We start from the raw sequence: 57,352 nt of genomic DNA, 5'->3' as shown, positions 1-57,352 counted from the left end.
CTCCAACTCGGCACCGACACCCCCGTCATCACCCTCGACGCCCGCCGCCGCGACAGCGCCAAGAGCGCCCTCATCACCCTCGTCGAACACGCCCTGCTGGCTCGACTGCGGTGATCGCGCGGGCCGCGCCGGGCGGCACCGGACGGGGAGCGTCCCGGAGCCGGGCGTGCGGGTAGCAGTGGCCCGCGGCACCTCACCCGAGGTCCCGCGGGCCACCGGCGCGTCGCGCGCCGGCTACTCGGTGGGCTCCAGGCCGGCCCGGGCCAGGCCGTAGGTGTACGCGTCCTCCAGCGCCAGCCAGGAGGCCGCGACCACGTTGTCCGCCACGCCCACCGTCGACCAGGTGGAGACGCCGTCGGTGGACTCGATCAGCACCCGGGTCTTGGAGCCGGTGCCGTGCTGGCCCTCCAGGATGCGGACCTTGTAGTCCACCAGCTCGAAGGTGGCCAGCGGCGGGTAGATGCCCTCCAGGGCCGTGCGCAGCGCCTGGTCCAGCGCGTTGACCGGGCCGTTGCCCTCGCCGGTGGCGATCCGGCGCTCGCCCTTGGCCCACAGCTTGACGGTGGCCTCGTTGCCCGTGAAGCCCTTCGGGCCCTGCTCGCTGATGGTCCGCCAGGACTCCAGGGTGTAGAAGCGGTCCCGGCGGCCGCGCACCTCGTCGCGCAGCAGCAGCTCGAAGGAGGCGTCGGCGGACTCGTAGGTGTAGCCGAGGTTCTCCTGCTCCTTCACCTTGGCCACCACCCGGCCGGCCAGGTCCCGGTCACTGGAGAGGTCGTAGCCGAGCTCCTTGCCCTTGAGCTCGACGGAGGCCCGGCCGGCCATGTCGGAGACCAGCATCCGCATGGTGTTGCCGACCCGCTCGGGGTCGATGTGCTGGTACAGGTCCGGGTCGACCTTGATCGCCGAGGCGTGCAGGCCCGCCTTGTGGGCGAAGGCCGAGAAGCCGACGTACGGCTGGTGGGTGGACGGGGCCAGGTTGACCAGCTCGGCGATCGCGTGCGAGATCCTGGTCATCTCGGCCAGCCGGCCCGCGGGCAGCACCCGGCGGTCGTACTTGATCTCCAGCGCGCCGACCACCGGGAACAGGTTGGCGTTGCCGACCCGCTCGCCGTAGCCGTTGGCGGTGCACTGCACGTGGGTCGCCCCGGCGTCCACCGCGGCCAGGGTGTTGGCCACCGCGCAGCCGGTGTCGTCCTGGGCGTGGATGCCCAGCCGGGCACCCGTCCGGGCGAGCACGTCGGCGACGGTCTCCCGGACGCCGGCCGGCAGCATCCCGCCGTTGGTGTCGCAGAGCACCACCACGTCCGCGCCGGCCTCGTGCGCGGTGCGGACCACCGACACGGCGTACTCGGGGTTCGCCCGGTAGCCGTCGAAGAAGTGCTCGCAGTCGATGAACACCCGCCGGCCCCGGGAGCGCAGGAACTCGACGCTGTCCCGGACCATCTCCAGGTTCTCGTCCAGGGTGGTGCGCAGCGCGAGCTCCACGTGCCGGTCGTGCGCCTTGGCCACCAGGGTGATCACCGGGGCGCCGGAGGCGACCAGCGCGGCCAGCTGCGGGTCCTCCGCCGCCTTGCCGCCGGCCCGGCGGGTGGCGCCGAAGGCGACCAGCTGGGCGTGCTCCAGCTCCAGCTCGGCGGCGGCGCGGGCGAAGAACTCGGTGTCCCGCGGGTTGGCTCCGGGCCAGCCGCCCTCGATGAAGCCGACCCCGAACTCGTCCAGGTGCCGGGCGATGGCCAGCTTGTCCGCCACCGTCAGGTTGATGCCCTCCCGCTGTGCTCCGTCGCGCAGCGTGGTGTCGAACACGTGGAAACTGTCGTCGGTACGGGTGACCTCGGTCATGACCCCTGGTTCTCCGTTTCGGGGAGGTAGGTACTGCTCTGCCGGACTTTCCGTCCCGGCTCCACTGTCCAGGATCCCGCGCGCGGTCCCGGTGTCCCCGGGCCCCTCGTGAGGGCCCTCGGCCGGTCCGGGAGAAACAAAAAGACCCCTCGCGGGTGCGAGAGGTCTGCGCGCGGGTCTGGACGCTCGTGGTCGCTCCGCATCGGGTCGTGCGGGAAGCGGTCACTGCGGACCGGCGCGCCTGCTGCTAATAATCAGCGAAAGCGAGGACACGCTCGCAGTCTGGCACAGCCGCCCGGGATCCGGCCCGCCCGTCTCGCGATGCGGAACGGGCGGGCCGGGTGCGGCCCGGGGCGCGGCGGGGGCCGGTGCGGCGATCAGACGATCTTGTGCAGCCAGTGGTGGGTGTCCGGGGTCCGGCCGCCCTGGATCGACAGCAGCGCCTTGCGCAGCTCCATGGTGACCGGGCCGGGCTCGCCGTCGCCGACGGTCCAGTCCGCGGCGGCGGACTTCACCGAGCCGACGGGGGTGATGACGGCGGCGGTGCCGCAGGCGAAGACCTCGGTGAGGGTGCCGTCGGCGTTGGCCTGCTGCCACTCGTCGGTGGAGATCCGGCGCTCCTCGACGGCGTAGCCGAGGTCGGCGGCCAGCTGGAGCAGCGAGTCGCGGGTGATGCCGGGCAGCAGGGCGCCGGACAGCTCCGGGGTGACGATCTTCGCGTCCGCGCCCTCGCCGAAGACGAAGTACAGGTTCATGCCGCCCATCTCCTCGACCCACCGGTGCTCGGCGGCGTCGAGCCAGACCACCTGGTCGCAGCCCTTCTCGGCGGCCTGGGCCTGGGCCACCAGCGAGGCGGCGTAGTTGCCGGCGCACTTGGCGGCGCCGGTGCCGCCGGGCGCGGCCCGGACGTACTCCTTGGACAGCCAGACCGAGACCGGCTTGATGCCGCCCTGGAAGTAGGCGCCGGCCGGGGAGGCGATGATCATGAAGAGGTAGGAGTTGGCCGGGCGGACGCCCAGGCCGACCTCGGTGGCGAACATGAACGGGCGCAGGTAGAGGCTCTGCTCCGGCTCGTTCGGCACCCAGTCCTGCTCCTGGCGGACCAGCAGCTCGACGGCCTCGACGAAGGCCTCCACCGGCAGCTCCGGCATCGCCAGGCGGCGGGCCGAGGCCTGGAAGCGGGCGGCGTTGGCCTCCGGGCGGAAGGTGGCGATGGAGCCGTCGGCCTGACGGTAGGCCTTCAGGCCCTCGAAGATCGCCTGGCCGTAGTGCAGGGTCATGTTCGCCGGGTCGATCTCCAGCGGCGCGTACGGCGCCAGCTGGGCGTCGTGCCAGCCCACGCCCTCGGTCCAGCGGATGGTGACCATGTGGTCGGTGAAGACCCGGCCGAAGCCCGGGTTGGCCAGCCGGGCCTCGCGCTCCGCTGCGGGCAGCGGGTGGGCGGAGGGCTTGAGGTCGAACGTGATGGGCGCCTGGGTGGCCGTGCTCATGGCTGTTTCCTTCACCGTGGGGTTGGTCCGGGCCGCCACCGCTGCGGAAACGTTTCGGCGAAAAAATCACCGGAATGAACGCACAACGGCACGGCCCACTGTCGATACTCGCATCCAGAGGGCCGTGCCGAACAGCTGTCCGCCCTCATCGAGGGCGGCAGACTGCGGTTGTGCGCGGTCCGGCCCGTCAGCCGGAAACCCGCTCTTGGATCCGGCCCGCTAGCCGGAACCCCGCTCTTGGATCCGGCCCGCTAGCCGGATACTCGGCCGGCGAGCGCGTCGCCGACCTGGGAGGTGCTGCGGGTGCCGGAGCGCTCGGCCAGGTCCGCCGCGACGGCGGCCTCGACCTCGGCGGCCTCGGCGGCGAAGCCGAGGTGCTCCAGCAGCATCGCGACCGACAGCACGGTGGCGGTCGGGTCGGCCTTGCCCTGGCCCGCGATGTCCGGCGCCGAGCCGTGCACCGGCTCGAACATGGAGGGGAACTCGCCGCTCGGGTTGATGTTGCCGCTCGCGGCCAGGCCGATCCCGCCGGTGACGGCGGCGGCCAGGTCGGTCAGGATGTCGCCGAACAGGTTGTCGGTGACGATGACGTCGAACCGCTCGGGCTGGGTGACGAAGAAGATGGTCGCCGCGTCGACGTGCAGGTAGTCGGTGGTGACCTCGGGGAACTCCCGGCCGACCTCGGCGAAGATCCGCGTCCACAGGTGCCCGGCGTGCACCAGCACGTTGTTCTTGTGCACCAGGGTGAGCTTCCTGCGCGGCCGCGCCTGCGCCCGGCGGTAGGCGTCGCGCACCACACGCTCGATGCCGTACGCCGTGTTCAGGCTGACCTCGGTGGCCACCTCCTGTGGCGTCCCGGTGCGCAGCGTGCCTCCGTTGCCGACGTACGGGCCCTCGGTGCCCTCGCGGACGACCACGAAGTCGATCTCCGGCTGGCCGGCCAGCGGGGACGCCACCCCGGGGAAGAGCCGGCCCGGGCGCAGGTTGATGTGGTGGTCGAAGGCGAACCGCAGCTTGAGCAGCAGCCCCCGCTCCAGCACGCCCGACGGCACGCTCGGGTCGCCGATGGCGCCCAGCAGGATCGCGTCGTGGGACTTCAGCTCCGCCAGGACGTCGTCCGGCAGCGTCTCCCCGGTCCGGTGGTAGCGCCGGGCCCCGAGGTCGTACTCGGTGGTCTCCAGCTTCACGTCGGCGGGGAGCACGGCACCCAGGACCTTGAGGCCTTCGGCCACCACTTCCTGGCCGATTCCGTCACCGGGGACAACTGCGAGACGAATGGTGCGAGACATGCTCGGACCCTACTCCGCCGTCCCAGGTGCTGACACCCGGCGTCCACCATGCGGACGGTCAGCTCAGGTCGATCTCGATGGGGAACGGCTGATCGACCTTCAGCTGCTTGTGGTAGATGCCGGTCGGGAAGTACCGCTTAGACGCCGGCTCCAGCTCGAACGTGTAAACCACGGGGCGTCCCTCGTCACACTCGACGCGCCAGAAATGACGGATTCCGGCAGCGGCGTACTTACCGGGCTTGATCTCCCGGTCGCGTTCGCGGGACTCCTCGGAAACTACCTCGACCGCCAGCAGAACGTGCTCGGCGGAGAATCCGGTCTGGCGGTAGCCGGTGTCCGAGTCCTCGTGGACCACGAGGAGATCGGGTTCCGGCCGGTTCCGGTGGTCGAGCGTGACCGTCATCTCCGGCCACACCTCCCAACCCTCCGGGACCGCCGCCTCCAGCCCCCGTTCCAACACGCGCTTCGCCCGGACGTGGAACTTTGTCTGCGGACTCACGAAGATCAGGCTCCCGTCGAGCAGTTCGGTGTGCGGCGGGAGATCAGGCAGCCGGTCAAGATCCTCTGCGGTGTAGCCACCAGCAGGAGGCCGAATCCAGTCGGGGTACGGCGCGATGCTCATGGTTCCTCCCATACGGGCATCCTGACGGCCCTCCCAGGCTACTCGGCAAAGCCTCCCAGGGCTTCACTCCTTCGAGGGGGCGCGTGTGGCGTGGGGGGCGCTGGGGGCGTGCTTAGGGTGGCGGGGTCGGGAGCGGGACGGTGCGGCGGGGGTGCGGATGGGCAGGCGGCGGGAGGTGCTGGTCTGCGGGGGTGCGGCGGGGCTGGCGGCGGGCGGGTACGGGCTGGCGGCGGCGGTGCGCGGGCAGTGGCCGGCCGGGGCGGAGGCGGTCGCCGTGCCGTACCACGCGCACCTGTGGGACCTGCTGCACGGACAGGCCGCCGGGGACCTGCTGTTCAACTGGAACAGCGGCTACGGCGCCCCGTTCCTGGCGGACTTCTTCGCCTACCTGATGAACCCCTTCTCCTGGCCCACCGCGCTCCTCCCCCGGGACCAGGGCCGGCTCGCCGTCCTGCTGGTCACCCTGGCGACCATCGGCCTCGGCACCGCCCTGATGACCCACCTGCTGGGCCGCCTCCACCCCGGCCCGCGCCCGCTGCGGGCGCTCGCCGCCGTCGGGTACGGGCTGTGCGCCTGGGTGCTGGACGTCGGCGGGGCCGCCCCGATGTGGCTCTGGGGCCTGGTCTCGCTGCCGCTGCTCGGCCTGGCCGCCGACTGGTGCCTGCGCGAGCGGCACTGGGTGGCCGGCGCGCTGTGCGTCGCGCTGGCCTGGGCGGGCAACCTGTACACCGCCGCGCTGGCCACCCTGGCCGCCGGGCTGCTGTTCGCCGTCCGGCTGTTCGCCGACCCGCGCCCGTTCCGGCGGCGGGTCCGGGCCACCGGCCGGGCCGTCACCATGGCCACCGCCGGGGTGCTGCTCGCCTCGCCGGTGCTGTTCGTCGCCGTCCTGGCCGCCCGCCGGGCCCAGCCGGAGTCCCCGGTGGATCCGCTCGGCCCGTCCGGCGTCGGCGCCCACCTCGCCCGGCTGCTGCCCGCCACCCACGGCGGGCCGCGGCTGCCGGACATGGCGATCGGCGTCTTCGGCCTGCTGGTGGTCTGCGGGCTGCCGTTCAACCGGCGGGTGCGGCCGCGGGAGCGCGCCCTGTGGTGCGCGGCGCTGGTGCTGGTGGCGGCCGGTTTCGTCTGGACCCCGACCCTGCTGGTCTGGCACGGCCCGGTGATCCCGGCCGGCGGACCGTACCGGGTGGCCTTCGTGCTCAGCGGGCTGCTGGTGCTGGCGGGCTGGGTGTCGCTGGCGCACCGCCCGGACCGGCTCACCGTGCTGGGCGGCGCCGCCGCGGTGGCGGTGCTCGCCGGCCTGGCGGCGGGCCGGCAACCGGTGCGCCCGGCCACCTGGGTGCTGCTGGCCGTCGGCGGCGCCGTGCTGTCGGCCGCGCTGTGGCTGCTGGACCGCCGGCCCGCGGACCGGCGGGCGCACGCGCTCGCCACCTGGGCGATCGGCGGCGCGGTGCTGGGCAACGCCGTCTGGTCCGGGTCCGCGGTGCTCGGCGCGGCCCCCGGGGACGGGGCCTCCCCGGCGGCCGTCCGGGCCGGGCACGCGGCGCTGCGCGCGGCCGCCGACTGGCCGCGCGGCCGCGACGACCCCGGGCCGCACGCCTTCACCCCCAACGACCCGCTGCTGCTGAACGGCCAGGGCGGCGGCTACTTCAGCGGCTACCTGCCGACCGCCACCGCCCTGCTGCTGCACGACCTCGGCGCGGGCTGGACGGCCGGCGGACGGCAGACCGCGAGCGTCACCGACCCGGTCGGGCAGGCGCTGTTCGGCGTCCGCACCCACCTCGACGGCGCCGGGCCGGACGCGTCGCCGCGCTCCTTCACCCCGGTCCGGGCGGCCGCCGCACCGCCACTGGTCACCGTGCTGCCCCCGGGTGCCCGGACGGAGACCTCCTCGGTCTGGGCCCGGCAGGAGTCACTGCTCGGCAGCCAGGTGTACGACGCTCCGCTGCCCGTCCCGGCGGGCGGGCCGGCGCCCCTGCTGCACGGCACCAGCGGCTGGTCGGTGCCGAGCGGCGAGGAGGGCACGGTGTTCACCGCCACCTGCACGCCGGGCGGGACGGCCTTCTTCCACGGGGTCTGGTACCGGGGCACGGTCAGCGCTCTCGGCACCGGCTTCCGCAGCGACGGCGAGCAGCCCACCACGGCCGTGCCGATCCACCGGCTGGGCACCGTCCCGGCGGACGGCGTCGTCCGGGTGACCCTGCGGTCGGACGTGGTGAGCCAGGTCCCGGCCCGCCCGATCGGCTGCCTGCGGGCCGGCGCGCTGGAGGCCGCCGTCGCCCGGCTCACCGCGACCGGCGCCACCCGGGTGGAGGCCGGCGGGCACACCGTCACCGCGGCCCTCCCGGCGGGGTCCACCGGCACCGCGCTGCTCTCCGTCCCGGCCACCGAGGGCTGGACCTGCGCGGTGGACGGCGGGCGCCGCGCCGCCCCCACCCCGGTGCTCGGCATGATCGGCGTCCCGCTGGGCGGCGGTGCCTCCCGGATCGACTGCGCCTTCCGCCCGCCCGGCCTCACCGAGGGCCTCACCGTCGCCTCGGCCACCGCGGCGGTGCTCGCCCTGGTGGCCGTCTTCGCCCGGCCCTCCCGCCGCCCGACCCGCCGCCCGCGCCGCGACCGCCGCCGGGCATCCGGAGACCGGCCCCTGACCGCCGGGACCTGACGCGGGGACGGGCCGCCGGAACGCGACAGGCGGCCCACCGGAGTCCCGGTGGGCCGCCCTCCCGAGGCCCGGCGGTCAGGGCAGGTCGAACACCTGGGCCCGCCGCTCGACCGGGTTGAGGTGGTACAGCAGCAGGAGCCGCGAGGTGTCGCCCGGCGCCCGGCGCACGGCGAGGACGCTGCCCGGGCCGGCCGGGACCACCACCGCCGCCGGGCCGTCGAGGCCGACGCTCGCGGTGAGCGCGGGGTGCAGCACGTCGAGCGGGACGGACGGGGTGGTGCCGTCCAGCCCGATGGCGGAGAGCGCCTCGGCCGCGTCCGGGGTGCCGCCCCCGGCGTAGCCGGTCCAGACGCCGTAGCGGACGGTGCTGTGCCCGGGCCCGACACCGGGCAGGGCGCTGAGCCGGACGGGCAGCACCAGGACGTCGCTGTCCAGCAGGGCGGTGTCGGTGTCGCCCCAGTGGGCGTTGAGCGGCTGGACGTCCAGTTCGGCGCCGGTGCGGGCATCCAGGGCGCGGGAGACCAGAACGTCGCTGCCGCGCTGCCGGTCAGCCTTGAGGACGACGTCGGTGCTGCCGTCCCCGTCGGTGTCCAGCGCCACCCGCACCCCGTACAGCCCCACCGGGGTGACCGCGGGAGCCCACAACTGGGCGCCCACGTACAGCAGTTCGGAGTCGACGGCGGCACCGGCCGCGCGCAGGTCGGCGGACCGCTCGCCGGGGTGCTCGACGCAGAGCCCGTCCGTCGGGTCCGCCTCCTGCGCCGCGGCCCCGGGCCGGACGCCCGCGCCCGGCGCGACCTCCGAGCCGCTGCCGCCGGGCGGGCAGTCGGGCCAGCGGACCCCTTCGCCGCCGAGGGCGAAGGCGCCGACCAGCCCGGGTCGATCGCCGGGCGCGGCCCTGCCGCCGAGGGCGACCAGGGTGCCGTCCCGGGCGGTGCGGACGGCGGCCGCCACCGCGAGCTCGCCGGTCGGGTGCGGGGCGGCCAGCACCGGGACCCGCAGCTGCGGCAGCCCGCCGTCGCCGACCGGGGTGAGCAGCACCCGGCCGGAGAGCTCGCCCCGGTAGGTGCGGGCCCGGCCGCCCTGCACGGTGTCGATGGTCGGGTCGGGCGCGCGCCCCGGCTCTCCCGGGACGGACAGCGTCACCAGCACCCGCGCGGTGCCGCCCGCCGGGACGTCGACCCGGGCCGGCGCCACCCGGTAGGAGGCGCCGGGCAGTTCGGTGGCCGCCGCGTACGAGGTGCGGTAGGCCAGCGGCGCGTCCGAGGTGTTGCGCACCTCGATCTCCCGGGTGGCCTCCGTCGGCCCGTCGACCTCGACCGGGCCGAAGGAGACCCCGACGCCGCCCTCCACCGCGCCCTCCCCCGCCGCGTAGGCGACGGCGGGCGTACGGACCGCCTGGTCGACGCGGACCCGCCCGGCGCCGGTGCGCTCGGGCCCGTAGACCGGCCCGCCGCGGTCGTCGCCGAGGAAGGTGTCCACGGTGGTGTTCATCAGCGCGGCCTTGACCTGCTCGACCGGCCAGTCCGGGTGCGCGGCGCGGACCAGCGCGGCGAGGCCGGCCACGTGCGGGGCGGCCATCGAGGTGCCGCTCTCGCGCTGGCCGCCGGCGCCGCTGCCGACCAGGGTGGACCAGATGCTCTCGCCGGGGGCGGCCAGGTCGGGCTTGACCACGCCCGGCACCCCGATGCCGCGCGAGGTGAAGTCGGTCAGGGTGTCGACCCGGGCCGGCTGGTCCTGGGCGACGGAGCCGTGCAGGGGGTTGCCGGGCGCGGCGAGCCGGACCACGACCGGCCCGGCGGCCGCGGCCCGCCGCAGCCGTTCGCCGTCGGCGTGCGCCAGCAGCGCGGCCGGGATCCGGTCGTCGCCGGAGATCTCGGCGAGGTGGTCGGAGTCGGCGGCGTACAGCGCGCCGATCGCGCCCGCGTCGGCGGCGTGGTCGGCGCGCGGGCCGGAGTTGCAGGCCCGGTCGGCCTCCCGGGTGCGCCAGGCGAGCAGCGCGATCCGCCCGGCCAGCCGCTGCCGGTCGGCCTCGCTGAACGCGGTGCAGCCGTCCGACTGGTCGGCGGGCAGGGCGAGTTCGCCGCTGACGTCGGCGGTGGACCAGCCCTGGTAGCGCTCGCTCCAGTGCGCCGGGACGACCCCGGCCTGGTCGGCGGGGGCGAGCACGGTGATGCCGTCCACGTCGGCGTGCCCGTGCACCGAGGCGGCGACGGTGATCGCCCGGGCGGCGGTGCCGGGGCTGCCGCCGATGCCGTACACGTCGCCGTCGTTGCCCGCCGCCGCGACCACGGCGGTGCCCAGCTCCACGAGCCGGTCGACGGCCAGGGCGTCGGTGTCGTCGGTGCTGCCGAAGTGGCTGCCGAGCGAGAGGTTGACGACGTCCAGCCGGTCGCTCAGGTCGCCGTCCCCGTTCGGGTCGGCGGCCAGGTCGAGCGCCTCGGTGACCCGGTCGGTGGAGCCGTCGCAGCCGAACACCCGGATCGCGTAGAGCTGCGCGCCCGGGGCGGTGCCGGGGCCGATCCGGAAGCCGGCCGGGTCCAGCCCGGGCCCGTACGGGCCGGTGTACGGGCGGCCGTCGGCGGTGACGCCGTACCCGGCCGCGGTGCCGGCCACGTGGGTGCCGTGCCCGTTGCGCACGCAGTCGATCGGGTTGTCGCTGGGGTGCGGCACCGGCTGGTGGTGCGGGGAGGCCGGGTCGGGGTCGTAGTCGTCGCCGACCAGGTCCCTGCCGCCGACCACCTTGGCGTTGGGGAACAGCGCGGGCGGCGCGGGCCGGCCGCGCTCGACCGAGCGGAAGGCCTCCTCGGTGCCGGGGCCGCCGAAGTCGGCGTGGGTGTAGTCGATGCCGCTGTCGATGATCCCGATCCGGGTGCCCCGGCCGGTGCCGGCCGCCTGGTCGCCGGCCCAGACCTGCGGGGCGCCGGTCAGCGGGACGGAGTGGGCGTTGGCGCGCCGCTTGGCGACGATCGGGTGGACGGCCCGGACGCCCGGCAGGGCCCGCAGCGCGGGAAGCCGGTCGGCGGGCGCGCTGACCGCGAGGCCGGCGAGCACGGTCCGGGTCCGGTAGAGCTCGCGGGCGGTGGGTGCGGCCCGGTGGACGGCGCCGGCGAGCCGGTCGAGCGCGTCCCCGGCCCGGGCCCGCTGGGCCGCCCCGGCCCGCGCGGCCTCCTGCCGGACGGCCTCCGGGGAGCGCCGGGCCCGCCGGGCCCCGTCGGCGGCGCGCTGCCAGGCGGAGCCGGCCGTCTCGGTGCCGAGTTCGAGCAGGACGGATGCCGTTCGGCCCGGCCCCGGCGGCCCGGCGGACGGTGGTCCCGCCGCCGGCGGCCCCGCGGTCGGTGGGCCGCCGGCCGCCGGGGTGGCGGCGAGGACGGCGCTTCCGGCCAGCAGGACCAGGGTGAGGCCGATCCGGGCGGCGGGTCGGCGGACGGATGGCAGACGCACTGGGCCCTCTCCCCCGGCAGGGGGACTGATCCGCACTCCGTGTCGCTGACGCTCGCCCACGCGAACGTCGATCACCCCTCCGAGGGCCCCGAATTTAGGATGATCGCGCCGACGGGGACGAGCAACTTCCCTCGGACGGAACGAGGTTGCACTCTACTGGGTGACACCCTGACGACCCGTACGGCCCATTCGGCGGATGAACGCCACCAGCCGGACGCACCGACCGGACGTCACCGACCGGACGTCACCGGCCGAGCGGACCACCGGCCGGACGCCACCATCGGCCCGTCCCGGCCCGACAGCGGAGCCGCTCAGTGGTGGCCGGTCATGCCGCCGTTGTCCCGGCGGTCCAGCGAGCGCTGCAGCGCGGCGGCCGCGAAGGGGTTCCGCTCGGCGGCCCGGCGGCGGCGCGGGGCGCGGACGGGGGTGGCGGCGGGGGTGGAAGTGGCGTGACGGTCGGCGGTCGGCGACATACCGGGCTCCTTGGGAACGGCGCCGCGACGGGCGGCGCGAAGAGGGGAAGGGAGCGCGGGAGCAGGGGTCACCCGCTCGTGAGGGCGCACGCGCACACGGGCCGCAGACCCTGGCTACAGGGGCGGCACACCGTATGGCCCTTCCACGGTACGGCCATGCCCGGGCCGTGTCTGCACGAATACTTGGATTTCCTAGTATCTGAGACGGGTGTCACCCGGGAGAACGCAGCAGGGCCCGGACCGCCATTCGAACGGCGGTCCGGGCCCCGGAGCCCTGTGCGAGCCGGGAGGATCAGCCCAGGTCGACCGAGCGCGCGAAGCGGGCGCCGATCTCGGCCGCGATGGCCGACAGCACCTCGTGCGGGATCTCGGTGTCCACGGTGATGGAGGCCAGCGCGCTGCCGCCGTCACGGGCGACCTGCATGCCGGCGATGTTGATGCCCGCGTCGCCGAGGTGGCGGCCGAGCACGCCGACCACGCCGGGGCGGTCCTCGTACTTGAAGAAGGCCATGTGGTCGGTGAGCGCCACGTCCACGTCGAAGGCGTCCACGCCGACGATCTTCTGGGTCTGCTTGGGGCCCGCCAGCGTGCCGGAGATGGCGATCTCCTCGCCGTTCCCGAGCGTGCCGCGCACGGTGATCACGTTGCGGTGCTCGGGGCTCTCGCTGGAGGTGGTCAGGCGGACCTCGACACCGCGCTCCTGGGCGAACAGCGGGGCGTTGACGTAGGACACCGTCTCCGCCACGACGTCCTCGAACACGCCCTTCAGCGCGGACAGTTCGAGCACCTTCACGTCGTGCTGGGTGATCTCGCCGCGGACCTCGACGTCGAGGCGGACGGCCACCTCGCCGGCCAGCGCGGTGAAGATCCGGCCGAGCTTCTCGGCCAGCGGCAGGCCCGGGCGGACGTCCTCGGCGATCACGCCGCCCTGGACGTTCACCGCGTCCGGCACCAGCTCGCCGGCCAGCGCGAGGCGCACCGACCGGGCGACCGCGATGCCGGCCTTCTCCTGCGCCTCGTCGGTGGAGGCGCCCAGGTGCGGGGTGGCGACCACGTTGTCGAAGGCGAACAGCGGGGAGTCGGTGCACGGCTCCTTGGCGTACACGTCCAGGCCCGCGCCGGCCACCCGGCCCTCGCGCAGCGCGGCGGCCAGCGCCTCCTCGTCCACGATGCCGCCGCGGGCGGCGTTCACGATGCGGACGGTCGGCTTGACCTTGTGCAGCGCCTCGTCGCCGATCAGGCCGATCGTCTCCGGGGTCTTGGGGAGGTGGACGGTGATGAAGTCCGAGACCTCCAGCAGCTCCTCCAGCGAGACCAGCTTGACGCCCATCTGCGCGGCGCGGGCGGCCTGGATGTAGGGGTCGTACGCGACGATCTTCATCCCGAACGCGGACATCCGCTGGGCGACCAGGACGCCGATCCGGCCGAGGCCGACGACGCCGAGGGTCTTCTCGCTCAGCTCGACGCCGGTGTACTTGTTGCGCTTCCACTCGCCCTGCTTGAGCGCGGCGTTGGCCGGCGCGATGTTGCGGGCGACGGAGATCAGCAGGCCGCAGGCGAGCTCGGCGGCGGTGACGATGTTGGAGGTCGGCGCGTTGACGACCATCACGCCGGCCTTGGTGGCGGCGGCGACGTCCACGTTGTCCAGGCCGACGCCGGCCCGGGCGACCACCTTGAGCCTGCGGGCGGCGGCCAGCGCCTCCGCGTCGACCTTGGTGGCGGAGCGGATCAGGATCGCGTCGACGTCGGCGATCGCGGTGAGCAGCTCGGTGCGGTCGGCGCCGTTGCAGTGCCGGATCTCGAAGTCGGGGCCGAGGGCGTCGACGGTGGCGGGCGAGAGCTCCTCGGCGATCAGAACTACGCCGGTCTTCACAGTGTTCACAGTGCTCACGACAGTGGATCCTTAACTGTCCGGTTCCCCCGGGCACGTAGGTGGCCGTGGAGGGCGGGGGAAGGTGGCATGCCGCGTGAGTAGACGCACGACGCTGTGGGCCTGACGCGCACTCGGAGTGTATCGACGGGCTGGACAGCGGGCTGCTCCCGTCCGGCGAAATCACTCGGACGAGAGCAGCCTACTTGTACAAGGAAGTTACAGAATCGGGGCCGGTACGGCCCTGACCGGGTCAGGCCTTCTCGTTGACCCAGCTCATCAGCGAGCGCAGCTTCTTCCCGGTGGTCTCCAGCAGGTGGTCCTCGTCGGCCTTCTTGTACTCGTTGTACTTGGGCAGACCGGCCTTGTACTCGGCGATCCAGGTGTTGGCGAAGGTGCCGTCCTGGATCTCGGCGAGGACCTTCTTCATCTCGGCCTTGGTGGCGTCGGTGATGATCCGCGGGCCGGTGACGTAGTCGCCCCACTCGGCGGTCTCGGAGACCGACCAGCGCATCTTCTCCAGGCCGCCCTCGTACATCAGGTCGACGATGAGCTTCAGCTCGTGCAGGCACTCGAAGTAGGCGATCTCCGGCTGGTAGCCGGCCTCGACCAGGGTCTCGAAACCGGCCTTCACCAGGGCGGCGGTGCCACCGCAGAGGACGGCCTGCTCACCGAACAGGTCGGTCTCGGTCTCCTCGGTGAAGGTGGTCTTGATGACGCCGGCCTTGGTGGCGCCCAGGCCCTTGGCGTACGACAGCGCCAGCGCGAAGGCCTGGCCCGAGGCGTCCTGCTCGACGGCGACGATCGCGGGGACGCCGCGGCCCTCCTCGTACTGGCGGCGGACCAGGTGGCCCGGGCCCTTCGGGGCGACCATGCAGACGTCGACGTCCGCCGGGGGCTTGATGAAGCCGAAGCGGATGTTCAGGCCGTGGCCGAAGAACAGGGCGTCGCCGGCCTTCAGGTGCGGGGCGATGTCGGCCTCGTAGACGTCGGCCTGGATCGGGTCCGGCACCAGGATCATGATGACGTCGGCCTCGGCCGCCGCCTCGGCCGGGGTGACGACGCGCAGGCCGGCCTCCTCCGCCTTGGCGCGGGACTTGGACTCCGGCTTCAGGCCGACCCGGACGTCGGCGCCGGAGTCGCGCAGCGACAGCGCGTGGGCGTGGCCCTGGCTGCCGTAGCCGATGACCGCGACCTTGCGGCCCTGGATGATGGACAGGTCGGCGTCGTCTTCGTAGAACAGCTCGGCCACGGGGGCACATCTCCTTGCGTGATGGTTGCCGGGTACGCGGTACTCACCGTATGCGCACCGGCGGGGGTTTGGGTCTTCGCTTCGGGACTTGAGACGGTCTCGCGCTGTTTACGCGCTGCGGTCCAGGGCGCGCAGCGAGCGGTCCGTGATGGAGCGCGCGCCGCGGCCGATGGCGACCAGGCCGGACTGGACCAACTCCTTGATGCCGTAAGGCTCCAGCATCCGGAGCATGGCCTCCAGCTTGTCCGAACTGCCGGTGGCCTCGATGGTCACCGCTTCCGGCGACACGTCGACGGTCTTGGCACGGAACAGCTGGACGATCTCGACGATCTGCGACCGGGTCTCGTTGTCGGCGCGGACCTTCACCAGGACCAGTTCCCGCTGGATCGCAGCGGACTGGTCGAGTTCGACGATCTTTATCACGTTCACGAGCTTGTTGAGCTGCTTGGTGACCTGTTCCAGCGGGAGGTCCTCGACGTTGACCACGATCGTCATCCGGGACACGTCCGGATGCTCGGTCGAGCCGACGGCGAGGGAGTCGATGTTGAAGCCCCGCCGGGAGAACAGCGCGGCGATGCGGGCGAGCACGCCGGGCTTGTTCTCGACCAGGACGGAGAGGGTGTGCTTGGACATGGGATTCCTCAGGCGTTCCGGGTGGGCTGGCAGGGACATCAGTCGAGGTCGTCGCCGAAGTCGGGGCGCACGCCCTTGGCGAACTGGATCTCGTCGTTGCTGGTGCCGGCCGCGACCATCGGCCAGACCATGGCGTCCTGGTGGACGATGAAGTCGATGACCACCGGGCGGTCGTTGATCTCCATCGCCTGCCTGATGACGGCGTCGAGGTCCTCGGGGCGCTCACAGCGCAGGCCCACGCAGCCCATCGCCTCGGACAGCAGGACGAAGTCGGGGATCCGGGTGCCCTGGGCCGGCGGCTCGATGCCGTCGTGGCCGGGGCCGGAGTGCAGCACGGTGTTGGAGTAGCGCTGGTTGTAGAACAGCGTCTGCCACTGCCGGACCATGCCCAGCGAGCCGTTGTTGATGACCGCGACCTTGATCGGGATGCCGTTCAGGGCGCAGGTGACCAGCTCCTGGTTGGTCATCTGGAAGCAGCCGTCGCCGTCGATGGCCCAGACCGCGCTCTCCGGGCGGCCGGCCTTGGCGCCCATCGCCGCGGGGACGGCGTAGCCCATCGTCCCGGCGCCGCCCGAGTTGAGCCAGGTGCCCGGCTTCTCGAACTGGATGAACTGCGAGCTCCACATCTGGTGCTGGCCCACGCCCGCGGCGTAGATCGCGTCGGGGCCGACCAGCCGGCCGATCCGCTCGATGACCTGCTGCGGCGAGAGCTGTCCGTTCGGGGCGGGCTCGTAGCCGAGCGGGTAGGTCCGCTTCCACTCGTCGAGCCGCTCCCACCACTCGGTGTAGTCGCCCTTGTGGCCGGCGTCGAACTCGGCCTGGACGGCGACGATCAGGTCGGCGAGCACCTCGCGGGCGTCGCCGACGATCGGCACGTCCGCCGGGCGGTTCTTGCCGATCTCGGCCGGGTCGATGTCGGCGTGGACGACCTTGGCGTTGGGGGCGAAGCCGTCCAGCTTGCCGGTGACGCGGTCGTCGAAGCGGGCACCGAGGGTGAACAGCAGGTCGGACTTCTGGAGCGCGGTGACGGCCGGGACGGAGCCGTGCATGCCGGGCATGCCCAGGTGCTGCGGGTGGCTGTCCGGGAAGGCGCCGAGCGCCATCAGGGTGGTGACCACCGGGGCGCCGGTCAGCTCGGCGAGGATCCGCAGCTCGGCGGTGGCCCGCGCCTTGAGCACGCCGCCGCCGACGTACAGCACCGGGCGCTTGGCGCCGACCAGCATCTTCGCGGCCTCGCGGATCTGCTTGGCGTGCGGCTTGGTCACCGGCCGGTAGCCGGGCAGCGCGGTCTCGACCGGCCAGCGGAAGGTGGTGGTCGCCTGGAGCGCGTCCTTGGCGATGTCGACCAGGACCGGGCCGGGGCGGCCGGTGGCGGCGATGTGGAAGGCCTCGGCGATCACCCGGGGGATCTCGGCCGGGTCGGTGACCAGGTAGTTGTGCTTGGTGATCGGCATCGTGATGCCGCAGATGTCCGCCTCCTGGAAGGCGTCGGTGCCGATCGCCTTGGAGGAGACCTGGCCGGTGATGGCGACGACCGGCACCGAGTCCATGTACGCGTCGGCGATCGGGGTGACCAGGTTGGTCGCACCCGGGCCGGAGGTCGCCATGCAGACCCCGACCCGGCCGGTGGCCTGGGCGTAGCCGGTGGCGGCGTGACCGGCGCCCTGCTCGTGCCGGACGAGGATGTGGCGCACCTTGACGGAGTCCATCAGGGGGTCGTACGCGGGAAGGATGGCCCCGCCCGGGATGCCGAAGACGGTGTCCGCGCCCACGGCCTCCAGGGAGCGGATGAGCGACTGGGCGCCGGTCATGGTCTCGACGACGTGCTGGGGAGCGGGAGCGTTGGCGGCCGGGTTGTCCCCGCGGCGGGGGGATGCGGCGTGCTCAGTCATCTGCCTGTCTCTTCTCGGATTTTGCCGGCCCGGTGCTGCGGGCCCCGGTGCTGCGAGGGTGGGGTCCCGGTCCGGGCCGATCGCCGGCTCTGCCTCAATCGTCCCGCTCGGTCCGACGGATCGGACGTGATCGGGCGGCCGAGGCCAGGGGTCTTGCGGAGGTGGAACAGCGTCAGTGCAACAAAAAACCCCTCGTGCCCAAGGGCATGCGAGGGGTGGCGCGTCGGTCTGTCACGAGCAGGGCGTACGAGCCCACTCAGCCGACGCGCCCGCCAAGTACGAGAATTCGGGTGCGCATGGCAACGACCTTCCTCCCGTGCGGGGCGGCGTGTCAAGCAGGTGGGACGACCGTCTCGCCATGCGGACCACCCGCCGGGCCTGCGACGGCACGGTGTCCGGGCAGGTCAGGGGCTCCGTGGTGATGTGCGCCACGTCCCGGCGCGGCGTCCGTCCGGCCACCCGTCCGGGTGTCGTCGGCGGCGGCGGGGTACGGCCGGCGGGCCGGCAGCGGGCCCGCCGGGGCGGGCAGCGGGTAGTCGCGGCGGGCCAGTGCCCGGCGCAGCCGGGGCTCGTCCAGCGGCGGGGCGAAGGCCGAGCCCTGGCCCTGCCCGCAGCCCAGCTCCCGCAGCACGGAGACCTGTCGGGGCAGGTCCACGCCCTCGGCGGCGGTGGCCATCCCGAGGTCGCGGCCCAGCCGCAGCGCGTGCCCGGCGAGGGTGCGGCTGAGCGGGGACTCGCCGAGGTCCTGGACGAGCGTGCGGTCCAGCTTGAGCCCGTCCAGCGGCAGCCGGGCGAGGGCGCCGAGCGAGCCGCCGCCGGCTCCGTACCCGGCCAGCCAGGTGGAGACGCCGAGGCCGCGCAGGGCGGAGAGCCGGCGGCCGAGTTCGTCGGCGAGCGAGTCCGGGCCCATCCGGGCCACCTCGATCACCAGCTCGTCGGCCGGCAGCCCGCTGTCGCGCAGCGCGGCGGCCACCGTCTCGTACAGGCCGGGCGAGCAGAGCCGCTCCACCGAGAGCCGGACGGCCACCGGGACGGGATCCGGCGCGCCGCGGCCCCGGCCGGGCAGGCCGCGCCGCTCGACGGCCGCGCTGACCGCCTCCAGGACCAGCCAGCGGGAGAACCGGGTGGCCGCGTCGCCGTGCTCGGTCGAGCGCAGGAACTCGGCCGGGGTGAGCAGCAGGCCGCCCACCGAGCGCCAGCGGGCCTGCGCCTCGACGCCGGTCACCGCGCCACTGCCGAGGTCCACCACGGGCTGGTGGAGCAGCGTGAAACCGCCCTCCCGGACGGCCAGCCGCAGCCGTTCCTCCAGCTCGGTGCGGCGCTCCAGGTCCGCCCGCATCGCCGGGGTGTAGAGCACCACCCGGCCCTTGCCCTCGGACTTGGCCCGGTACATCGCGAGGTCGGCGTTGCGCATCAGCTCGTCGGCGGCGGCCCTGGGGTCGGCCGCCGGGCCGCGTTCGGGGGTGCCGAAGGCGATGCCGATGCTGGCGGCGACGCTGAGCTCGGCGCCACCGATCCAGTACGACTCGGAGAGCGCGAGGCGCAGCCGCTCGGCCAGCTCCTGGACCTGGAGGCGGCCGAGCGGGCCGCAGACCAGCGCGGCGAACTCGTCGCCGCCGAACCGGGCGACGGTGTCCCCGCAGCGGACGGCGCTCTGGAGCCGGCGGGCGGCCTGCACCAGCAGTTCGTCGCCGACCTGGTGCCCGGCGGTGTCGTTGACCGCCTTGAAGCCGTCCAGGTCGAGGAAGAGCACCGCGATCCCGGAGCCCGTCCCGTCCTGCTGGCCGCGGGTGCCGAGGGCGGCCCGCAGCCGCTGGGTGAACAGCGCCCGGTTGGGCAGGTCGGTGAGCGGGTCGTGGAAGGCGTTGTGCTGCAACTGGGCCTGCAGCATGACGCGTTCGGTGACGTCCCGGCTGTTGAGCAGCAGGCCGTCACGATGTCTGCTGACGGTCGACTCGACGTGCAGCCACTCGCCGGCGCCGGAGCTGATCCGGCACTCGACCCGGGCGGAGGGCTCGGCGGCGCCGGGGCTGCGGTGGGCGGTGAGCCGGACCCTGGCGAGGTAGCGGCGGACCTCGGAGAGCACCCGGCCGACGTCCTCGGGGTGGACCAGGTCCAGCAGGTTGCCGCCGACCAGCTCCTCCGGGTCCCGCCCGTAGACGCCGAGCGCGGCCGGGGAGACGTAGGAGAGCACGCCGTTGGCGCCGGCGATCATGATGACGTCGCTGGAGCCCTGCACCAGGGAGCGGAAGTGCGCCTCCTTGTGGGCGAGTTCCTGGGCGAGCGAGAGGTTGTCGAGCAGCATCACGCCCTGCCTGAGGATCAGCGCCAGCCCGACGGTGCAGGCCGCCGCGGCCACCACCCGGTCCAACTCGCGTCCGCCGAGGGCGTTGTAGAGGATGCCGGCGGTACAGACCGCGGCGGCGGCGTACGGGGTCAGCGCGCTGAAGGTGGTGGCCACCCGGCGGTGCGGCAGGCCGCCGGCCGAGGGGTGCTCGCGCAGCGGACGGCGCCAGCGCGGCGACCACGGCGCCCAGCCCAGCAGCAGGCTGCCGGAGAACCAGCCGGCGTCCAGCAGTTCGCCCGAGTGGTAGTTGCTGCGCAGCTCCGGGGAGGTGAACAGGGCGTCGCAGGTGACGGTGACGGCGAGCGCCAGCATGGCGGTGTGCACCGCCGCCCGGTTGCCGTCGCGGCCGCCGAAGCGCAGCCCGACCACCAGGCTGACCAGCAGGATGTCCAGCACCGGGTAGGCCAGGTTGAGCGCCAGGCGCAGGGGCGAGCCGTCCTCGCCGTCCGCGATCCGGCCGAGCGCCAGGCTCCAGCTGAGGGTGAACAGCGAGCCGGCGATCAGCCAGCCGTCGAGCAGCAGGCAGAGCCAGCCGGCCGCGGTGCGCGGGTGCTGGGCGAGCACCAGGACGCCGGTGATGGCGAGCGGGGCGAACAGCAGGAAGGCGTACTCGGCGAGCGAGTCCTGGGGCAGCGGGGTGCGCACGACCAGCTCGTACCAGCCCCAGGTGCCGTTGCCGAAGGCCACCATGAGCGAGGAGAGGCCGAACAGCAGCCAGGCCGGACGGGCGTGCCCGCCGACCGTGCAGCCGTACACCAGGCAGGACAGCGCGGCCGCCAGCGCCGCCGCGGCCAGCCCGAAGTCGCCCATGAAGACGGACAGTTGGCGTGAACCCCAGCCGGCGGCGGCGCCCGTGGCGTAGGCCAGGCAGAGCCCGCCCAGGACGAACCCGGGCAGTGCGCGGCTCTCCCGGAGCCGGCGCAGCGGGCCGCGGCGGACGGGTGCGGGCACGTCGGCGGCGGACGTGTCGGTGTGCGGTGCTTCCGGGCGTCCGGTTCCGGGCAGCACCGTTTCGGTGGAGCTCACTCGGCCTCTCCCCCTCCGGCCCGGGGCCTCGCGCCCCGGCCACGGGCCACCGGCCGCGCACCTCTCGGACGTGCGCGGTGGACCGGCGCCCCGTCAGGGCGGCGGCCCAGGGGGTGGGCGGCCTGCCGGTCGCCGCACCGTACCGATGCTCCCAAAATGGACCCTACACCAATTCCGTCACTCAATGACACGCACACTCAACTTAGAGTAATGGCTAAAGGGTGGGGAAATGCCCCCGATTCCTACGGATCGGCCCGGTTGGCGGCGGCGCGCGGGCGGGGGCTCACGCGGCGCGCACGGGAGCACGCGGCGGCGCCCGAACACCGGTGCCAGGACGGACGAACGGCGTACGAACCGCGGACGAGCGGCCCACGAACCGCGGACGAACAGCGGCCCCGGACCGGCCGAAGCCGGTCCGGGGCCGCCGTGGAGCCCTGCTCAGCGCCCGGAGGCGGCCAGATCGTCCGGGAACAGCCGCAGCCGGTGCGCCAGCGCGGCCGCCTCACCGCGGCCGCCGACCGCGAGCTTCCCCAGGATGTTGGAGACGTGCACGCTGGCGGTCTTCGGAGAGATGTACAGCTCCTCGGCGATCTGCCGGTTGGTCCAGCCGCGGGCGAGCAGTCGGAGCACGTCCCGCTCCCGGGGGGTGAGGTTGAAGGAGTCCCCGGCGGCCGGGGCCGGCACGGTGGCCGTCCGCTCGGCAGGGGCGAGGCTCAGCCCGGCCCGTTCGGCCAGCGCGGCGATCTGCCCGCCGAGCAGCCGGTCGTCCCGGACGGCCGCCAGTTCGGCCGCCTCGCGCAGCAGTTCGGCACCGGCCTCGCGCCGGCCGGCCTGCACCTCGGCCTCACCGGCCCGCAGCAGGGCGAGCGCCAGCGGGTACGGCAGACCGGTCGGACGCAGCGCCTCGACGGCGGCGGCCCACCGCTGCGGGGTGTCCGCGCCCTCGGCGCGGGCCAGTTCGGCCTCCAGCAGCCGGGCCCAGCCGTGGTGCAGCGGCGCCCGGGGCCGCAGGCCGGCGGCGGCCGCGGAGATCGCTGCCAGCGCCTCGGCCCGGCCCGCCCCGGCCTGCGGCAGGCCCCGGCTGTCCGCCTCCACCGCGGCGGCCTCGGCCAGCAGCGGGTAGACGTCGGACTCGTGGCCGAGCCGGCCGCCGTCCTCCAGCGCGGCGAGCAGTTCGGCCCGGGCCTCCAGCGGCCGGCCGCCGAGTGCCGCGAGCCGCACCGCCAGCCGGCTGATCGGCACGCTGTGCTGCACCTGGCCGACCCGGTTGGCCGACCGGGCCTGCGCCAGCATGGTCGCCGCGGTGGCCAGGTCCCCCTTGAGCAGGGCGAGTTCGCCGCGCATCCGGTCCAGGAACTCGGCGTGGGTGCCGCTCAGGCTGGTCAGTTCGAAGCCGGCCAGCACCTCGGCCGCCTCCCGGACCCGCCCGAGGTCGGTCAGCGCCTCGACCAGGTTGCCGGTCAGGATGGTGCCGATGTTGCGCAGCAGGCCGTTGCCGTCCGCGAACTCCAGGCCCTCCCGGGCCAGTCGGACCGCCTCCTCGGGCCGCCCCAGCCCGCGCTGCATGCTGGCCAGGTTGTTGATGCCGCGCAGCAGCAGGTCGGGCACGCCCAGCCGGCGGGCCCGCTCGACCGCCCCGGCCAGCTCGGCCAGCCCGCCCTCGGCGTCGCCGTGCACGTCGTAGCGCAGCCCGCCGAGGGTCATCCGGGCGTGCACCTCGACCGAGTGGGCGCCCACCTCCTGGGCGATCCGGATCGCCCGCTCGGCCAGCTCGATCGCCTCGGGGCTGGGCCGCTTGAGCATCGCCGTCCCGGCGCCGAGCGCGAGCACCTCGGCCTGGACGGCGGTCGGCGGCAGGTGCTCCACCAGCCGCAGCGCGTTCGCGATCTCCTCCTCGTCGCCGGAGCGGCGCAGGCTGCCCAGCATCCGGGCCCGGTTGATCCGGAACCAGGCCGCGCGCACCGGGTGCTCCGCCTCGTCGACCAGCCGCAGCCCGCGCTTGGCCAGGCTCAGGCCGCGCTCGCGGTCGCCGCAGCGCCGGGCCGCGACCACCGCCTCGGCCAGCACGTCGACCAGCTGGATCCGGTCGCAGTCCTCGTCCGCGGCGTTGTGGTCGCAGGAGCCGGGCGGGTAGGTCTCGGCCCAGTCGTACGGGCGCAGGGTGTGCGCCAGCACCTCCTCGGAGACCAGGTCCCACAGCTCCAGGGCCCGTTCCAGCATGCCGAGCTGCTCGGCGAAGGCGTTGCGCCGGCGGGCCGCGCGGGCGGCGTCCAGGGCGGTCGGCAGGGCGCGCGCCGGATCGTGCGCGTGGTACCAGTAGTTGGCCAGCCGGGCGGGCAGCGCGTCGCCGGGGACCAGCTGCGGCTGGGCCTCCACGGCGAGCGCGAACCTGCGGTTGATCCGGTGCCGTTCGCCGGGCAGCAGGTCGTCCGAGACCGCCTCGCGGACCAGCGCGTGGCGGAACCGGTAGCCCTCGCCCTCGCTGTCCGGGCGCAGGATGTTGGCGCCGACGGCCGCCCGCAGCGCCTCGATCAGCGCCTCCTCGTCGTCGTCCAGGACGGCGGCCAGCAGGGCGTGTTCGACGTGCGAGCCGCCCTCGGCGGCGATCCGCACGACCCGCTGGGCCTCCTCGTCCAGGCCCTCGACCCGCACCAGCAGGATGTCCCGCAGCGAGTCGGTCAGCCCGGCGCCGCAGCCGTCCTCGAACGCGGTCGCCAGTTCCTCGACGAAGAACGGGTTGCCCTCCGAGCGCCGGTGGATGCGGTCCACCAGCTGGCGGTCGGGGGCGGTGGTGCCGAGGATGCCGGCCAGCTGGGCGGCCACCTCGCGGCGGTCGAACCGGGCCAGTTCCAGCCGCTGGACGGTGCGCAGCCGTTCGAGTTCGGCCAGGAAGGGGCGCAGCGGGTGCCGGCGGTGCAGGTCGTCGGTGCGGTAGGTGGCGACCAGCAGCACCCGGGACCGGTGCAGGGTGCGCACCAGGAAGGCGAGCAGCTCGCGGGTGGAGCGGTCGGACCAGTGCAGGTCCTCGACGGCGAGGACGAGGGTACGCTCCGCGCCGAGCCGCTCGAACAGCCTCGCGGTGTGCTCGAACAGCCGGGCCCGGCTGTACTCGTCGTTGGGTTCGCCGTCCACCTCGCCGAACTCGGAGAGCAGCAGGGCGAGATGGCCCTCGCTGCCGGCCGCGGCGGCCCCCAGTTCGGGGCCCAGCGAGCGGTGCAGCCGGCGCAGCGCGGCGGCCAGCGGAGCGTACGGCAGGCCCTCGGCGCCGACCTCCAGGCAGCTGCCGAGCGTGGTGACCGCCCCCTGGGCGGCGGCGCGCTCCAGGAACTCCTCCAGCAGCCGGGTCTTGCCGACCCCCGCCTCGCCGCCGATCAGGACGGCCTGGGGGCTGCCGGTGCCCGCGCGGCGCAGCGCGTCGGTCAGCTCGGTGATCTCGCTGCCGCGGCCGACGAAGACGGGGCTGACCGATGTCTGCTGCATGGATGCGAGCATGCCATAGCCGGTGGGGCCCGGCCGAGGGGTTATCTCCCCAGGCGAACGGGGTTCCGGCCGCGAACGCCCGGAGGGGGAGACGCTCACTCGCAGCGTCTCCCCCTCCGAAACCCCCTCGGCACCGTCGTGGTGCCGTGCCGTCAGCATTCGGGCCGACGCACGGGGCGCCGCTGGAAGCGGGCGGCCACCGGACGCCGGCGCAGTCGGCGGGCGTCCTTGGCCTCGCGCACCAGGCGCTCGTGCTCGGCGCGGGCCACGAGCTCGTGGGCCTGTTGCTGGAAGGTCTGGTACTCGATCATTTCCGGTTCCCCCTCGGGTCTTCCACTCCGTCTTGCTGACAGGTAAGAGCTTCCTCCCCCAGCGGGGGGTGCCGCATCGGGAGCGTGCCGCATCTTCCGGGGCGCGGATGCCTTAGATCGGGCTCCAGAAAAGGTTTAAGGCCCCATCCCTCCTAGATACATAGGAGAGATGGGGCCTTAGGCCTTACTTAGGGGCCCTTAGATGCCTTAGAAGCCTTAGGAAGCAAGCTTCTCCAGGATCAGGTCCTTCACCCGGGCCGCGTCGGCCTGGCCGCGGGTGGCCTTCATGACCGCGCCGACCAGCGCGCCCACGGCCTGGACCTTGCCGTCGCGGATCTTGGCGGCGATCCCCTCGTTCTCGGCGATGGCCTGGTCGACGGCGGAACCCAGCGCGGAGTCGTCCGAGACCACGGCCAGGCCGCGCTTCTCGACGATCGCGTCCGGCTCGCCCTCGCCCGCCAGCACGCCCTCGATGACCTGGCGGGCCAGCTTGTCGTTCAGCTTGCCCTCGGCGACCAGCGCGGCGACCCGGGCGACCTGCACCGGGGTGATCGGCTGCTCGCTCAGCTCGGTGCCGGTCTCGTTGGCCCGGCGGGCCAGCTCGCCCATCCACCACTTGCGGGCCTGGTCGGCCGGGGCACCGGCCGCGATGGTCTCCTGGATCGGCCCCACCGCACCGGCGTTGAGGACGGACTGCATGTCCTTGTCGGACAGGCCCCACTCGGCCTGCAGCCGGGCGCGGCGCACCCGCGGCAGCTCGGGCAGCGCGGCGCGCAGCTCCTCGACCCACTCGCGGGAGGGGGCCACCGGCACCAGGTCCGGCTCGGGGAAGTAGCGGTAGTCCTCGGCGTTGTCCTTGATCCGGCCCGAGGTGGTGGTGCCGTTGTCCTCGTGGAAGTGGCGGGTCTCCTGGACGATGGTGCCGCCGTCGGTCAGCACCGTGGCGTGCCGCTGGATCTCGAACCGGGCGGCCCGCTCCACGCTGCGCAGCGAGTTGACGTTCTTGGTCTCCGAGCGGGTGCCGAAGGTCTCGGTGCCGTTCGGACGCAGCGACAGGTTGACGTCGCAGCGCATCTGGCCCTTGTCCATCCGGGCCTCGGAGACGCCGAGCGAACGGATGAGCTCGCGCAGCTCGGCGACGTACGCCTTGGCGACCTCGGGGGCCCGCTCGCCGGCGCCCTCGATCGGCTTGGTGACGATCTCGATCAGCGGGATGCCGGCCCGGTTGTAGTCGAGCAGCGAGTGGGTGGCGCCGTGGATGCGGCCGGTCGCGCCACCGACGTGGCTGGACTTGCCGGTGTCCTCCTCCATGTGGGCGCGCTCGATCTCCACCCGGAAGGTCGAGCCGTCCTCCAGCTGCACGTCGAGGTAGCCGTTGAAGGCGATCGGCTCGTCGTACTGCGAGGTCTGGAAGTTCTTGGGCATGTCCGGGTAGAAGTAGTTCTTCCGCGCGAACCGGCACCACTCGGCGATCTCGCAGTTCAGCGCCAGGCCGATCTTGACCGCCGACTCCACGCCGACCGCGTTGACCACCGGCAGCGAACCCGGCAGGCCCAGGCAGGTCGGGCAGGTCTGGCTGTTCGGCTCGGCACCCAGCTCGGTCGAGCAACCGCAGAACATCTTGGTCTTGGTGCCCAGCTCGACGTGGACCTCAAGGCCCATCACCGGGTCGTACGACGCGAGAGCGTCCTCGTAGGAGACCAGGTTCATGACGCTCACAGCGTCCCTTCGTTCAAAAGACTTTGGGAGGTACGGGCCCGGCCGCCGCTCGTGCGCGGCCGGGCCGGGGCGCTCAGCCCAGCAGCACGTCGTCGGAGCCCAGCTGGCGCAGCTCGCGCACCAGCAGCGCGGTGCCGGTGATCAGCGCGGCCGCGCCGACCAGGGCGTTGACCAGCTTGAGGGTGTCGCTCTCCTCGCGGGCCTTGCGGACGTCCTTGGCGATGGAGATCGCGCCGAACGCGCTGGTGCCGATGGACAGCCACAGACCGGGCTTGCTGTGCTTGAAGCCCTTGAGCGAAGCGGACTGGGCCTTGGCCTTCTCGATCTTGCTCACAGTGCCGGTGCCTCCTCCAGCAGGGTGTGCCCCCACTTGTCGTTGAGTGCGGCCTCGACGGCGCCGCCCACGCGGTACAGGCGGTCGTCCGCCATCGCGGGTGCGATGATCTGCAGGCCGACCGGGAGATTGTCCTCCGGAGCCAGGCCGACCGGCAGCGACATGGCCGCGTTGCCCGCCAGGTTGGACGGGATCGTGCACAGGTCGGCCAGGTACATCGCCATCGGGTCGTCGGCGCGCTCGCCGATCGGGAAGGCGGTGGTCGGCGTGGTCGGCGAGACCAGCACGTCCACGCCCGCGAAGGCGGCGTCGAAGTCGCGCGAGATGAGCGTGCGGACCTTCTGGGCCGAGCCGTAGTAGGCGTCGTAGTAGCCCGAGGACAGCGCGTAGGTGCCCAGGATGATGCGGCGCTTGACCTCGGGGCCGAAGCCGGCCTCGCGGGTCAGGGCGGTGACCTCCTCGGCCGAGCGGCTGCCGTCGTCGCCGACCCGCAGGCCGTAGCGCATCGCGTCGAAGCGGGCCAGGTTGGAGGAGCACTCGCTGGGCGCGATCAGGTAGTACGCCGGCAGCGCCAGGGTGAAGGACGGGCAGGAGACCTCGACGACCTCGGCGCCCAGCTCGCGCAGCAGCTCCACCGACTCGTCGAAGCGCTGCATCACGCCGGCCTGGTAGCCCTCGCCGGCGAACTCCTTGACCACGCCGATCCGCATCCCGCGGACGTCGCGCATCTTCGCGGCCTCGACCACGGCCGGGACCGGCGCGTCGATCGAGGTGGAGTCCAGCGGGTCGTGCCCGGCGATGGCCTCGTGCAGCAGCGCCGCGTCCAGCACGGTGCGGGCGCACGGGCCGCCCTGGTCCAGGCTGCTGGAGAACGCCACCAGGCCGTAGCGGGACACCGAGCCGTAGGTCGGCTTGACGCCGACGGTGCCGGTGACGGCGCCGGGCTGGCGGATCGAGCCGCCGGTGTCGGTGCCGATCGCCAGCGGGGCCTCGAAGGCGGCCAGCGCGGCGGCCGAACCGCCGCCGGAGCCGCCGGGGATGCGGGAGAGGTCCCACGGGTTCCCGGTCACGCCGTACGCGGAGTTCTCGGTGGAGGAGCCCATCGCGAACTCGTCCATGTTGGTCTTGCCGAGGATGACGACGTCGGCGCTCTTGAGACGGCTGGTCAGCGTGGCGTCGTACGGCGGGATCCAGCCCTCGAGCATCTTCGAGCCGCAGGTGGTCGGGATGCCCTTGGTGGTGAAGACGTCCTTGAGCGCGAGCGGGACGCCGGCCAGCGGGCCCAGCTCCTCGCCCTTGGCTCGCTTCGCGTCGACGGCCCGGGCCGCGGCCAGCGCGCCCTCGGTGTCGACGTGCAGGAAGGCGTTGACCTTCTTGTCGACGGCGTCGATGCGGTCCAGGTGGGCCTGCGCGACCTCGACGGCGGACACCTCGCCCTTGGCGATGGCGCCCGCGGTCTCGGCGGCGGTGAAACGGATGAGCTCGGACATCTCGGTCAGTCCTCCCCGAGGATCTGCGGCACACGGAAACGCTGCTCCTCGGCGGCGGGGGCGCCGGACAGCGCCTGCTCCGGGGTGAGCGACGGCCGCACCTCGTCCGCGCGCATGACGTTGGTCAGCGGCAGCGGGTGGGAGGTCGGCGGGACGTCCTGTCCGGCGACCTCGGAAACGCGGGCGACCGCGCCGATGATCACGTCGAGCTGCTCGGCGAAGTGGTCCAGCTCTTCGGGCTTCAGCTCAAGACGCGACAGCCGGGCGAGGTGGGCGACCTCCTCGCGCGTGATGCCAGGCATGCAGCGATCCTCAGGGTGAGTTCTGGTGAGACCCGGCGGTGCCTTGCGGGGCGGTGCCGGGCCCGGGCAGGAGCAGCCTGTTCGGCGCTCCGTCCTCATGGTCTTTGGACCCCATCCTATGGGGCCCGTCCCCCACCCCGGCCAACGAGTGAGCCGCGGCGCCCGTCACCGGCCCGGCCGCGGGCGTCCGGCGGGTGTCGGCCCCGGTGTACGGCAGGCTCCCGGCAGGCGTCGACCCCGGCGTCCGGCGGGGCGCTACTGCGGCCGGGTGCGGGCCCAGCCCTGCGGCTTGATCTCCATGTGCGCGGCCTGCACCACCTGTGCCACCGGCGGCAGCGTCGGCGGGATGACCGGCGGCCGGACCTGCGGGAGCGTCGGGAGCGTCGGCGGCAGCACCGGCGGCCGGACCGGCTGGGCGATCGGCTGGGCGATCGGCTTGGCGGCCTGGACCGGCTGGAAGCCGGCGTGCAGCTGGGGCGGCACGCCCAGCCGCTCCACCGGCGGGGCGCCGGTGCGGTGCACCCGCAGCCAGGCGGTGGCCTGCTCGGCCGGCAGCGCGGCCGACACCAGCCAGCCCTGGACGGCGTCCACGCCCATGCAGTGCAGCCGCTCCCAGGTCTCGTCGTCCTCGACGCCCTCGGCGACCACGGTCAGGCCCAGCGAGTGGGCGAGCTCCACCGAGCAGCGGACCACCGCCGCGTCGTGGTCGTCGGCGACCATCCGGGAGACGAAGGAGCGGTCGATCTTCAGCTCGCCGACCGGCAGGCTGCGCAGCCGCACCAGCGAGGAGTGCCCGGTGCCGAAGTCGTCCAGGGACATCCCGACGCCGTAGCCGCGCAGCTCGGCCAGGGTGTCGGCGGCCCGCCGGGAGTCGTCCAGCAGCAGCCGCTCGGTGATCTCCAGCTGGAGCGCGTGGGCCGGCACCTGGTGGCGCACGAGGTGGCCGGCCACCCGCTGGGCGAAGCCGGGGTTGAGCACGTCGCGCGGCGAGACGTTGACCGCGACCTGCACCTGGAGGCCCTGCTCGCGCCAGTACGCGAGCTGGCCGACGGCCGCCTCCAGCACGTAGTCGGTGAGCCGCGGCATCAGGCCGCTGGACTCGGCGAGCCCGACGAACTCGTCCGGGGAGACCTTCCCCTGGCCGGGCCGCTCCCAGCGCAGCAGCGCCTCCAGGCCGACCACCCGGCCGTCGAAGGCCACCTTCGGCTGGTAGTGCAGCTGCACCTCACCGGTCTCCAGCGCCCGGCGCAGGTCCCCCAGCAGCCCGATCCGGTACGGGGTGTCGGCGTCCTGGGTCTCGTCGTACTGGGCGACCCCGCTGCATCCGCGCTGGGCGTGGCCCATCGCGACGTCGGCGCGGCGCAGCAGCGACTCGGCGTCCTGGGCGTGCTGCGGGTAGACGCAGACGCCGCCGCTGGCCTCCAGGACGAGCAACAGCCCGTCCAGCCGGATCGGGGCGGCCAGTTCGGCGATCAGCGCCTTGGCGACCCGCTCCAGGCTGTCCGGGCAGTTGATGCCGGGCAGCAGGACGGCGAACTCGTCGCCGCCCATCCTGGCCACCATCGGGCGGCCGCGGCGGTAGTGCCGGGGGAGCCCGGCGAAGACGTCGTCGATGGACTCCCGGGTGGCGCTGCCGGCCGGTCCTCCGGAGCGCAGTGCCCGGTGCAGTCGGCGGGCGATGTGAACCAGTAACCGGTCACCGGCCGTATGACCGAGTGTGTCGTTGAGTGACCGGAAGCGGTCGAGATCGAGCAGGATGAGACCGACGCTGTAGCCCTGTTCACACTCCGCGATCGCCTCCTGCGCGGCCAGCAGCAGGGCCTGACGGTTGGGCAGGTCCGTCAGCGGGTCGGTCAGCTGGTCGCGGGCGCGGTCCCGGGCGATCCGCCAGGCCGCCACCAGCACCGCCAGGGGCACGGCGAACAGCGGCAGCAACTCGGGTTCGTACCGGTAGACCAGGACGGCCAGCGGGATGAGCGGCGCGGCTCCGGCCAGCAGCACGCCGAGCAGCAGGACCGCACCCGCCACCCCCTGCGGCGGGCGTGTGGGCGCACCGCCGGTCGTACGATCCATAAGCCCTGTCCTCCGTCGGGCCCGCCCCGTCAGGCCGCCTTACGGTGAGGCACCGTGCCGGTACCGACAGCTGCCGGGCATGGAGCGACCCCGAGGAGCACCGGCCCAGCCGGTGCCCCCACCCCTGCTGACACTCTGTTGCGCTCCAGGGTAAGCCGGGGTCCACCCGGTGGGCAGACTTTCGGACAACCGGAAACGCGCCACCGCGCCCGGGTGTCGCACAGTGACACAATGCCCGCTTTCACCGCACGGCACCCGGTGACGCCGCATCAGGACGATAACAACACCGGTCCGGCCACCGGCCGCTCGGGTCGGCTCCGGGTCAGTCCCCGACGGGCTCCTCCGTCGGCTCCTCCGCCTCCTCCGGCTCCGGAAGCCCCAGGTGGGCGCGGGCGGCGGAGGGCCCGTCGGCGAGCAGGACGGCGAACCCGGCGTCGTCCAGGACCGGCAGGCCGAGCTGAACAGCCTTGTCGTATTTGGACCCAGGGTTGTCACCGGCGACCACAAAATCGGTCTTTTTCGAAACCGAGCCGGTCACCTTCGCTCCACGGGAGGTCAGCGCCTCCTTGGCGCCGTCCCGGGTGTGGCCGGCCAGGGTGCCGGTCACCACGACGGTCAGGCCCTCCAGCGGGCGCTCCGCCCCCTCCTCGTCCGCGAACTCCTCGGTGAAGCGGGCGCCGTCGGCCTTCCAGTTCTCCAGGATCCGCCGGTGCCACTCCTCCGCGTACCACTCCCGGATCGAGCGGGCGATGATCGGGCCGACCCCCTCGACGGCCGCCAGCCGCTCCTCGCTCGCCTCGAAGATCTTCTCCAGGTCGCGGAACTCCCTGGCCAGCGCCTGGGCGGCGACCGGGCCGACGTGCCGGATGGACAGGCCGTTGACGAACCGCCAGAGCGGCCGTTCCTTCGCCGCCTCCAGGTTGTCGATCAGGACCTGGAGCGACTTCTTCGGCTCGCCCTTGGTGGTGGCGAAGAAGAAGACCTCCTTCTCCCTGCCGGTCCGGTCGTCCAGCTTGGGCATGCCGGTCTTCGGGTCCCGGACCAGCACCTTGATCGGCAGCAGCTTCTCCGGCGTCAGCCGGAAGATGTCGGCCTCGTTCCGGACCGGCGCCTCGGCCGGCTCCAGCGGCTGGGTCAGCGCGGTGGCCGCGACGTAGCCGAGGCCCTCGACGTCCAGGCAGGAGCGCCCGCCCAGGAAGGCGATCCGCTCCCGGATCTGGGCCGGGCAGAACTGCGCGTTGGGGCAGCGCAGATCGATGTCCCCCTCGGACATCGGCCGCAGCTCGCTGTCGCACTCCGGGCAGTGCGAGGGCATCACGAAGGCCTGCTCGGTGCCGTCCCGCAGGTCGTAGACCGGGCCGAGGATCTCCGGGATGACGTCGCCGGCCTTGCGCAGCACGACGGTGTCGCCGAGCAGCACGTCCTTGGCCTTGACGATCTCCTGGTTGTGCAGCGTCGCGTACTGCACCATCGAGCCGGCCACCTTCACCGGCTCGGCCAGCACCGCGTACGGGGTGGCCCGGCCGGTGCGGCCGATGCCGACCTTGATCTCGGCCAGCTTGCCGGTGACCTCCTCCGGCGGGTACTTCCAGGCGATCGCCCAGCGCGGCGACTTGGAGGTGGCGCCGAGCCGGCCCTGCAGGGCGATCTCGTCCACCTTGACGACCACGCCGTCGATCTCGTGCTCGACCGAGTGCCGCTGCTCGCCGAAGTGCTGGATGAAGGCCCGCACCTCGGCGAGCGTCTTCACCACCTTGTTGTGCCGGGCGGTGGGCAGGCCCCAGTCGTGCAGCAGTCGGTAGGCGTGCGACTGGTTGTCGATGTCGAAGCCGACCCGGGCGCCGATGCCGTGCACCACCATGTGCAGCGGGCGGGAGGCGGTGACGTGCGGGTCCTTCTGGCGCAGCGAACCGGCGGCGGCGTTGCGGGGGTTCATGAACAGCCGGATCATCGCCCGGGGCCGCTTGCCCTCCTTGGCGCGCTCCTCGTTCTCCTGCCGGCGGCGCTCGTTCTCCTCCGCGAAGGAGGCGTTGAGCGCGTCGAAGGCCTCGGTCGGGAAGTAGACCTCGCCGCGGATCTCGACCAGCTCCGGGATGTCGTCGCCCTTGAGCTGGTGCGGGATCTCCTTGATGGTGCGGACGTTGGCGGTGATGTCCTCGCCGACCCGGCCGTCGCCGCGCGTCGCCGCCTGCGTCAACTGGCCGTTCTCGTACGTGAGGTTGACGGCCAGGCCGTCCACCTTGAGCTCGCACAGGTAGTGGTAGTCGATGCCGTGCAGCTCGGTGGCGACCCGCTCGGCCCAGGCGGCCAGCTCCTCGTCGTCCATCGCGTTGTCCAGGCTGAGCAGCCGCTCGCGGTGCTCGACCTCGGCGAACAGCGCGGTGGGCGCGCCGCCGACCCGCTGCGTCGGGGAGTCCGGGGTGACCAGGGCCGGGTGCTCGGCCTCGATCCCCTCCAGCTCCCGCATCAGGGCGTCGAACTCGGCGTCGCTGACGGTCGGCGCGTCCTGCTCGTAGTACCGGGCGCGGTGGTCGGTGATCTCCTGCGCCAGCTCGGCGTGCCGCCTGCGCACCTCCGCCGGGACGTCCTCCCAGCCCTCGACAGCCGTCACCGCAAGCCCTCCTGCATTCTCATTCCGGGTTGTCCACCAGGCTCTGCGCCGCCCGCGCCGCGAGCGACAGCGCCCTGCGGGCGTACGCCGGGGAGGCCCCGGCCAGCCCGCAGGTCGGCGTCACCAGCACACGGCGGCCCAGCAGCTCCGGGGCGAACCCCAGCCTGCGCCACAAGGTCCTGACACCCTGGACACTACCGGCAGGGTCGGACACCGCCTGGTCAGTGGCGGGGACGACACCGGCGAGGATCGTCGTGCCGCCCTCCACCGCCTCGCCCAGGTCGTCGTCCTGGCGCTCGGTGAGGAGCGAGAAGTCCAGCGAGATCCCGGCCACCCCGGCGCGGCGCAGCAGCGGGACCGGGACGTCCGGCGCGCAGCTGTGCACGACGACGGGCGCGTCCAGGCTCCGGACGACCTCGCGCAGCACCTCCTCGGCGACCTGCCGGTCGACGGAGCGCAGCCGCTGGAAGCCGCTGGCGGTCTTCACCGATCCGGCCAGGACGGCGGGCAGCGAGGGCTCGTCCAGCTGCAGCACGACCTCGGCGCCGGGCACCCGCTTGCGGACGTCGGCGAGGTGGCGGCGCAGGCCCTCGGTGAGCGAGCCGGCGATGTCGCGGCAGGCGCCGGGGTCGGAGAGCGCCTTCTCGCCGTGCTTGAGCTCGATGTTCGCCGCCAGCGTCCACGGGCCGACGGCCTGGACCTTGAGCGCGCCCTGGTGGCCCTGGGTGAACTCCTCCAGCGCGTCCAGGTCCTCGCCGAGCCAGGAGTGGGCCCGCCGGGTGTCCCGGCCGGGGCGGTCGGTGAACCGCCAGCCGCTCGGCTCGGTCTGCGCGAACAGCTCGACCAGCAGGCCGGCGCCGCGTCCGATCGTGTCGGCGCCGGGGCCGCGGGCGGGCAGCTCGGGGAGGAACGGCAGGTGCTCCAGGGCGCCGGTGGAGGTCTTGGCGGCCTCCCGCGCGTCGGTGCCGGGCAGCGAGCCGACGCCGGTGGCGGCGCCGCGCAGGTCAGGGAAGGGGTGTCCGGTGCTCACCTGCCCGAGCCTACTCAGCCGGACGGCGCCGGCTCACCCGGACGGACCCCGGCGCGTGCGCGGGAAGTCGGCCGGGCCGACTTCCCGCGCTGGGCGCTACCGTCCGGGGCGGACGGTGATGTCGGTGATCTCCGCGTCGCGGGAGGCGTCGAGGGCGGCGAGGACCGCCCGGGCGACGGACTCCGGCTCGATCCAGCGGTCGGCGTCGTACTCCTTGCCCTCCTGCTGGTGCACCTTGACCTGCATCGCGGTGGCGGTCCGGCCGGGGTAGACCGAGGTGACCCGGACACCGCCCGCGTGCTCCTCCTGGCGCAGCGCGTCGGCGAGCGCCTTCAGGCCGTGCTTGCTGGCCGCGTACGCGGACCACTCGGCGTGGGCGTTGAGGCCGGCGCCGGAGTTGACGAAGACCACGTGGCCCTTGACCAGCCGGACGGACGGCAGCAGCAGCCGGGTCAGCTCGGCGGGGGCGACGAGGTTGACGTTGAGCGTCTCCTGCCAGGCCTTGGGGGTGAGGTCGCCGACCGTGCCCAGCTCGACCACGCCCGCGACGTGCAGGAGGGAGTCGAGCTCGACGGGCAGCTGCTGGTGGCCGAAGGCCCAGGAGAGCTTGCCCGGGTCGCCGAGGTCCCCGACGAGGGTACGGGCGCCGGGGAAGCGCTCGCGCAGTTCGGCGGCCCGGCGGGCGTCGCGGGCCAGCAGCCAGAGTTCGTCCCCGCGCGCGGCGAGCTTCTCGGCGAGGACGGCGCCGATGCCGGAGCCGGCGCCGGTGATCAGATGGGTAGCCATGGCCCTGATCCAATCAGGCCTTGAGCTGGGCGAAGACCTCGGCGGGCGTGTCCGCGAAGGTGATCAGCTCGGCGAGCGGGCGCGGCAGGAAGCCCTCGGCGTCCATCCGCTCCATCTGGGTGCGCAGGCCGGAGTAGAAGCCCTCGCTGTCCAGGACGACCACCGGCTTCTCGAACATCCCGTGCTTCTTGAGTTCGAGCACCTCGGCGACCTCGTCCAGCGTGCCCAGCCCGCCGACCAGCACGACGATGGCGTCCGCCCGCGAGGCCAGCACCGCCTTCCGTTCGCCGAGGTCGGCCGTCCACACCAGCTCGTCGGCACCGACGTACGCCTTGTGCCGCAGCATCTCCACCATCACCCCGACCAGCCGGCCCCCGGCGGCCTTCACCTCGTCCGCGAGCAGCCCCATCAGCCCGGCGTTCGAGCCACCCCACACCAGGGTGTGCCCGCCCTCCCCCAGCAGCCGGGCGAACTCCGCGGCGGGGGCGGAGTAGCGGTCGTCGAGCGAGTACGCGGAGCAGAAGACAGAGATATTCATGATGCCGTCTGGTCTATCACGCGCTGCGGCAGCGCTTCACCGGCATTACCCGTGGTCCGCCCCGTGCCCGCTCCGGCGGGTGGAGCTCCCGGCCGACCGGAGCGCGCTCAGGCGGTGACGGCCGGGCGTTCCGTCGTCGCGATGGTCGCCGAGCCGACGACGCGGGTGCCGTCGTAGAGGACCACGGCCTGGCCGGGGGCGATGCCCCGCACCGGGGTGTCCAGCTGGACCCGCAGCTCGCCGTCGACCACGGAGGCGTACACCGGCACCTCCTCGCCGTGGGCGCGGAGCTGGGCGGTGTAGCGGCCGTCGGCGAGCGGCTCGGTGCCGCACCAGCGGGGGCGGATGGCGGTCAGCCCGGTGACGTCGAGGCCCTCGACCGGGCCGACCGTCACGGTGTTGTTCACCGGGGAGATGTCCAGCACGTAGCGGGGCTTGCCGTCGGCCGCCGGGCGGCCGATCCGCAGGCCCTTGCGCTGGCCGATGGTGAAGCCGTACGCGCCGTCGTGCTCGCCCAGCTTGGTGCCGTCGACGTCGAGGATGTCGCCGGTCGCGGTGCCGAGGTGCTTGGCCAGGAAGCCCTGGGTGTCGCCGTCGGCGATGAAGCAGATGTCGTGGCTATCGGGCTTCTTGGCGACGGCCAGGCCGCGGCGCTCGGCCTCCTCGCGGATGGCGTCCTTGGTGGTGTCGCCGAGCGGGAAGAGCGAGTGGGCGAGCTGGTCGGCGTCGAGCACGCCGAGGACGTAGGACTGGTCCTTGGCGGCGTCGACGGCCCGGTGCAGCTCGCGCGAGCCGTCCGGCAGGTCGACGATCCGGGCGTAGTGGCCGGTGCAGACGGCGTCGAAGCCCAGCGCGACGGCCTTGTCCAGCAGCGCGGCGAACTTGATCTTCTCGTTGCAGCGCAGGCACGGGTTGGGCGTGCGCCCGGCCGCGTACTCGGCGACGAAGTCGTCGATCACGTCCTCGCGGAAGCGCTCGGCGAGGTCCCAGACGTAGAACGGGATGCCGATCACGTCGGCCGCGCGCCACGCGTCCCGGGAGTCCTCGATGGTGCAGCAGCCGCGCGCGCCGGTCCGGAAGGACTGCGGGTTGGCGGAGAGCGCCAGGTGGACGCCGGTCACCTCGTGCCCCGCTTCGACGGCGCGGGCGGCGGCGACGGCGGAGTCGACTCCGCCGGACATCGCCGCGAGCACGCGCAGACGGCCGGTGGAGGGAGTGGTCGGGGCACCCGGGAAGTCAGTCATGGTGAGTACAAGCCTACGGGGCCGCCGGACATGCCCCACCGCGCGGGAGCTACCGCCGTACGGAGGCCAGCCCCGCGTTGCGCGCCCGCTGCACCACCGGCCCGATGGCCTCGCCGAGCGCCGCCACGTCCTCCCGCACCGAGGTGTGCCCGAGCGAGAACCGCAGCGACGCGCGCGCCAGCAGCGGGTCGACGCCCATCGCCAGCAGCACGTGGCTGGGCTGCGGCACCCCGGCGGAGCAGGCGGAGCCCGTCGAGCACTCGATGCCGGCCGCGTCCAGCAGCATCAGCAGCGCGTCGCCCTCGCAGCCGGGGAAGGAGAAGTGGGCGTTGGCGGGCAGCCGGCCCCCGGCCGACGGGTCGCCGTTGAGGACCGCGTCCGGGACGGCGGCCAGCACGGCGGCCACCAGCTCCTCCCGCAGCGCGCCCACCGCGGCCGCGTGTCCGGCCCGCCGCTCCACGGCGAGCGCCGCGGCGGCCGCGAAGCCGGCCGAGCCGGGGGCGTCCAGGGTGCCGGAGCGCACGTCGCGCTCCTGCCCGCCGCCGTGCAGCAGCGGTACGGGCGCGGCGCCCCGGGAGAGCAGCAGCGCGCCGATGCCGAACGGGCCGCCGATCTTGTGCCCGGTGACGGTGAGCGCGGTGAGCCCCGACTCGGCGAAGGAGACCGGGACCTGACCGAGCGCCTGCACCGCGTCGGCGTGCACCGGGATGCCGTACTCGGCCGCCACGGCGGTCAGTTCGCGCACCGGCTGGACGGTGCCGACCTCGTTGTTGGCCCACATCACGGTGATCAGCGCGACCGCGGCAGGGTCCCGCTCGATCGCCTCGCGCAGCGCCTCGGGGTGCACCCGGCCGTAGCCGTCCACCGGCAGGTAGTCGACCCGGGCGCCCTCGTGCTCGGAGAGCCAGTGCACCGCGTCCAGCACCGCGTGGTGCTCGACCGGGCTGCACAGCACCCGGGTGCGGGCCGGGTCGGCGTCCCGGCGGGCCCAGTACAGGCCCTTGACCGCCAGGTTGTCGGACTCGGTGCCGCCGCCGGTGAGCACGATCTCGCTGGGGCGGGCGTCCAGCGACTCGGCCAGCGACTCCCGGGACTCCTCGACCACCCGGCGGGCCCGGCGGCCGGCCGCGTGCAGGGCCGAGGCGTTGCCGACCACCCCCAGGTGCGCCGTCATCGCGGCGATCGCCTCGGGCAGCATCGGCGTGGTCGCCGCATGGTCCAGGTATGGCATAACCCCCCGATTGTAGAGCGCGGCGCCGCCCGGCCCTCCAGGCCCGTGCTCCGATCCGGCCACCGGACCGCCCACCGGGGCCACGCCCCGGTCCGGCCACCGCGCGCGGCGCCGTCGGCGCACCGCCGCCGGACGGCCGCGTCCGGCACTGGTTTGTACCACTGCGCCCCCCAGCGGTTAGCCTGACGCCACCAGTCAGCCGGATCCACGGGAAGACGCCATGTCGCAGTCGGTCGACCGCGCGCTGACCCTGCTCGACGCACTCGGCGACGCGCCGCTCTCGCTGGAGCAGGCCGCCAGCAGCCTCGGGGTGCACAAGTCCACCGCCCTGCGGCTGTTGCGCACCCTGGAGGAGCACGGCTTCGCCCGCCGCCAGCCGGACCTGCGCTACCGGATCGGCGGCCGGGTGCTCTCGCTGGCCCACCGCGCGCTGGAGGACTTCGACGTCCGGCAGGTCGCCGCGCCGTACCTGGCCGCGCTGAACGCCCGCTGCGGCTACACCGTCCGGCTCGCCGTGCTGCACGACGGCGAGGTGCTCTACCTGGACGAGGTGGCCGGGCTGCCGGGTGCGGAGCCGTCCCGGATCGGGCGCCGGGCGCCGGTGGACGGGACGGCCGTCGGCCGGGTGCTGCTCGCCGGGCTGTCCGCGGACGGCGCCCGCGAGGAGGACCTGCCGAACGAGCTGGCGGCGGTGCGCCGCCTGGGCTGGGCGGCCGAGTCCCGCGAGCACCACGAGCCGGTGACCTGCGTGGCGGCGCCGGTCGCGGGCAGCGGCGGGCGGACGGTCGCGGCCTGCGCGCTGAGCGCCCCGGCGAGCGAGGTACCGCCGGCCGAACTGGCCCGGATGGTGCCGGAACTGCTCTGCACCGCCGAGGCGATCTCGCTCGCGTACGGCGGCTCGCCTACTCCTCGCTGGTGCGAGAACCGTTGCGGTGCCAGGCCCGCGGGGCACGCCAGCCGTACTTCAGGGCGAGCATCCGCAGCCCGAAGGCGGTGAGCGCGGCGGCGGTGCCGGTCACCCCGGTGAGGCGGTCCGCGCCGATCAGCAGCGCGACCACGGTGGCGCCGACCAGGGCCGGGACGGCGTAGATCTCCCGGTCCCAGCGCAGCAGCGAGGGGATCTCCCCGGCCAGCACGTCGCGGATCACACCGCCGCCGGCCGCGGTCACCATGCCGAGCGCGATCGCCGCGACCGCGCCGAGCCCGAAGTCGTGCGCCTTGGCGGTGCCGGTCACGCAGAACAGCCCGAGCCCGAGCGCGTCCAGGGTCTGCACCGCCCGGTTGATCCGCTCGACCTCCGGGTGCAGGAAGAACACCACCAGCGCGGCGGCCAGCGGCGTCACGAAGTAGCCGAGGTTGGTGAACGCGGCGACCGGGGTGGCGCCGATCACCAGGTCGCGCATCACCCCGCCGCCCAGGGCGGTGGCTTCCGCCAACACGCAGATCCCGAAGATGTCCATGTTCTTGCGGACGGCGAGCAGGCCCCCGGAGAGGGCGAAGACGAAGATGCCGACGAGGTCCAGCGACTGCTGCACGTCGGTCGGGAAGAGCTGGGATGTCACCGTCCATGTGTACCCGATCCGCACGGGTGCTCCGGACGCGTCGGGTGCGCCGGTGCCGCCCGCCGGATTCCGCTAGCCTCCGCCTGTGAAGCTCGTGAAGCCCCGGTCGGCGCCCGAGCCGCCGGTCTCCCGCGCCACCGCGCGGCTCGGCTGGCTGGACGCACTGCGCGGCGTCGCCGCCCTCGCCGTGGCCATGCACCACTTCGGGCTGCTCGACAAGATCCGGCACGCGGCCTGGGTGCCCCGGCAGCTGGACCTCGGCCTCTTCGGCGTGATGCTGTTCTTCCTGGTCAGCGGGTACATCGTCCCGGCCTCGCTGGAACGGCGCGGCGACGTCCGGGCGTTCTGGACCGGACGGTTCTTCCGCCTCTACCCGGCGGTGGCCGTCGCGGTGGGGGCGAGCCTGCTGGTGCTGCCCCGCGGCGACCAGGTCGTCCAGGACTTCGCCTTCGACCACCCGGCGCTGTCGTTCGCCGCCAACGGCCTGCTGCTCCAGGACCTGCTGGGGGTGCCCAGCGCGCTCGGGGTGATGTGGTCGCTCACCTACGAGATGGTCTTCTACTACTTCGTCTCGGCGCTCTTCGTCCGGGGCTGGCACCGGCACAGCGCGCCGATCACGATCGGCTTCGCGTCCGTCGCCCTGGTGCTGGGCGCCTGGCTGCCGATCGGCGGCATCTCGGTGGACCCGGCGGCCACCGGGAACCTGGTCGCGGCCGCCGGGATCGTGGTGCTGACGGCGATGGCCTGCATCGCCACCGCCCGCCCGGACCTGACCCGTTGGGGCGCGCTGCTGCTCGGCGGCCTGGGCCTGGTCCTGATCACGGTGAACAACCGGACCACCGGCTTCGAGACCATGCTGATCTTCGCGACCATGTTCGCCGGCACCGTGCTGTACCGGCTGGAGCACGGGCAGCTCGACCGGCTCCCGGCCCTGTTCTGCTGCGCCTTCGTGGTCGTCACCGGCGTCACGGTCGGCTACCTGTACAACCGCGGCACGGCGCTGTGGCACACCTGGACGCCCTCGTGGCAGTCCTTCTCGTCGGCCTACCTGGCCGCCTGGGCGCTGTTCGCGGCGGCCGTGCTGCTGCGCCGCCGCCGCTTCCCGCGCTGGCTCGGCGGGCTCGGCACGATCAGCTTCTCGGTCTACCTGCTGCACGGCCCGCTGATGTTCCTCCTCGCCCGGCTGCTCCGGAGCCACCCGCCGGTCGTCGGGCCGAAGGGGCAGGCCGCGCTCACCCTCGGCTACCTCGGGGCGCTGGTGGTGCTCGGGTACCTCTCCTACCGGCTGGTCGAGATCCCCTTCCAGAAGCTCGGCCGCAAGGCGGTCGCGGCGCTGGACCGGCGCTTCCCGGCGCCCGCCCCGGCGCCGCTCGCCGCCCCGGGCACGCGCGAGCCGGAGCCGGCCGGCGGCGCCTGACCCGCGGACCGACGCACCGAGGCCGCCCACCCCACGAGCGGGGCGGGCGGCCTCCTGCGTACCGGCTGGACCTCAGACCGTGGCGCTCTCCGGAGCGTTCTCGGGGAAGTGGCAAGCCACCTGGTGCCCGGTCTCCAGCGCCGTCAGCGGCGGTTCCTGGCTCGCGCACACGTCCTGCGCCTTCCAGCACCGGGTGCGGAAGCGGCAGCCGCTGGGCGGGTTGATCGGCGAGGGGACGTCGCCCTTGAGCAGGATCCGCTCGCGGCCCGCGCGCTGGCGGCGGCGCGGGTCCGGGACGGGCACGGCGGACATCAGCGCGTTGGTGTACGGGTGCATCGGGCTGCGGTAGAGCGAGTTCCGGTCGGCGATCTCCACGATCTTGCCGAGGTACATCACCGCGACCCGGTCCGAGACGTGCCGGACCACCGAGAGGTCGTGCGCGATGATCAGGTAGGTCAGCCCGAGCTCCTGCTGGAGGTCGTCCAGCAGGTTGACGACCTGCGCCTGGATCGAGACGTCCAGCGCGGAGACCGGCTCGTCCGCGACGATCATCTTCGGCTTGAGCGCGAGCGCCCGGGCGATGCCGATGCGCTGGCGCTGGCCGCCGGAGAACTCGTGCGGGTAGCGGTTGTAGTGCTCGGGGCTGAGCCCGCACAGCTCCAGCAGTTCCTGGACGGCCTTCTTGAGCCCGCCGGCCGGCACCGCGTCCTGGAGCTTGAACGGCGCGCCGACGATGGTGCCGACGGTGTGCCGGGGGTTCAGCGAGGAGTACGGGTCCTGGAAGATCATCTGGATGTCGCGGCGCAGCGGCCGCATCGCCCCGACGCCCAGGTGGGTGATGTCGGTGCCCTCGAACTCGATGGTCCCGCCGGTCGGCTCGTCGAGCCGGGTGACCAGTCGGCCCATGGTCGACTTGCCGCAGCCGGACTCGCCCACGACGCCCAGCGTCTCACCGGCGTTGACCGTGAAGTCGATGCCGTCGACGGCCCGCACCGCGCCGGTCTGGCGCATCAGCAGCCCGCTGCGGATCGGGAAGTGCCGGGTCAGGCCGGCCACCTTCAGCAGCGGTTCGCGGCCGGGGGCGGCTGCCGGCGACGGGGTCGCCGCCGCCTGAGTGTCCGTCATCGGTTCTCTCCAGAAAGGTGGTACGAGGCCGGGCTCACAGCCGGGGCGCGATCTCTTCGGCGAAGATGCGGTGCCGCTCTGCGGCCGCCAGGTGGCAGGCCGCGAAGTGTCCGGAGGCGGCCTCGGTCAGCACCGGGACCTCGCTCGTGGAACGCCCGTCGGTCAGGGCGGCGTACGGGCAGCGCGGGTGGAAGGCGCAGCCGGACGGCACGTTGATCAGGCTGGGCGGGGTGCCCTTGACCGGCACCAGCCGGTCCTGGAGCTCCCGGTCCAGTCGCGGCATCGAGCCCAGCAGGCCCCAGGTGTACGGGTGCTCGGGCGAGTCGAAGAGGGTCTCGGCCGGGCCGCGCTCGACGCACTTGCCGCCGTACATGACCAGGATGTCGTCGGCCAGTTCGGCGACCACCCCGAGGTCGTGGGTGATGATGATGACGGCGGAGCCGAACTCCTCCTGCAGGTCGCGGATGAGGTCCAGGATCTGCGCCTGGACGGTGACGTCCAGGGCGGTGGTGGGCTCGTCGGCGATCAGCAGCGAGGGGTCGTTGACCAGGGCCATGGCGATCATCGCGCGCTGGCGCATGCCGCCGGAGAACTGGTGCGGGTAGTCGTCCACCCGGCGGTCGGGCTGCGGGATGCCGACCCGGTCGAGCATCTCGATCGCGCGGGCCCGGGCCTGCTTCTTGGTGGCCTCCGGGTGGTGCACCCGGTACGCCTCGACGATCTGCTGCCCCACCGTGTAGTAGGGGTGCATCGCGGTCAGCGGGTCCTGGAAGATCATCGCCAGCTCGCGGCCGCGCAGTTGGCGCACCCGGTCCGGGCCGGCCGCGATCAGGTCCTCGCCGTTCAGCCGGATCTCGCCGCTGATCCGGGCCCGCTTGGAGCGGTGCAGGCCCATGATGCCCAGCGAGGTGACGGACTTGCCGGAGCCGGACTCGCCGACGATGCCGAGGGTGCGGCCCTTGTGCAGGTCGAAGCTGACCCCGTCCACCGAGCGGACCAGGCCGTCGTCGGTGTCGAAGTGGATCCGCAGGTCCCGCACGGAGAGGAAGGGCTCGCCGGACGGGGTCCGCGCGGCGTCCGCCGGGTTCTTCTGGAGGTCGGTCACGAGAGCCTCACCCGGGGGTCGACGAGCGCGTACAGGAGGTCGACCACGAGGTTGCAGACGACGATGAAGAAGGCGGCGAGCAGGGTGACGCCGAGGATCTTGGGCAGGTCGTTGTCGGAGATCGCCTGGACGGCGAACTGGCCGACGCCCTGGAGCGAGAAGACCTGCTCGGTGATCAGCGCGCCGCCGAGCAGCAGGCCGAGGTCCATGCCGAAGATCGTGACGATCGGGGTGAGCGCGGCGCGCAGCCCGTGCCGGGCGACGACCTTGCGCTCGACCAGGCCCTTGGCCCGGGCGGTGCGGATGTAGTCCTCGCTCATGGTCTCCAGCATCCCGGCGCGGGTGAGCCGGGCGTAGAGCGCGGAGTAGAGGAAGGCCAGCGAGATCCACGGCAGGATCAGGTTGCGGGCCCACATCAGCGGGTTCTCCGTGAAGTCCACGTACTGCAGGTTGTCCAGGATCGGCCACTCGTAGCTGAACAGCGTGAGCAGCAGCGCGCCGGTGAAGAAGACCGGCAGCGAGACGCCGGCGAGCGCGACGCCCATGGAGAGCCGGTCGAAGATCGAGCGCGGCTTCAGGGCGGAGACGACGCCGGTGGCGACGCCGGAGACCAGCCAGAGCACGGCCGCGCCGGCGGCGAGCGAGATGGTCGTCGGGATCCGCTTGGAGAGCTCGGGCCAGACCTCGAGGTGGTTCTTGAAGGAGTAGCCGAAGCAGGGCACGTGGCAGGTGGCCGGTTCCGGCCCGAAGTTGTACTCGGCGCCGGCGACCAGGCCCTTGAGGAACTTCCAGTACTGGGCGTACAGCGGCTGGTCGAGGCCGAGGTTCTGCTTGACCGCCGCGATCGTCTCGGGGGACGGGCTCTTCCCGATGAACTGGGCGGCCAGTTGGTCGGCCGTCTCGCCGGCGAGGCGCGGCAGCAGGAAGAAGATCGCGAAGGTGACCGCGCTGACGACCAGCAGCAGAATCACGGCCGCGAAGGTCCTGCGGATGATGTAGGCAAACACAGTAGGGCGGCTCCGGCGGCCCGCCGCCGTCCGGGATCCTCCGGACGGCGGCGGGCGCCGCTGCCTTCACCTGCCTTCAGGGATGCGAGCCAGGCTCTTACTTGGTGGTGCCGATGTTCAGGTAGTCGTACTCACCCGAGAACGCCGAGGTGGAGACCAGGTTGGTGGCGTTGGACGGGCGGTACAGGAAGACCTTGAAGTAGGTGAGCGGGACGTAGACCGCCTGCTCCATGGTCTTCTTGTCGATGTCGGCGTAGATCTTCTCGCGGCCCTTCTGGTCCGGGTTGACCGCCGCGTCGTCGATCAGCTTGTTGACCGCCGGGTCGTCCAGCTGGGCGAGGTTGTTGTTGCCGGTCTCCTTGACCGCGCGGCCGTCGACGATCTGCTGGAGGAAGCCGTAGCCGGTCGGCCAGTCGGCGCCCCACTGCATCATCATCAGGCCGATGTTGTGGTCGGCGGTGAACTTCGGCGAACCGGCGTTGTCCGTCAGGTACTTGGACTGCGGGTACTGCTGGATCTCGGCGGTGATGCCGATCTTCTTCAGCGCGGCCTGGATCGAGGTCGCGGCGGCGATCTCGGTGGCGCGCTCGGTGCGGGCCGAGATGACGGTGTTGAAGCCGCCCTCCTTGCCGCACGCCTTCAGGTGCTCCTTGGCCTTGGCCTCGTCGCCCTTGTTGTCCTTGGTCTCGTACAGGTTGAAGTCCTGGTGGCCCGGGACGTCCGGCGGGAGCACCGTGTTGGCGATCTGGCCGCGGATCGGGCCGCCCTGGGCGGTCTGCACCGAGACCTTGTCGATCGCGAACTGGACGGCCTTGCGGCACTCGACGTTGTCGAACGGCGCGAGCTTGGAGTTGATCGCCATGTAGACCAGGCGACCGCCGTAGGCGTTGTCGGTGTTGGCCTTCAGCTTCGGGTCCTGCAGGATCTGCGCCTGGGTCTGCGGGTCGACGCCGGCGCCCACCAGGTCGACCTGGGCGTTGCCGGCCAGCAGGTCCTTGTCGATGGTGGCCTGGTCGATGTTGAACCGGAGCACGATCTTGTCCGCGAGCTGCTTGCGGATCGGGTCGGTGCTCTTGTCCCAGTTGGTGTTCGGCACCAGGACGGCCTGCTTGCCGTCCTCGTAGGACTCGAACTTGTAGGCGCCCGAGGACATGACGTGCTTGACGTACTCGGCGCCGTTGTCCTTCGCCTGCGGGACCGGCGCGGTCTGCGGGGCGCTGACCAGGTAGTCGAAGTCCGCGAACGGGTGCTGGAGGTGGAAGACCACCGTGGTGTCGTCCGGCGTCTCGATCGAGTTCAGGCCGCCGGCCTTGTCCTTGTACGGACCCTCGTACGGCGTCGGGTTGTCGACCAGCAGGTTGCGGAAGTACGTCGGGCCGTTGGTGAGCACGTCCGTGTAGTTGGAGCGCTCGACGGCGTACTTGACGTCCTTCGAGGTGATCGGGGTGCCGTCGTCGTACTTCAGGCCGGCCCGCAGCTTGTACGTCCAGGTCAGGCCGTCCGCGCTCGGCTGGCCCATCGACTCGGCGAGGTCCGGGACGAGCTTGTTGCCCTCCTCGCCCGGCGCCGGGTTGAAGGTGGTCAGCGCGCGGGAGTACAGCCGCGAGAAGTTGTAGATGTACGCGTAGTACGTGTTGCCCGGGTCGAGCGAGTCCGGGGTGCCCTTCATCTCGTAGGTCACCGTCCCGCCCTTCTTGTCCGAGGCGTTGACGATGCTCTTGGTGGCCGCGTTGGCGCCGCCCCCGGCGGCGCCGGAGGCCGAGGAGGAGCCGCCGCTCTTCGACGAGCTGGTGCAACCGGTCACGACCAGGACCGCGGCGGCGGCCGCAGCGGTCAGGGCGACGGTACGGGACCTACGCATGGGTGAGATCAACCCCTTGGGGAAGTGGAGGCGGTGGAGGGTCCTGACGCAGGGTCATGTGATGACTCGGGGTCAGTGGATGACGCTGGGTCAGTTGCTCTTGGGATCGAGGGCGTCGCGCAGGCCGTCGCCGAGCAGGTTGAAGGCGAGCACGGTGACGAAGATCGCCAGCCCGGGGACCACCATGTACTGGGGGTCCACCTGGTAGTACCGGATGGCGTCCTGGAGCATCCCGCCCCAGGAGGCCTGCGGGGGCTGGATGCCGACGCCGAGGAAGCTCAGCCCGGCCTCGAAGAGGATGTTGGTCGGGATCAGCAGGGTCGAGTAGACCAGGATCGGACCGACCAGGTTGGGCAGCAGTTCCTTGAACAGGATGAACGGGCCGCGCGCCCCGAGGCTGCGGGCCGCGTGGACGAACTCCCGTTCGCGCAGCGAGAGCGTCTGGCCGCGCACGATCCGGCCCATGTAGGGCCAGTTGAAGAAGCCGATCACGAAGATCAGCACCATGATGTGCAGCGGCAGGCCGTGCAGGCCGAACGCGCCGCCCTGCAGCGAGGTGGAGATCGCGATGGCGAAGAGCAGCAGCGGGAAGGCCAGGAAGACGTCCATCACCCGGCTGATCAGGGTGTCCACCCAGCCGCCGTAGTAGCCGGCCATGATGCCGAGCACGGTGCCGATGGTGTTGGACAGCACGGTCGCGCCGAAGGCGACCAGCAGGGAGACCCAGGAGCCCTCGATGACGCGGGTGAGCAGGTCGCGGCCCTGCAGGGGGTCGACGCCGAGCGGGTGCTCCCAGCTCATGCCGCCCCAGTCGCCGAACGGCAGGCCACCGAGGTCGGCGTCCAGCAGGTCCTGGTGGAGGGCGTCCGGGTCCAGCCCGAACAACGACTCGATCGGCTTGGCCAGCACGGCGAGCAGGATCAGCAGGATCACCACGACGCCGCCGACGACGGCGGCCTTGTCCCGCTTGAAGCGGGTCCAGGCGATCTGACCGAGGGAGCGGCCCTCGATCTTCTTGGCCGGGCTTGCGGCGGCGGGTGCCTCCGGATCGTTCCCGGCGGTGGTCACGGATGCGGTCATGGTCAGTAGGTCCCCTCGCCGACGGTGGCCGGCCCACGGGTGCCGGTCGCCGGCTTCGGCGGTGCGGCTGCGGACGTGCGGAAGTGCTTAGGAGGAGCGGGTGTTGACGGCAGTGCTTCGTGCACAGGCACTGCCACCACGCGGGATGGGCGTCGCGTGGCCGGGCTGTCGGCGTGCGCGCTCACCTTTGTGGGGTTCCAGCACGCGCGGTGCGTTGCGCAGAACTCTCTGCCATCCGAACTGGCTTGCGCCAGCCCTGACAACCGACAGATGCCCAACTGTGATCTGCGCGCATGCACCTTCCCGATCTTCGGCATACACCTCTTCACATGGCTGTAACTGCCATGTCAAGATGACCGGGCCGCACATCCGGAAATTCGTCCGGAAAGCATCGAAGCCGACTTGACGGACAATCAAGTCGGCTTCGCGGGAATGGGTTTCGGGAATCAGCGCCCGGGGTAGCCGGGCCACGGCCGCTGCGGCGACGGCTGCTGCCAGCCCGGCGCCGGCGGCTGGGTGCCGTACGCGTAGCCCGGCATCGACTGCCCGGGGTACGGCGGCGGGGGCACCGGCGGGTACGGACCGGTCGGCGGGCGGCCCGACTCCCGGTCGAAGAACGGCCGGGCGTTGGCGCGCATCCACAGCGCCACCGGGTCGTACTCGTCCGACATCGCCACCGTGGACACCGCCAGCCCCTCCGGGGCCACCGCGATGGCGCGCCGCATCAGCGCCCGCACCGCCTCCACCGCCGGCGGCGAGCTCTCGTACAGGTCGAGGCCGATCGCCAGGTACGGCTCCCCCACCGCGGGCTGCACCCAGGCCCGGCGCAGCGCACGTACCGCGCGCACCTCGCCGGCCTGCCGCTCCAGCAGCGCGAAGAACGGCTGGGCGTTCAGCTGCGGCTCGCTCAGCTTCAACGGCCCGGCCGGCAGCCGGTCCAGGCCCGCGGCGACCCGCCGCAGGTCCGCCCACGGCACCCCGACGCCCCCGCCGGGCGCGTGCGGGTTGAGCCACAGGCCCCAGCGGGTGCGGTACAGCGAGGCCGCGATCTCCCGGCCGGAGATGACCTCGTGGGCCCGCGCCCAGCCGGAGGAGGTCAGTTGTTCGGGCGAGGTGACGGCCGGCGCGTAGCCGTGGCCGCTGATCTCCATGTTCCCGTACTGCGCGTCCGGGCTGCCCGGCGTGCCGTGCCACAGCAGCATCCAGACCCGGCCGTCCGCCAGCGCGTGCAGCAGCCGCTCGTACGCGTCGTAGCGCTCCGGCGCGACATCGCCCAGGGCGCGCTCCAACGCGCCGGGATCAGCTCCCGGGCGCCCGGCGGCCGGTGCCTGGCCCCAGGCCCCCGGCACACCGCCCGCTCCCGTTCCCGCACTCATGCGCCCACCTCGCCGCGCCTCTTTCCCTCAACCCGCCGGCCCGTCGGCCGTCTGCACGCACCCTATGGCGCGGCACCGGCCACCGCCACGGCGACGTGCCTCTGATACGAACCCGCTCACGCCCGCGTATAGAAGGGCAGTACCCGGGTGAGCAGCCACTCGACCACCGGGTCGTCGGCGAGGTCGAGCAGTACGAGGTGGACGCCGCCGGGCAGCGGCGCGGTTCCCAGCGCTCGGCCGAGCGCGTCGTTCACCGCGGCCGGATCGGCCGGCGCCGCCGGGTCCAACTGGACGCCCACGAACATCACGGTCGGCTCGCCCTCGATGCTGGCCAGCGCCCTGCGGGCGGTCAGCACCCCCGGCAGCGCCGAGAGTTCGGCCCGGCAGGCGGCCAGGAAGTGCTCCGGGTCCTCGCCCGGCACCGGCTCGCGCAGCGCCACCCGCCCGCCGGTCGGCGCCGGGTCGCCGGCGGCGTCCCAGCGGTCCTCGCGGGGGCCGCGGCGCAGCTCGGCGACGCCCTGCGGCGGGACCGGCAGGCCCACCGCCGCTTCCGGGTTCACCGCGATGCCCACGCCCAGCGGCAGCCCGCGGGCGAACTCCCACACCGGCGCGATCGCGAAGGCCATCCCGGGCGCCTGCTGGAGGAACACCTCCTGCGAGGAGAACACCGGCACGTACGGGTCGCCGCCCAGCTCGATCGTCGGCAGGTCCAGCGACTGCCCCTGCGGGTCGCCGCCGGCCGGCAGCGGCACCCACACCTGGCTGCGCGCCAGCACCTCGATCACCCGCGGCGTCGCGCCCGGGTCGCCCAGGGCCGCGGTCAGCACCTGCTCCAGCTCGTTGGCCGGCCAGGAGCCGCCCGCAGGCGCCTCCTCCGGTCCGCCCCACCCCTGCTGCTGCTCCACCGGGTACCCCATGCGCCGCCGATTCCGCCCTCTGCCGTTCGGCCGCCCTCTGCTGCGCCGACGCGCAGCAGTCTAGAGGCGCGCGGGGGCGGGGTCAGGACTCGTGTTCGGGTCCCGCGCGGTGTGACCGGGTCCCCCCTCCCCTCGTCGTCCCGGACGTGCCATGATGTGCGCGTCCGACGGCATGCGCCGCGGGCCCCCACAACTCCATACCGGCCGCTCGAACCCGCGCGGGAGAGCCCGGAGTGCCGTTCAGGCACAGCCGGCGCCGAAGGAGCAAGTCCTCCCCGGAATCTCTCAGGCACCCCTACCGCACGGGTTAGGCACATCTGGAAAGCGGCGCCCGGCCCTGTCGTGCGCCCACCCACGGTGCAAGCCGCCATGCTGTCCCCCAAGCTGGAAACAGCTGCGGGCAGGTGGGCGGTGAAGCTCTCAGGTTCGACGACAGATGGGGAGACCCACGCCGCCGCATGCCCGCGCGCAGGGTCGGCCCCCGAGCGGGTCCGGTCCGGTGCGCGCACCCCTGAGTGCCCCGACCGAGGAGTTCCTGGCCATGTCGTCCCTCCGCCTGACCGCGCTCGACGCGCTGCACCGCGCCCTCGGCGCGACCATGACCGACTTCGCCGGCTGGGACATGCCGCTGCGCTACGGCAGCGAGCGCGAGGAGCACCTCGCGGTCCGCACCAAGGCCGGCCTGTTCGACCTCTCGCACATGGGCGAGATCACCGTCACCGGCCCGCAGGCCGGCGAGATGCTGGACCACGCGCTGGTCGGCTTCGTCTCCGCGCTGGGCGTGCTGCGCGCCCGCTACACCATGATCTGCGCCGAGGACGGCGGCATCCTGGACGACCTGATCGTCTACCGCCTGCGCGAGGACGCCTTCCTGGTCGTCGCCAACGCCTCCAACGCCCAGCTGGTCCTCGACGAGCTGATCGCCCGCGCCAAGGGCTTCGATGCCGTCGTCACCGACGACCGCGACACCTACGCGCTGATCGCCGTCCAGGGCCCGGAGGCCACCGCCATCCTGGCGAAGACCACCGACGCCGACCTGCCCGGCCTGAAGTACTACGCGATCCTCCCGGCCCAGGTGGCCGGCCGCGACGTGCTGCTCGCCCGCACCGGCTACACCGGCGAGGACGGCTTCGAGATCTTCTGCCACCCGGTCGACGCCGAGCCGGTCTGGCAGGCGCTGACCGCCGCGGGCGAGGGCCACGGCCTGGTCCCGTGCGGCCTGTCCTGCCGCGACACGCTGCGCCTGGAGGCCGGAATGCCGCTGTACGGGCACGAGCTGTCCACCGACCTCACCCCGTTCGACGCCGGCCTGGGCCGGGTCGTCCGCTTCGACAAGACCACCAACGAGGGCGCGTTCGTCGGCCGCAAGGCGCTGGAGCAGGCCGCCGCCGCGGCCGAGACCAACCCGCCGAAGGTGCTGGTCGGCCTCGTCTCCGAGGGCAAGCGGGTGCCGCGCGCCGAGTACACCGTGGTCTCCGCCGACGGCGAGCCGATCGGCCGGATCACCTCGGGCGCGCCGTCCCCGACGCTGGGGCAGCCGATCGCGATGGCCTACGTCGACGCCGCCCACGCCGCCCCCGGCACCACCGTCGCGGTGGACGTGCGCGGCAAGCACGAGCCCGTCCAGGTCGTCGCGCTGCCGTTCTACAAGCGCGCCCGCTGAGCCCCGCCGGGCCCCGGTTTTCCCCATACACGCACGTCGCGGCCGTCCGCGCGGCGGCCCGCTTCGTCGTACCCGCTTCCCATCCTGGAGAATGACGCCATGAGCAACCCCCAGCACCTGCAGTACACCAAGGAGCACGAGTGGCTGACCGCCGCGGACGCGGAGGGTGTCTCCACGGTCGGCATCACCGCGCACGCCGCCGACGCGCTCGGTGACATCGTCTACGTGCAGCTCCCCGAGGTCGGTGACACCGTGACCGCCGGCGAGACCTGCGGCGAGCTGGAGTCCACCAAGTCGGTCAGCGACCTGTACTCCCCGGTGACCGGCGAGGTCACCGAGGTCAACCAGGACGTCCTGGACGACAACGCCCTGGTCAACAGCGCCCCGTTCGAGGGCGGCTGGCTGTTCAAGGTGCGCGTCGAGGCCACCGACGAGCTGCTCAGCGCCGACGAGTACGACGCGCTCACCAACCCCCAGGGCTGATCCGCCTGCCAGGGGCGGTCGCGCGGCGGCCGCCCCGCCCCGGCCCCTTTCCCTCCTCCTCCCGGGAAGACCACACCATGACGGTTCTCAACCAGTCCCTGCACGCCCTCGACCCGGAGATCGCCGCCGCGGTCGACGCCGAGCTGCACCGCCAGCAGACCACCCTGGAGATGATCGCCTCCGAGAACTTCGCCCCGGTGGCGGTCATGGAGGCCCAGGGCTCGGTGCTCACCAACAAGTACGCGGAGGGCTACCCCGGCCGCCGCTACTACGGCGGCTGCGAGCACGTCGACGTGGTCGAGCAGATCGCGATCGACCGCATCAAGGCGCTGTTCGGCGCCGAGCACGCCAACGTCCAGCCGCACTCCGGCGCACAGGCCAACGCCGCCGCGATGTTCGCGCTGATCCAGCCGGGCGACACCATCCTGGGCCTGTCGCTGGCCCACGGCGGTCACCTGACCCACGGCATGAAGATCAACTTCTCCGGCAAGCTCTACGACGTGGCCGCGTACCACGTGGACGAGAAGACCGGCCAGGTCGACATGGCCGAGGTCGAGCGCCTCGCCAAGGAGCACCAGCCGAAGCTGATCATCGCCGGCTGGTCGGCCTACCCGCGCCAGCTCGACTTCGCCGCGTTCCGCCGGATCGCCGACGAGGTCGGCGCGCTGCTCATGGTGGACATGGCGCACTTCGCCGGCCTGGTGGCCGCCGGGCTGCACCCGAACCCGGTGCCGTACGCGGACGTGGTCACCACCACCACCCACAAGACCCTGGGCGGCCCGCGCGGCGGCGTCATCCTGTCCAAGGCCGAGTACGCCAAGAAGATCAACTCCGCGGTCTTCCCCGGCCAGCAGGGCGGCCCGCTGGAGCACGTGATCGCCGGCAAGGCGGTCGCCTTCAAGGTCGCGGCCTCGGAGGAGTTCAAGGAGCGCCAGCAGCGCACCCTGGACGGCGCCCGCATCCTCGCCGAGCGCCTGCTCCAGGCCGACGTGGCCGAGGCCGGCGCCTCCGTGCTCTCCGGCGGCACCGACGTCCACCTGGTCCTGGTCGACCTGCGCAACAGCCAGCTCGACGGCCAGCAGGCCGAGGACCGGCTGCACGAGGTCGGCATCACCGTCAACCGCAACGCGATCCCGAACGACCCGCGCCCGCCGATGGTCACCTCGGGCCTGCGCATCGGCACCCCGGCCCTGGCCACCCGCGGCTTCCAGGCCGAGGACTTCCGCGAGGTCGCCGACATCATCGCCGAGGCGCTCAAGCCCGCCTTCGACGAGACCGTCGCCGACGCCCTGAAGGCCCGGGTCGCCGCCCTGGCCGAGAAGTACCCGCTGTACCCGAACCTCTGATCACCGCGGTGATCCTTCGGGCGGGGTGACGGGCCTCACCCCTCCGGCGTACCTGGCACCCCGGGGCACCGCGCACACTGGACTGTGCGCGCGGTGCCCCGTCCCGTGTCGGCCCCTCCCTGCCCGCAAGTCCTTCCACGAGACCAGACAAGGACGTCCCCCGTGGCCATCAGCGTCTTCGACCTCTTCTCCATCGGCATCGGCCCGTCGAGCTCCCACACCGTGGGCCCGATGCGCGCCGCCCGGATGTTCGCCCGCCGACTGCGCTCCGAAGGCCTGCTGGACCGCGTGACGGGCGTGCGCGCCGAGCTGTACGGCTCGCTCGGCGCCACCGGCCACGGCCACGGCACCCCGAAGGCCGTCCTGCTGGGCCTGGAGGACAACTCGCCCCGCACCGTCGACGTCGACCAGGCCGACAAGGACGTCGAGCGGATCATCGCCGAGAAGCGGCTCAGCCTGCTCGGCGAGCACCCCGTCGACTTCGACCCGGACACCCAGCTGGTGCTGCACCGCCGCCGCTCGCTGCCGTACCACGCCAACGGGATGACCCTGTGGGCGTACGCGGCGGACGGCTCCACCCTGCTGGAGAAGACCTACTACTCGGTCGGCGGCGGCTTCGTGGTGGACGAGGACGCGATCGGCGCGGACCGGGTCAAGCCCGACGACACCGTGCTGAAGTACCCCTTCCGCACCGGCGACGAGCTGCTGCGGCTCAGCCGGGAGACCGGGCTGTCGATCTCCGCCCTGATGCTGGAGAACGAGAAGGCCTGGCGCAGCGAGGAGGAGATCCGGACCGGGCTGCTGGAGATCTGGTCCGTGATGCAGGAGTGCGTGCGGGCCGGCATGTCCCGCGAGGGCATCCTGCCGGGCGGCCTCAAGGTCCGCCGCCGGGCGGCCGCGGGCGCCCGGGCGCTGCGCGCCGAGGGCATCGGGCCGGCCAACGCGATGGAGTGGGTGACCCTCTACGCGATGGCCGTCAACGAGGAGAACGCCTCCGGGCGGCGGGTGGTCACCGCGCCGACCAACGGCGCGGCGGGCATCATCCCGGCCGTCCTGCACTACTACCTGAACTTCATCCCGGGCGCCGACGACGACGGCATCGTCCGCTTCCTGCTCGCGGCCGGCGCCATCGGCATGCTGTTCAAGGAGAACGCCTCCATCTCCGGCGCCGAGGTCGGCTGCCAGGGCGAGGTCGGCTCCGCCTGCTCGATGGCCGCGGGCGGCCTCGCCGAGGTCCTCGGCGGCACCCCCGAGCAGGTCGAGAACGCCGCCGAGATCGGCATCGAGCACAACCTCGGCCTCACCTGCGACCCGGTCGGCGGCCTGGTCCAGATCCCCTGCATCGAGCGCAACGGCATGGCCTCGGTCAAGGCCGTCACGGCGGCCCGGATGGCGCTGCGCGGCGACGGCCGGCACCACGTCTCGCTGGACAAGGCGATCAAGACGATGAAGGAGACCGGCGCCGACATGAAGATCAAGTACAAGGAGACCTCGCGCGGCGGCCTCGCCGTGAACGTCATCGAGTGCTGATTCCGGCACATCGAGTGCTGATCCCGGCATTCTGAAGGCCCCCGGGCGGACCCCCGTCCCGCCCGGGGGCCTTCGCCGTCCCCCGTTCCCTCCCCCGTCGCTCCCTGGCTCAGGCCGCGAACGGGCGGGCCCGCCGGGCGTCCCGCAGCGCCCGCGCCCACCAGGTGAGCTGGTCGAGCATGGTCTTGGCGGCGGCGTCGGCGGCCGGGTCGAGCGCCCCGCCGTCGGCGTCGAAGCACCGCGCGGCGCCGTGGAAGCTGACCGTGTTGCGGATCGTCGCGGCGTTCAGCTCGGCCAGCACCACCCGGAGCTGCTCGACGGCCCGCAGGCCCCCGGACAGGCCGCCGTACGAGACGAAGGCGACCGGCTTGCCGTGCCACTCGCGGTTGTGCCAGTCGATGGCGTTCTTCAGCGGGGCCGGGAAGCTGTGGTTGTACTCGGGCGTGACGATCACGAACGCGTCGGCCGCCTCCAGCCGGGGCGACACGGCGGCCAGCAACTCGGCGTCGGCCGACGGGACTTCACCCCCGAAGGACGGGAAGGTGACCGGCAGCGGGGTCTCCACCAGGTCGATGCGGTCGGCGGTCAGGTCGCCGCGGGCGTCGAGGTGGCCGAACAGCCAGTCGGCGACCACCGGGCCGAAGCGTCCCTCGCGGGTGCTGCCGACGAGGACCGCGACCTTCAGGGCCTGCTCCGTGGACATGGGGATCCCCCTCCTGGATCTGGTGTACGGCGTATCCGCCGGATACAACGTACACAGCGAGGTGTACGGCGTCCACTACCGATACGCCGTACGCACGAGGGTGCTACGGTGGGCCCGCCCCCCGTCGGAAGGAGCCCGCCCCATGCCGGCCCAGCAGGCCCCCGCCGCAGGCGACGACAAGCCCCCGGCCTCGCTCTGGGAGCGCCTGGCCCGCCCGGCCCCCGCGCCGCGCACCACCCTGACGCCGCACCGGATCGCCGAGGCCGCGGTCGCCATCGCCGACGCCGAGGGCCTGGACGCCGTCACCATGCGCCGACTGGCCGCCGAGCTCGGCGTCGCCCCGATGGCCGCCTACCGGTACGTCTCCGGCAAGGACGAGCTCATCGAGCTGATGGTCGACTCCGTCTACGGCCGGCTCCCGCTGGACGCCCCCGCGGAGGGCTGGCGGGAGACCATGCGCGCCCTGGCCGTCCATCTGCGGGCCATGCACCTGGCCCACCCGTGGACCGTCCGGGCGGCCACCCCGTTCGCCCTCAGCCCCCACCAGCTCGCCGTCCCGGAGCACGCGTTCACCGCCCTGGCCGACCACGGCTTGGACGCCGACACCACCATGGCGGTGTTCCGCACCGTCACCGGCTACGTCCACGGCTCGGTCTCCGCCGAGATCGCCCTGGAGGCCCTGCGCCGCGAACGCGGCTGGTCCGACGGCGACCAGATCCGGGCCGGCCTCGCCCCCCGGATGAGCTGGCTGATGGCCACCGGCCGCTACCCCGGCTACGAGCGCTACCTGCACGAGGCCACCCGCAAGGACGACCCCGACTGGCAGTTCGAGACCGGCCTCGACTGCGTCCTCGACGGCATCGCCACCCACTTCGCCCTCTGAGGCCTGGCCCCGCGGCGCGGGAAGTCGGCCCGGCCGACTTCTCATGCAGTGGTGGTCGGCGCTACCTTCGCGCTGGAAGGGCCAGGACGGCCAGGCCGCCGGCCAGGACGGCGAGGCCGCACCAGGAGACGGCGGGCAGGCGCTCGCCCAGGGCCGCCACGCCGAGGACCGCCGCGACGGCCGGCTCGGCGAGGGTCAGGGTGGTGGCGGTCTGGGCGGTGGTGTGGCGCAGGCCGCGGCCGAACAGCCAGTACGCGAGGAAGGTGGTGACCACCGCGAGGTGCAGCACCACGCCCGCCCCGCGCGGCGAGGCCAGCCATCCCGGGTCACCGGCGACCAGCACCGGCAGAACGATCAGCGCCCCGCCGCCGAACATCGCCCCCATCACCCCGCCCGACGGGTGCCCGTGCGCGATCAGCCGCCCGCCGATCAGCGAGTACAAGGCGTACGAGAGCCCGGAGAGCGCCGCCAGCAGCACACCCTGCGGGTCCACCGACCCGCCGCCGCCGGCGAGTTCGGGGCCCAGCACCAGCAGCGCGCAGCCGAGCACGGCCAGCGCCGTGGCCCCGGCCCACCGCCCGTCCGGCCGTCCCTGCCGGGACAGCCATCCGAGCAGCCCGGTGAACACCGGTGCGCTGCCGAGCGCGATCACCGTCGCGACCGCCACCCCGGTGCGGCTCACCGCCGGGTAGAAGGTGAGCGGGTACCCGGCCACCGCGACCGCGCCGGCCGCGAGCAGCCACCGCTCGCGCGGCCCGCAGGCCGGGGCAGTGCCCGGGCGGAGCGGTCGGACAGGAACAGCAGCAGCCCGCCGAGGACCAGCCCGGCGGCCCCGATCCCGGCCGCCGGGGCACCGGCGGGCGCCAGCGAGCTGACCGTCCCGGTGGTGCCCCAGAGGGCGGAGGCGATCAGGATCGGCACCGCGCCGCCGCGCGGACGGGCGCGGCGGGGAGCCGGGGAATCGGCACGGACAGGCGAGGACAAACGATTCGGCACAGGGGTGAACTTCCGTCGTCGAAGACCGTCAAGGCAACTGGTTTCGAGAACGGGCGCACGCCGTCGGCCCACGGCGGCCACCATCAGGCCGAGCCGGGGTCGCAGGGGATCAAGCCACCGAAGCGCGCGCCCGGTCAGGCGCTGAGCGGTGGCAGCACGACGTGCCAGTACAGGTTCACGCGTCGATGGTAGCGACCGACCCGCGGGGGGGGGGGGGGCCGCCCCCCGGGACGGCGGGGGGGGACCCCCGGCCGGCGCCACCGAACCGGGGGGGTGGGGCCGCCGGAGGGACCCCCGCGAGAGCCCCCCCCCC

42 protein-coding genes, 1 pseudogene and 1 riboswitch are annotated in these 57,352 nt (G+C 73.3%); of the genes and pseudogenes, 9 read left to right on the top strand and 34 right to left on the bottom strand.

Annotated elements, in window-relative coordinates:
• Positions 1-114: pseudogene (locus tag ACFY0X_RS08330) on the top strand (ATP-binding protein); the annotation flags it as partial.
• A 120-nt stretch (positions 115-234) separates the two neighbouring features.
• Here the strand turns inward: ACFY0X_RS08330 and cimA are convergent.
• From cimA to ACFY0X_RS08310, 4 genes are all read right to left on the bottom strand, one after another.
• Positions 235-1,839, bottom strand: a complete 1,605-nt coding sequence (gene cimA / locus ACFY0X_RS08325) for a citramalate synthase (RefSeq protein ID WP_387750563.1) — start codon at positions 1,837-1,839, stop codon at positions 235-237.
• Positions 1,840-2,216: 377 nt separating this feature from the next.
• The gene (locus ACFY0X_RS08320) at positions 2,217-3,329 is read right to left on the bottom strand and encodes a branched-chain amino acid aminotransferase (protein WP_387750560.1); all 1,113 of its coding nucleotides are present in this window, start codon (positions 3,327-3,329) and stop codon (positions 2,217-2,219) included.
• Positions 3,330-3,580: 251 nt separating this feature from the next.
• Positions 3,581-4,618 carry a 3-isopropylmalate dehydrogenase gene (locus ACFY0X_RS08315; RefSeq protein WP_387750558.1) on the bottom strand — a complete coding sequence of 346 codons (1,038 nt, stop codon included), beginning with the start codon at positions 4,616-4,618 and terminating at the stop codon, positions 3,581-3,583.
• Between the two features lie 58 nt (positions 4,619-4,676).
• A complete protein-coding gene (locus ACFY0X_RS08310) occupies positions 4,677-5,240 on the bottom strand; it encodes a Uma2 family endonuclease (protein ID WP_387750555.1) in 564 nt (187 codons plus the stop codon).
• Positions 5,241-5,397: 157 nt separating this feature from the next.
• Between ACFY0X_RS08310 and ACFY0X_RS08305 the strand changes: the two genes are divergently transcribed.
• Complete coding sequence (locus ACFY0X_RS08305) at positions 5,398-7,899, top strand: YfhO family protein (RefSeq protein ID WP_387750552.1); 2,502 nt, start codon at positions 5,398-5,400, stop codon at positions 7,897-7,899.
• A gap of 75 nt (positions 7,900-7,974) precedes the next feature.
• Here ACFY0X_RS08305 and ACFY0X_RS08300 read toward each other — a convergent pair whose 3' ends face one another.
• From ACFY0X_RS08300 to ACFY0X_RS08205, 20 genes are all read right to left on the bottom strand, one after another.
• Entirely contained in the window at positions 7,975-11,343 is a 3,369-nt protein-coding gene (locus ACFY0X_RS08300; RefSeq protein WP_387750549.1) for a S8 family serine peptidase, read from the bottom strand.
• A 311-nt stretch (positions 11,344-11,654) separates the two neighbouring features.
• Positions 11,655-11,816, bottom strand: a complete 162-nt coding sequence (locus ACFY0X_RS08295; protein WP_387750546.1) for a hypothetical protein — start codon at positions 11,814-11,816, stop codon at positions 11,655-11,657.
• 292 nt (positions 11,817-12,108) lie between these two features.
• On the bottom strand, positions 12,109-13,689 hold the full coding sequence (gene serA / locus ACFY0X_RS08290; RefSeq protein ID WP_387750622.1) for a phosphoglycerate dehydrogenase: 1,581 nt from the start codon (positions 13,687-13,689) through the stop codon (positions 12,109-12,111).
• Positions 13,690-13,939: 250 nt separating this feature from the next.
• Positions 13,940-14,938 (bottom strand): ketol-acid reductoisomerase, encoded by a 999-nt coding sequence (gene ilvC, locus ACFY0X_RS08285; RefSeq protein WP_387750543.1) that lies wholly within the window; start codon positions 14,936-14,938, stop codon positions 13,940-13,942.
• 108 nt (positions 14,939-15,046) lie between these two features.
• Entirely contained in the window at positions 15,047-15,571 is a 525-nt protein-coding gene (gene ilvN, locus ACFY0X_RS08280) for an acetolactate synthase small subunit (RefSeq protein WP_049657946.1), read from the bottom strand.
• Positions 15,572-15,609: 38 nt separating this feature from the next.
• Positions 15,610-17,463 (bottom strand): acetolactate synthase large subunit, encoded by a 1,854-nt coding sequence (locus tag ACFY0X_RS08275; RefSeq protein WP_387750540.1) that lies wholly within the window; start codon positions 17,461-17,463, stop codon positions 15,610-15,612.
• A gap of 331 nt (positions 17,464-17,794) precedes the next feature.
• A complete protein-coding gene (locus tag ACFY0X_RS08270; protein WP_387750619.1) occupies positions 17,795-20,734 on the bottom strand; it encodes a putative bifunctional diguanylate cyclase/phosphodiesterase in 2,940 nt (979 codons plus the stop codon).
• A 540-nt stretch (positions 20,735-21,274) separates the two neighbouring features.
• Entirely contained in the window at positions 21,275-24,316 is a 3,042-nt protein-coding gene (locus tag ACFY0X_RS08265; RefSeq protein WP_387750538.1) for an AAA family ATPase, read from the bottom strand.
• A 152-nt stretch (positions 24,317-24,468) separates the two neighbouring features.
• A complete protein-coding gene (locus tag ACFY0X_RS08260) occupies positions 24,469-24,627 on the bottom strand; it encodes a hypothetical protein (protein ID WP_387750535.1) in 159 nt (52 codons plus the stop codon).
• A 216-nt stretch (positions 24,628-24,843) separates the two neighbouring features.
• Positions 24,844-26,337, bottom strand: a complete 1,494-nt coding sequence (gatB, locus tag ACFY0X_RS08255) for an Asp-tRNA(Asn)/Glu-tRNA(Gln) amidotransferase subunit GatB (protein WP_387750616.1) — start codon at positions 26,335-26,337, stop codon at positions 24,844-24,846.
• A gap of 82 nt (positions 26,338-26,419) precedes the next feature.
• The gene (locus tag ACFY0X_RS08250) at positions 26,420-26,680 is read right to left on the bottom strand and encodes a hypothetical protein (RefSeq protein ID WP_387750533.1); all 261 of its coding nucleotides are present in this window, start codon (positions 26,678-26,680) and stop codon (positions 26,420-26,422) included.
• Entirely contained in the window at positions 26,677-28,170 is a 1,494-nt protein-coding gene (gene gatA, locus ACFY0X_RS08245; protein ID WP_387750530.1) for an Asp-tRNA(Asn)/Glu-tRNA(Gln) amidotransferase subunit GatA, read from the bottom strand. The genes ACFY0X_RS08250 and gatA overlap by 4 nt, the downstream gene beginning before the upstream one ends.
• 5 nt (positions 28,171-28,175) lie before the next feature.
• A complete protein-coding gene (gene gatC / locus ACFY0X_RS08240; RefSeq protein ID WP_030057414.1) occupies positions 28,176-28,472 on the bottom strand; it encodes an Asp-tRNA(Asn)/Glu-tRNA(Gln) amidotransferase subunit GatC in 297 nt (98 codons plus the stop codon).
• A 255-nt stretch (positions 28,473-28,727) separates the two neighbouring features.
• Positions 28,728-30,545 carry a putative bifunctional diguanylate cyclase/phosphodiesterase gene (locus tag ACFY0X_RS08235; RefSeq protein ID WP_387750528.1) on the bottom strand — a complete coding sequence of 606 codons (1,818 nt, stop codon included), beginning with the start codon at positions 30,543-30,545 and terminating at the stop codon, positions 28,728-28,730.
• Between the two features lie 322 nt (positions 30,546-30,867).
• Positions 30,868-33,156: an NAD-dependent DNA ligase LigA gene (ligA, locus tag ACFY0X_RS08230; RefSeq protein ID WP_387750525.1), complete on the bottom strand. Its 2,289-nt coding sequence runs from the start codon at positions 33,154-33,156 to the stop codon at positions 30,868-30,870.
• Between the two features lie 19 nt (positions 33,157-33,175).
• On the bottom strand, positions 33,176-34,186 hold the full coding sequence (locus tag ACFY0X_RS08225; RefSeq protein WP_387750523.1) for a methionine synthase: 1,011 nt from the start codon (positions 34,184-34,186) through the stop codon (positions 33,176-33,178).
• Between the two features lie 96 nt (positions 34,187-34,282).
• Positions 34,283-34,972 (bottom strand): SDR family oxidoreductase, encoded by a 690-nt coding sequence (locus tag ACFY0X_RS08220; RefSeq protein WP_387750521.1) that lies wholly within the window; start codon positions 34,970-34,972, stop codon positions 34,283-34,285.
• Positions 34,973-34,985: 13 nt separating this feature from the next.
• On the bottom strand, positions 34,986-35,510 hold the full coding sequence (locus tag ACFY0X_RS08215) for a TIGR00730 family Rossman fold protein (RefSeq protein ID WP_387750518.1): 525 nt from the start codon (positions 35,508-35,510) through the stop codon (positions 34,986-34,988).
• A 107-nt stretch (positions 35,511-35,617) separates the two neighbouring features.
• Positions 35,618-36,754 (bottom strand): tRNA 2-thiouridine(34) synthase MnmA, encoded by a 1,137-nt coding sequence (gene mnmA, locus ACFY0X_RS08210; protein WP_387750515.1) that lies wholly within the window; start codon positions 36,752-36,754, stop codon positions 35,618-35,620.
• Positions 36,755-36,803: 49 nt separating this feature from the next.
• Entirely contained in the window at positions 36,804-37,985 is a 1,182-nt protein-coding gene (locus tag ACFY0X_RS08205; RefSeq protein WP_387750512.1) for a cysteine desulfurase family protein, read from the bottom strand.
• 220 nt (positions 37,986-38,205) lie between these two features.
• Here ACFY0X_RS08205 and ACFY0X_RS08200 point away from each other — a divergent pair, with 220 nt between their 5' ends.
• On the top strand, positions 38,206-38,982 hold the full coding sequence (locus ACFY0X_RS08200; protein ID WP_387750509.1) for an IclR family transcriptional regulator: 777 nt from the start codon (positions 38,206-38,208) through the stop codon (positions 38,980-38,982).
• Here ACFY0X_RS08200 and ACFY0X_RS08195 read toward each other — a convergent pair.
• A complete protein-coding gene (locus ACFY0X_RS08195; protein ID WP_387750506.1) occupies positions 38,888-39,547 on the bottom strand; it encodes a trimeric intracellular cation channel family protein in 660 nt (219 codons plus the stop codon). The genes ACFY0X_RS08200 and ACFY0X_RS08195 overlap by 95 nt on opposite strands.
• Positions 39,548-39,632: 85 nt before the next feature.
• On the opposite strand from ACFY0X_RS08195, the gene ACFY0X_RS08190 reads away from it, so the two are divergent.
• Positions 39,633-40,964 carry an acyltransferase family protein gene (locus ACFY0X_RS08190; protein ID WP_387750504.1) on the top strand — a complete coding sequence of 444 codons (1,332 nt, stop codon included), beginning with the start codon at positions 39,633-39,635 and terminating at the stop codon, positions 40,962-40,964.
• A 72-nt stretch (positions 40,965-41,036) separates the two neighbouring features.
• Here ACFY0X_RS08190 and ACFY0X_RS08185 read toward each other — a convergent pair whose 3' ends face one another.
• The 7 genes from ACFY0X_RS08185 to ACFY0X_RS08155 all read right to left on the bottom strand — a co-directional run bounded on the left by ACFY0X_RS08185 (position 41,037) and on the right by ACFY0X_RS08155 (position 49,435).
• The gene (locus tag ACFY0X_RS08185; RefSeq protein WP_387750502.1) at positions 41,037-42,089 is read right to left on the bottom strand and encodes an ABC transporter ATP-binding protein; all 1,053 of its coding nucleotides are present in this window, start codon (positions 42,087-42,089) and stop codon (positions 41,037-41,039) included.
• 34 nt (positions 42,090-42,123) lie between these two features.
• The gene (locus tag ACFY0X_RS08180) at positions 42,124-43,194 is read right to left on the bottom strand and encodes an ABC transporter ATP-binding protein (protein WP_387750500.1); all 1,071 of its coding nucleotides are present in this window, start codon (positions 43,192-43,194) and stop codon (positions 42,124-42,126) included.
• On the bottom strand, positions 43,191-44,201 hold the full coding sequence (locus ACFY0X_RS08175; RefSeq protein ID WP_387750497.1) for an ABC transporter permease: 1,011 nt from the start codon (positions 44,199-44,201) through the stop codon (positions 43,191-43,193). The genes ACFY0X_RS08180 and ACFY0X_RS08175 overlap by 4 nt, the downstream gene beginning before the upstream one ends.
• Before the next feature lie 97 nt (positions 44,202-44,298).
• Positions 44,299-46,062, bottom strand: coding sequence for an ABC transporter substrate-binding protein (locus ACFY0X_RS08170; RefSeq protein WP_387750494.1), 1,764 nt, complete (start codon positions 46,060-46,062; stop codon positions 44,299-44,301).
• 90 nt (positions 46,063-46,152) lie between these two features.
• Positions 46,153-47,142 (bottom strand): ABC transporter permease, encoded by a 990-nt coding sequence (locus ACFY0X_RS08165; RefSeq protein ID WP_387750491.1) that lies wholly within the window; start codon positions 47,140-47,142, stop codon positions 46,153-46,155.
• A gap of 446 nt (positions 47,143-47,588) precedes the next feature.
• Positions 47,589-48,518, bottom strand: coding sequence for an enhanced serine sensitivity protein SseB C-terminal domain-containing protein (locus ACFY0X_RS08160; protein ID WP_387750488.1), 930 nt, complete (start codon positions 48,516-48,518; stop codon positions 47,589-47,591).
• Between the two features lie 116 nt (positions 48,519-48,634).
• Entirely contained in the window at positions 48,635-49,435 is an 801-nt protein-coding gene (locus ACFY0X_RS08155; RefSeq protein WP_387750485.1) for an enhanced serine sensitivity protein SseB C-terminal domain-containing protein, read from the bottom strand.
• Positions 49,436-49,644: 209 nt separating this feature from the next.
• Positions 49,645-49,746, top strand: a riboswitch (glycine riboswitch).
• A gap of 230 nt (positions 49,747-49,976) precedes the next feature.
• Here ACFY0X_RS08155 and gcvT point away from each other — a divergent pair.
• The 4 genes from gcvT (at position 49,977) to ACFY0X_RS08135 (ending at position 54,457) form a co-directional block, all read left to right on the top strand.
• Positions 49,977-51,098 (top strand): glycine cleavage system aminomethyltransferase GcvT, encoded by a 1,122-nt coding sequence (gcvT, locus tag ACFY0X_RS08150; protein ID WP_387750482.1) that lies wholly within the window; start codon positions 49,977-49,979, stop codon positions 51,096-51,098.
• 99 nt (positions 51,099-51,197) lie between these two features.
• Positions 51,198-51,581 (top strand): glycine cleavage system protein GcvH, encoded by a 384-nt coding sequence (gene gcvH, locus ACFY0X_RS08145; RefSeq protein WP_387750480.1) that lies wholly within the window; start codon positions 51,198-51,200, stop codon positions 51,579-51,581.
• A gap of 77 nt (positions 51,582-51,658) precedes the next feature.
• Positions 51,659-52,927, top strand: coding sequence for a serine hydroxymethyltransferase (glyA, locus tag ACFY0X_RS08140; protein ID WP_387750477.1), 1,269 nt, complete (start codon positions 51,659-51,661; stop codon positions 52,925-52,927).
• 162 nt (positions 52,928-53,089) lie between these two features.
• A complete protein-coding gene (locus ACFY0X_RS08135) occupies positions 53,090-54,457 on the top strand; it encodes an L-serine ammonia-lyase (RefSeq protein WP_387750474.1) in 1,368 nt (455 codons plus the stop codon).
• A gap of 109 nt (positions 54,458-54,566) precedes the next feature.
• Here the strand turns inward: ACFY0X_RS08135 and ACFY0X_RS08130 are convergent, their stop codons facing one another.
• A complete protein-coding gene (locus tag ACFY0X_RS08130) occupies positions 54,567-55,160 on the bottom strand; it encodes an NADPH-dependent FMN reductase (protein ID WP_387750471.1) in 594 nt (197 codons plus the stop codon).
• A gap of 142 nt (positions 55,161-55,302) precedes the next feature.
• Here ACFY0X_RS08130 and ACFY0X_RS08125 point away from each other — a divergent pair, with 142 nt between their 5' ends.
• Entirely contained in the window at positions 55,303-56,043 is a 741-nt protein-coding gene (locus ACFY0X_RS08125; RefSeq protein ID WP_387750468.1) for a TetR/AcrR family transcriptional regulator, read from the top strand.
• Positions 56,044-56,104: 61 nt separating this feature from the next.
• Here ACFY0X_RS08125 and ACFY0X_RS08120 read toward each other — a convergent pair whose 3' ends face one another.
• Positions 56,105-56,758, bottom strand: coding sequence for an EamA family transporter (locus ACFY0X_RS08120; RefSeq protein ID WP_387750465.1), 654 nt, complete (start codon positions 56,756-56,758; stop codon positions 56,105-56,107).
• Positions 56,759-57,352: the final 594 nt, after the last annotated feature.

It is taken from the genome of Kitasatospora sp. NPDC001547 (assembly GCF_042894165.1).
Lineage (GTDB): Bacteria > Actinomycetota > Actinomycetes > Streptomycetales > Streptomycetaceae > Kitasatospora.
This window is presented reverse-complemented; position numbering and strand designations above follow the sequence as displayed.

What these genes read in the sequence shown, in the direction of transcription:
- cimA (WP_387750563.1), bottom strand. Translation starts at nt 1,839, where the DNA reads ATGACCGAGGTCACCCGTACCGACGACAGTTTCCACGTGTTCGACACC.
- ACFY0X_RS08320 (WP_387750560.1), bottom strand. Translation starts at nt 3,329, where the DNA reads ATGAGCACGGCCACCCAGGCGCCCATCACGTTCGACCTCAAGCCCTCC.
- ACFY0X_RS08315 (WP_387750558.1), bottom strand. Translation starts at nt 4,618, where the DNA reads ATGTCTCGCACCATTCGTCTCGCAGTTGTCCCCGGTGACGGAATCGGC.
- ACFY0X_RS08310 (WP_387750555.1), bottom strand. Translation starts at nt 5,240, where the DNA reads ATGAGCATCGCGCCGTACCCCGACTGGATTCGGCCTCCTGCTGGTGGC.
- ACFY0X_RS08305 (WP_387750552.1), top strand. Translation starts at nt 5,398, where the DNA reads ATGGGCAGGCGGCGGGAGGTGCTGGTCTGCGGGGGTGCGGCGGGGCTG.
- ACFY0X_RS08295 (WP_387750546.1), bottom strand. Translation starts at nt 11,816, where the DNA reads ATGTCGCCGACCGCCGACCGTCACGCCACTTCCACCCCCGCCGCCACC.
- ilvN (WP_049657946.1), bottom strand. Translation starts at nt 15,571, where the DNA reads ATGTCCAAGCACACCCTCTCCGTCCTGGTCGAGAACAAGCCCGGCGTG.
- ACFY0X_RS08275 (WP_387750540.1), bottom strand. Translation starts at nt 17,463, where the DNA reads ATGACTGAGCACGCCGCATCCCCCCGCCGCGGGGACAACCCGGCCGCC.
- ACFY0X_RS08265 (WP_387750538.1), bottom strand. Translation starts at nt 24,316, where the DNA reads ATGCAGCAGACATCGGTCAGCCCCGTCTTCGTCGGCCGCGGCAGCGAG.
- ACFY0X_RS08260 (WP_387750535.1), bottom strand. Translation starts at nt 24,627, where the DNA reads ATGATCGAGTACCAGACCTTCCAGCAACAGGCCCACGAGCTCGTGGCC.
- gatB (WP_387750616.1), bottom strand. Translation starts at nt 26,337, where the DNA reads ATGAACCTGGTCTCCTACGAGGACGCTCTCGCGTCGTACGACCCGGTG.
- gatA (WP_387750530.1), bottom strand. Translation starts at nt 28,170, where the DNA reads ATGTCCGAGCTCATCCGTTTCACCGCCGCCGAGACCGCGGGCGCCATC.
- gatC (WP_030057414.1), bottom strand. Translation starts at nt 28,472, where the DNA reads ATGCCTGGCATCACGCGCGAGGAGGTCGCCCACCTCGCCCGGCTGTCG.
- ACFY0X_RS08235 (WP_387750528.1), bottom strand. Translation starts at nt 30,545, where the DNA reads ATGGATCGTACGACCGGCGGTGCGCCCACACGCCCGCCGCAGGGGGTG.
- ACFY0X_RS08220 (WP_387750521.1), bottom strand. Translation starts at nt 34,972, where the DNA reads ATGGCTACCCATCTGATCACCGGCGCCGGCTCCGGCATCGGCGCCGTC.
- ACFY0X_RS08215 (WP_387750518.1), bottom strand. Translation starts at nt 35,510, where the DNA reads ATGAATATCTCTGTCTTCTGCTCCGCGTACTCGCTCGACGACCGCTAC.
- mnmA (WP_387750515.1), bottom strand. Translation starts at nt 36,754, where the DNA reads ATGACTGACTTCCCGGGTGCCCCGACCACTCCCTCCACCGGCCGTCTG.
- ACFY0X_RS08205 (WP_387750512.1), bottom strand. Translation starts at nt 37,985, where the DNA reads ATGCCATACCTGGACCATGCGGCGACCACGCCGATGCTGCCCGAGGCG.
- ACFY0X_RS08200 (WP_387750509.1), top strand. Translation starts at nt 38,206, where the DNA reads ATGTCGCAGTCGGTCGACCGCGCGCTGACCCTGCTCGACGCACTCGGC.
- ACFY0X_RS08185 (WP_387750502.1), bottom strand. Translation starts at nt 42,089, where the DNA reads ATGACGGACACTCAGGCGGCGGCGACCCCGTCGCCGGCAGCCGCCCCC.
- ACFY0X_RS08170 (WP_387750494.1), bottom strand. Translation starts at nt 46,062, where the DNA reads ATGCGTAGGTCCCGTACCGTCGCCCTGACCGCTGCGGCCGCCGCCGCG.
- ACFY0X_RS08165 (WP_387750491.1), bottom strand. Translation starts at nt 47,142, where the DNA reads ATGACCGCATCCGTGACCACCGCCGGGAACGATCCGGAGGCACCCGCC.
- ACFY0X_RS08160 (WP_387750488.1), bottom strand. Translation starts at nt 48,518, where the DNA reads ATGAGTGCGGGAACGGGAGCGGGCGGTGTGCCGGGGGCCTGGGGCCAG.
- ACFY0X_RS08155 (WP_387750485.1), bottom strand. Translation starts at nt 49,435, where the DNA reads ATGGGGTACCCGGTGGAGCAGCAGCAGGGGTGGGGCGGACCGGAGGAG.
- gcvT (WP_387750482.1), top strand. Translation starts at nt 49,977, where the DNA reads ATGTCGTCCCTCCGCCTGACCGCGCTCGACGCGCTGCACCGCGCCCTC.
- gcvH (WP_387750480.1), top strand. Translation starts at nt 51,198, where the DNA reads ATGAGCAACCCCCAGCACCTGCAGTACACCAAGGAGCACGAGTGGCTG.
- glyA (WP_387750477.1), top strand. Translation starts at nt 51,659, where the DNA reads ATGACGGTTCTCAACCAGTCCCTGCACGCCCTCGACCCGGAGATCGCC.
- ACFY0X_RS08130 (WP_387750471.1), bottom strand. Translation starts at nt 55,160, where the DNA reads ATGTCCACGGAGCAGGCCCTGAAGGTCGCGGTCCTCGTCGGCAGCACC.
- ACFY0X_RS08125 (WP_387750468.1), top strand. Translation starts at nt 55,303, where the DNA reads ATGCCGGCCCAGCAGGCCCCCGCCGCAGGCGACGACAAGCCCCCGGCC.